Annotated in this window: 39 protein-coding genes (1 of these 39 cut by a window edge); 24 read left to right on the top strand and 15 right to left on the bottom strand. The window is 42.0% G+C overall.

From position 1 onward, the window contains the following. Positions 1-27: 27 nt before the first annotated feature. From V6252_RS01570 to rsmG, 4 genes are all read right to left on the bottom strand, one after another. Positions 28-753: a MotA/TolQ/ExbB proton channel family protein gene (locus V6252_RS01570; protein WP_341609004.1), complete on the bottom strand. Its 726-nt coding sequence runs from the start codon at positions 751-753 to the stop codon at positions 28-30. A gap of 86 nt (positions 754-839) precedes the next feature. Continuing rightward, entirely contained in the window at positions 840-2,009 is a 1,170-nt protein-coding gene (locus V6252_RS01565; RefSeq protein WP_341609003.1) for a ParB/RepB/Spo0J family partition protein, read from the bottom strand. A gap of 157 nt (positions 2,010-2,166) precedes the next feature. Then, positions 2,167-2,946: a ParA family protein gene (locus V6252_RS01560; protein WP_057759431.1), complete on the bottom strand. Its 780-nt coding sequence runs from the start codon at positions 2,944-2,946 to the stop codon at positions 2,167-2,169. A gap of 240 nt (positions 2,947-3,186) precedes the next feature. Further along, positions 3,187-3,903, bottom strand: a complete 717-nt coding sequence (gene rsmG, locus V6252_RS01555; protein ID WP_341609002.1) for a 16S rRNA (guanine(527)-N(7))-methyltransferase RsmG — start codon at positions 3,901-3,903, stop codon at positions 3,187-3,189. A 357-nt stretch (positions 3,904-4,260) separates the two neighbouring features. Here rsmG and V6252_RS01550 point away from each other — a divergent pair, with 357 nt between their 5' ends. The 3 genes from V6252_RS01550 to V6252_RS01540 all read left to right on the top strand — a co-directional run bounded on the left by V6252_RS01550 (position 4,261) and on the right by V6252_RS01540 (position 9,216). Next, entirely contained in the window at positions 4,261-7,101 is a 2,841-nt protein-coding gene (locus tag V6252_RS01550; protein WP_341609001.1) for an ATP-binding protein, read from the top strand. 227 nt (positions 7,102-7,328) lie between these two features. Further along, positions 7,329-8,471 carry a WYL domain-containing protein gene (locus V6252_RS01545; RefSeq protein ID WP_341609000.1) on the top strand — a complete coding sequence of 381 codons (1,143 nt, stop codon included), beginning with the start codon at positions 7,329-7,331 and terminating at the stop codon, positions 8,469-8,471. Positions 8,472-8,568: 97 nt separating this feature from the next. Next, the gene (locus V6252_RS01540; protein ID WP_341608999.1) at positions 8,569-9,216 is read left to right on the top strand and encodes a TerD family protein; all 648 of its coding nucleotides are present in this window, start codon (positions 8,569-8,571) and stop codon (positions 9,214-9,216) included. A 127-nt stretch (positions 9,217-9,343) separates the two neighbouring features. Here the strand turns inward: V6252_RS01540 and V6252_RS01535 are convergent, their stop codons facing one another. Continuing rightward, positions 9,344-10,327 (bottom strand): ion transporter, encoded by a 984-nt coding sequence (locus V6252_RS01535; protein WP_057759421.1) that lies wholly within the window; start codon positions 10,325-10,327, stop codon positions 9,344-9,346. A 713-nt stretch (positions 10,328-11,040) separates the two neighbouring features. Between V6252_RS01535 and V6252_RS01530 the strand changes: the two genes are divergently transcribed. After that, positions 11,041-11,682 (top strand): OmpW/AlkL family protein, encoded by a 642-nt coding sequence (locus tag V6252_RS01530; RefSeq protein ID WP_341608998.1) that lies wholly within the window; start codon positions 11,041-11,043, stop codon positions 11,680-11,682. Positions 11,683-11,877: 195 nt separating this feature from the next. Here the strand turns inward: V6252_RS01530 and V6252_RS01525 are convergent, their stop codons facing one another. Together V6252_RS01525 and aceE are read right to left on the bottom strand one after the other, a co-directional pair. After that, complete coding sequence (locus V6252_RS01525; protein WP_341608997.1) at positions 11,878-13,602, bottom strand: 2-oxo acid dehydrogenase subunit E2; 1,725 nt, start codon at positions 13,600-13,602, stop codon at positions 11,878-11,880. A 28-nt stretch (positions 13,603-13,630) separates the two neighbouring features. Further along, positions 13,631-16,441, bottom strand: coding sequence for a pyruvate dehydrogenase (acetyl-transferring), homodimeric type (gene aceE, locus V6252_RS01520; RefSeq protein ID WP_341608996.1), 2,811 nt, complete (start codon positions 16,439-16,441; stop codon positions 13,631-13,633). A 564-nt stretch (positions 16,442-17,005) separates the two neighbouring features. Between aceE and V6252_RS01515 the strand changes: the two genes are divergently transcribed. The 7 genes from V6252_RS01515 to V6252_RS01485 all read left to right on the top strand — a co-directional run bounded on the left by V6252_RS01515 (position 17,006) and on the right by V6252_RS01485 (position 33,197). Beyond that, complete coding sequence (locus tag V6252_RS01515) at positions 17,006-19,003, top strand: hypothetical protein (protein WP_341608995.1); 1,998 nt, start codon at positions 17,006-17,008, stop codon at positions 19,001-19,003. 271 nt (positions 19,004-19,274) lie between these two features. After that, positions 19,275-21,287, top strand: coding sequence for a hypothetical protein (locus V6252_RS01510; protein WP_341608994.1), 2,013 nt, complete (start codon positions 19,275-19,277; stop codon positions 21,285-21,287). A gap of 488 nt (positions 21,288-21,775) precedes the next feature. Continuing rightward, the gene (locus tag V6252_RS01505) at positions 21,776-23,791 is read left to right on the top strand and encodes a hypothetical protein (protein WP_341608993.1); all 2,016 of its coding nucleotides are present in this window, start codon (positions 21,776-21,778) and stop codon (positions 23,789-23,791) included. 517 nt (positions 23,792-24,308) lie between these two features. Continuing rightward, positions 24,309-24,773, top strand: coding sequence for a hypothetical protein (locus V6252_RS01500; RefSeq protein ID WP_341608992.1), 465 nt, complete (start codon positions 24,309-24,311; stop codon positions 24,771-24,773). 46 nt (positions 24,774-24,819) lie between these two features. Then, positions 24,820-26,841: a hypothetical protein gene (locus V6252_RS01495; RefSeq protein ID WP_341608991.1), complete on the top strand. Its 2,022-nt coding sequence runs from the start codon at positions 24,820-24,822 to the stop codon at positions 26,839-26,841. A 123-nt stretch (positions 26,842-26,964) separates the two neighbouring features. Beyond that, complete coding sequence (locus tag V6252_RS01490; protein WP_341608990.1) at positions 26,965-32,262, top strand: SdrD B-like domain-containing protein; 5,298 nt, start codon at positions 26,965-26,967, stop codon at positions 32,260-32,262. A gap of 158 nt (positions 32,263-32,420) precedes the next feature. After that, on the top strand, positions 32,421-33,197 hold the full coding sequence (locus V6252_RS01485; RefSeq protein ID WP_341608989.1) for a hypothetical protein: 777 nt from the start codon (positions 32,421-32,423) through the stop codon (positions 33,195-33,197). Between the two features lie 116 nt (positions 33,198-33,313). Here V6252_RS01485 and V6252_RS01480 read toward each other — a convergent pair whose 3' ends face one another. The 4 genes from V6252_RS01480 to glpK all read right to left on the bottom strand — a co-directional run bounded on the left by V6252_RS01480 (position 33,314) and on the right by glpK (position 37,910). Beyond that, on the bottom strand, positions 33,314-34,006 hold the full coding sequence (locus V6252_RS01480) for a TetR/AcrR family transcriptional regulator (protein ID WP_101205430.1): 693 nt from the start codon (positions 34,004-34,006) through the stop codon (positions 33,314-33,316). A gap of 237 nt (positions 34,007-34,243) precedes the next feature. Next, positions 34,244-35,266: an endonuclease/exonuclease/phosphatase family protein gene (locus tag V6252_RS01475; protein WP_341608988.1), complete on the bottom strand. Its 1,023-nt coding sequence runs from the start codon at positions 35,264-35,266 to the stop codon at positions 34,244-34,246. Between the two features lie 266 nt (positions 35,267-35,532). Beyond that, positions 35,533-36,045, bottom strand: a complete 513-nt coding sequence (locus V6252_RS01470; RefSeq protein ID WP_057759401.1) for a hypothetical protein — start codon at positions 36,043-36,045, stop codon at positions 35,533-35,535. Between the two features lie 254 nt (positions 36,046-36,299). Further along, positions 36,300-37,910: a glycerol kinase GlpK gene (gene glpK, locus V6252_RS01465; RefSeq protein WP_341608987.1), complete on the bottom strand. Its 1,611-nt coding sequence runs from the start codon at positions 37,908-37,910 to the stop codon at positions 36,300-36,302. Between the two features lie 542 nt (positions 37,911-38,452). Here glpK and V6252_RS01460 point away from each other — a divergent pair. From V6252_RS01460 to V6252_RS01440, 5 genes are all read left to right on the top strand, one after another. Then, the gene (locus V6252_RS01460; RefSeq protein ID WP_341608986.1) at positions 38,453-40,111 is read left to right on the top strand and encodes a TolC family protein; all 1,659 of its coding nucleotides are present in this window, start codon (positions 38,453-38,455) and stop codon (positions 40,109-40,111) included. A 102-nt stretch (positions 40,112-40,213) separates the two neighbouring features. Then, the gene (locus V6252_RS01455) at positions 40,214-41,080 is read left to right on the top strand and encodes a YihY/virulence factor BrkB family protein (RefSeq protein ID WP_341608985.1); all 867 of its coding nucleotides are present in this window, start codon (positions 40,214-40,216) and stop codon (positions 41,078-41,080) included. Between the two features lie 48 nt (positions 41,081-41,128). Further along, a complete protein-coding gene (locus tag V6252_RS01450) occupies positions 41,129-42,328 on the top strand; it encodes an HlyD family secretion protein (RefSeq protein WP_341608984.1) in 1,200 nt (399 codons plus the stop codon). A gap of 3 nt (positions 42,329-42,331) precedes the next feature. Then, a complete protein-coding gene (locus V6252_RS01445; protein WP_341608983.1) occupies positions 42,332-43,639 on the top strand; it encodes an ABC transporter permease in 1,308 nt (435 codons plus the stop codon). After that, a complete protein-coding gene (locus V6252_RS01440) occupies positions 43,639-44,829 on the top strand; it encodes an ABC transporter permease (RefSeq protein WP_341608982.1) in 1,191 nt (396 codons plus the stop codon). Before V6252_RS01445 ends, V6252_RS01440 begins: the two co-directional genes overlap by 1 nt. Positions 44,830-44,922: 93 nt before the next feature. Here the strand turns inward: V6252_RS01440 and sthA are convergent, their stop codons facing one another. From sthA to ppsR, 3 genes are all read right to left on the bottom strand, one after another. Next, positions 44,923-46,572 (bottom strand): Si-specific NAD(P)(+) transhydrogenase, encoded by a 1,650-nt coding sequence (sthA, locus tag V6252_RS01435; protein WP_057759390.1) that lies wholly within the window; start codon positions 46,570-46,572, stop codon positions 44,923-44,925. Positions 46,573-46,672: 100 nt separating this feature from the next. Then, positions 46,673-47,074 carry a DUF4377 domain-containing protein gene (locus V6252_RS01430; protein ID WP_341608981.1) on the bottom strand — a complete coding sequence of 134 codons (402 nt, stop codon included), beginning with the start codon at positions 47,072-47,074 and terminating at the stop codon, positions 46,673-46,675. Positions 47,075-47,203: 129 nt separating this feature from the next. Further along, positions 47,204-48,100, bottom strand: a complete 897-nt coding sequence (ppsR, locus tag V6252_RS01425; protein ID WP_101205440.1) for a posphoenolpyruvate synthetase regulatory kinase/phosphorylase PpsR — start codon at positions 48,098-48,100, stop codon at positions 47,204-47,206. A gap of 691 nt (positions 48,101-48,791) precedes the next feature. Here ppsR and ppsA point away from each other — a divergent pair. From ppsA to V6252_RS01385, 8 genes are all read left to right on the top strand, one after another. Next, positions 48,792-51,176 carry a phosphoenolpyruvate synthase gene (gene ppsA, locus V6252_RS01420; RefSeq protein ID WP_191115062.1) on the top strand — a complete coding sequence of 795 codons (2,385 nt, stop codon included), beginning with the start codon at positions 48,792-48,794 and terminating at the stop codon, positions 51,174-51,176. A gap of 114 nt (positions 51,177-51,290) precedes the next feature. After that, the gene (locus V6252_RS01415; RefSeq protein WP_296207897.1) at positions 51,291-52,271 is read left to right on the top strand and encodes an RDD family protein; all 981 of its coding nucleotides are present in this window, start codon (positions 51,291-51,293) and stop codon (positions 52,269-52,271) included. A 291-nt stretch (positions 52,272-52,562) separates the two neighbouring features. Next, positions 52,563-52,967, top strand: coding sequence for a 30S ribosomal protein S6 (rpsF, locus tag V6252_RS01410; protein WP_057759380.1), 405 nt, complete (start codon positions 52,563-52,565; stop codon positions 52,965-52,967). A 16-nt stretch (positions 52,968-52,983) separates the two neighbouring features. After that, a complete protein-coding gene (rpsR, locus tag V6252_RS01405; protein ID WP_010198808.1) occupies positions 52,984-53,214 on the top strand; it encodes a 30S ribosomal protein S18 in 231 nt (76 codons plus the stop codon). A 20-nt stretch (positions 53,215-53,234) separates the two neighbouring features. Continuing rightward, positions 53,235-53,741: a 50S ribosomal protein L9 gene (rplI, locus tag V6252_RS01400; protein WP_341608980.1), complete on the top strand. Its 507-nt coding sequence runs from the start codon at positions 53,235-53,237 to the stop codon at positions 53,739-53,741. Between the two features lie 354 nt (positions 53,742-54,095). Next, positions 54,096-54,335: a hypothetical protein gene (locus V6252_RS01395; protein ID WP_341608979.1), complete on the top strand. Its 240-nt coding sequence runs from the start codon at positions 54,096-54,098 to the stop codon at positions 54,333-54,335. A gap of 468 nt (positions 54,336-54,803) precedes the next feature. Then, a complete protein-coding gene (locus tag V6252_RS01390) occupies positions 54,804-56,159 on the top strand; it encodes a GntP family permease (protein ID WP_341608978.1) in 1,356 nt (451 codons plus the stop codon). Positions 56,160-56,271: 112 nt separating this feature from the next. Further along, complete coding sequence (locus V6252_RS01385) at positions 56,272-57,408, top strand: glycerate kinase (protein WP_341608977.1); 1,137 nt, start codon at positions 56,272-56,274, stop codon at positions 57,406-57,408. Positions 57,409-57,519: 111 nt separating this feature from the next. On the opposite strand, the gene V6252_RS01380 is transcribed toward V6252_RS01385, so the two are convergent. Next, positions 57,520-57,671, bottom strand: the end of a protein-coding gene (locus V6252_RS01380; protein ID WP_341608976.1) for a LysR family transcriptional regulator. The gene runs 718 nt beyond the window's last position; 152 of the gene's 870 nt are visible here — the last part of the coding sequence; its start codon lies off the right edge, out of view; its stop codon occupies positions 57,520-57,522.

The raw sequence follows: 57,671 nt of genomic DNA, 5'->3' as shown, positions 1-57,671 counted from the left end.
GACTTTTATTCTTTGCAACCGCATTGACTACATTGCCGCTATGCTGGTCTTATCAGAATCCAACCCACCAAATGAACGTTCTTGCACAATGCTATCATCTATTGACTTATGGCTAGAAGATGTAGATGCCTGCGTACTAGCAAGTAAGTGATAATCATACAGCTCTTGAATCATAAGCCCTGCTTGAGTCTCAAACTGAGCATTAATATCAATGATACGGCGCTGAAAATAACGATAAGCAACCAACGCAGGGATAGCAACAATCATACCAGCAGCGGTAGTGATTAGTGCCTGTGATACGCCAGCGGCTAGCATCGTCGGATCTTGCATGGCACCATCGGTAATCGCTAAGAATGAAGATATGATTCCTAATACCGTACCTAATAGGCCAAGTAACGGCGCTATCGCACCGATAGTTCCTAACATATTGATGTTTTTTTCTAACTGATGAACTTGGACGCTGGCACGATTTTGCATGTGCATCGTCATCGACTCTAGCCCATATTGCCGATAAAGCAAACCCGTTGCCAAGATATCGCCAAGCGCCGTCTTCTCTTTTACATTCATCAATTGTGTGCGGCCAATATCGCCATTTTCACGTAAACGAGTTATTAGCTGTTCGCGTAACCTGCTAGGAGCGACTTTGTTAAACTGTAGCGTATGGCTACGTTCAATAATGATGACTAATGCCAATATAGAACAGACCACGATAGGTGTCATTAGCCAGCCACCTGCTTTTACCAATTCCCACATACTCACTCTCTTCCATATTTTTGCAAAAATAATTATTACAGAGGCGATTTAGCGTTTGGATAGATACAGCTAACTCGCAAACGTTCTTAAGCCTGAGCTTCTATATGTTTAATCAACGCAGCTAATTGATCTTGATTGTGGAAAAATATCTCAACACTACCTTGACCATCTTTTTTATGCTTTAGTTTGACTTCAGCACCAAGCATGTCTGTCAATCTTTGGGTCAAACGCTCTACATCACGAGATTGTGCCTGTTCAGCACGGTTGATCTTGGGCGCTGGCTGCAAGATTGATTTGACCAATTTTTCAGCCTCTCGCACGGTCATACCGCCATCAATAATCTTTTGCGCGATGATAGGTTGTTGTTCAGAGGACAACGCCAAAAGTGTACGAGCATGACCCATATCTAGCGCACTATTGGCCAAATGGTCTTTTACTGTATCATGGAGCTGATTTAAACGAAGTAAATTCGATACTGTCGTACGCGCCTTGCCAACGACTTCAGCGATCATGGCATGACTCATACCAAACTCTGTATGAAAGCGCTGCAACGCCGCTGCCTGCTCAATCACTGACAAGTCTTCGCGCTGGATGTTTTCAATCAATGCTAGGGCAATCGCTAACTCGTCAGACAAAGCGCGCTCAATCGCGGGGATGACCGCTTTTCCTGCCATTTTTGCTGCGCGCCAGCGGCGTTCACCAGCGATAATTTCGTGAGTAACAAATGCTTCACTCTTATCCTCATTTGCCAATAGCGGGCGGATAACGATAGGCTGCATCACGCCATGCTGCTCGATAGAAGACGCCAACTCTGCAAGTGCTGTCTCACTCATATCACGACGAGGCTGGTACTTACCGGCTTGCAAACGTGTGACATCGATTTGTACAAGGCTAATCTGGTCTTCGGTTGCGCTCGTATCTGCACTATTGCCACGCGATTTGTTGAGCGACGCCTTACTAGTAGCACGAGGTGAACGTGGCGCGCGAGTACTACTCTCACTAGCAGCATCGTTATCAGTAGTCTTCGCAGTCGATTTCTTACTGGCTTTGGTCGGAGGGATATCAGGCGCTATTTCTGTGGACACAGTATTTACAGGCGCATTAGTATCTACAGGCACATTGGTATCTGGCGTAGCATTTTCACGCGCCACCATGTCGTCTTGCAAGGCAGAGGCGGTAATTTGCTTTTCTTTTTTGATTGACCCTAATAAGGCATCTAAGCCCCGATTAGCAGCCAACCCTCTTTTCTTCGCCATGATTACCTATCCTCTAACGCTAAAATAAAAGCCAATTGATTAATGATGCGGCTTACTAAATACAATGTTAAGTGTTCTATACTTATGCTATTCATTCACTGTGCTGATCAGTAACACTTTTTATCTAAAAACCCTTTGTAAGAACTTTAGATAAAAACTAGTTGCTTTGTTTCATCACTTCAGCAGCCAGCTTTTGATACGCGCGCGCGCCTTTTGACCATCTCTCATACGCAATAACTGGTAAGCCGTGCGCAGGAGCTTCTGCCAAGCGAATATTCCTTGGAATATGGGTCTTGTACATGATATCGCCAAAATGCGCTTCTAGCTCAGTAGAGACATCACGGGCAAGCGTGTTACGCGCATCAAATAGCGTTCTGACCACACCGCGAATATATAGCTTAGGGTTCAACTCTGTAAGACGTTCAATCGTTTGTGATAAGTCAGCCAACCCTTCTAGTGCATAGTACTCACACTGCATGGGAATAATCACACTATCCGTAGCAACCAACGCATTAATCGTCAGTAGATTCAAACTAGGCGCACAATCGATAATCACATAATCGTATGGCTGTTTTTGTGTGGATACCTGATCGTTAACCAATTCAGCCATGGCAGTTTTGAACAGTTCATGACTGTCCGTCTTGCTCATTAGCGTAATGTCCATGCCAGCCAAATCGCGATTGGCACCGATGACATCGAATCCAGCAGGACTAGTAACGATTGCTTCAGACAGTGCGACACCATCTAGCAAAACGTCCGCTATGGTAAGATCTAACTCGTTTTTGTCAACACCTGTACCACTGGTCGCATTACCTTGTGGGTCTAAGTCAATCAGCAGTACATGCTTGCGTTTAGCGGCCAAGCTGGCGGTCAAATTTACTGCCGTTGTGGTTTTACCCACACCGCCTTTTTGATTCGCAATTGCTATGATTTCCATACACTCACTCAATTTTATTAGGGTCTATTACTTTTGACTCGGTTGGTACAATTATTTTTTTATTCAATCTTGTACAGCGACACTTGCTCAATATTTAAAAATAAGCAATTTATGGTCTAAAATGCTCAGTTTGCGGTCGAGCATTTTAAATGCTTTTAAATACTATGTCATTTAGATACAGACGTAAACTGTGTTTCACAAAAAACAGGGCCTGTTTCATGACTGCGAAGTATTTATGCTTTAACTGTCTTTAGCAGACATTTCAATTAAATGACGACTGTCATGCAAACGTGGCACCGTCAGTTTAATGGTTTTGATATGCCAATCATTATCGAGTGCTTGTAGCTCTTCCTCACTCGGGACTTTGCCTTTCATAGCACATAAGAAGCCACCATCTGCTAATCTTGGCTGCGCTACCTCTACAAAATCTATCAAACTGGCAAACGCTCGTGATGTCACCACCGCATAACTTGCTTCATGCGCTTCAATACGCGATGCAATCGGCTGCATATTACTCAAGCCAAGCTCGCTGCTGATTTGCTTAATAAAGCGGATTTTCTTCTGATTGCTATCAAGCGCAGTACACTGGCGCTCAGGCTGACAAATGGCAATAATAACTGCTGGCAACCCTGCTCCCGTGCCGATATCTAGCAACGATCCGGCGGGTAAATGCGTTATAATAGACAGACAATCTATCACATGCTTGATCAGCGCTTCTTCTGGATCAGTGATCGCGGTCAGATTATACGCTTTATTCCATAGTAAAAGCTGGTCTAAGTACAATAATAACGTGCGCTGCTGCGTTTCACTTAACGGCAGACCCAGCTCATTTATCGCTTGCGCCAAGATATGAGCCAGCTTTGGCAATTGCGAACCAAGCTTTACGAAACCAGCCGGATCAATATTAGTATTACCCATACTAGCAGACGATGAAGAGTTTTTAGCGGAAGCTGACATACAACGAGTTATCCAGTTTTGACTTGTGAACCGTTTATTTTATCATGCAGTCTGCCCATTGAATAGTTGCAGATTGCGCCAATGTGGGACATCTTATACTATCTACGCTTATCATGAGGCGTTATTCTGCTTTGATTGCCTTCAATTCGTTGATTAATTCATTCGTTTTTTGCCAGTTTTACTCAAGCATTTGTCTAAATATGATACAAAACTGCGCTTAATGACTTCGCTAATAGGTGACTATATCTTGTAAGATGTCATGATTGACTATAAAAAACTCAGAATACGCCTGAACAGATAAAACCAATCACTTCTCATATTCCTTTAATACTTTTTAAGATGATTTTTCAAACGCCTATGACAGAACAACCCTACACCCCTATATCGCCAGTATCAAAAGACGCTAACAATATAGTAGTACCTACTACCAATACAAAAAATACTAAGCAAACAGCACCTGATACCCCAAACCCTATCTTCACAGAAGTTCAGCAAAATTGTCGCATTTCCGCTGAGCAATTAAAACGCTATAGCGACCCTGATGAATTGCCTACAGACACACGTACTGCGCCTGACCTAGATGTTGGCTTCGGTCAACAACGCGCGCTCAAAGCATTACATACAGCGCTGGATATTAAAGCCAGTGGCTACCATGTGTTTGCCGCTGGTGAAAACGGTTTGGGCAAACGTACTGTCATTAGTCGTCTGTTAACGCGTATCGCTGCTGACGCGCCGACGCCAGGTGATTGGGTATACGTGCATAATTTCACTGATCCACGCACACCATTAGCGCTGCGTCTACCAGCTGGTCAAGCCTCGCTATTACAGCAGCAAGTTAATAACTTATGGCAGCAAGCAAAAAAGCGTTTAAGCCAACGCTTTCGTAGTGATCAATACCAAAGCAAAATCGAAGCCATCAAAAACAGTACTCATCAAAAAGAAAGTCATGCCTATGACGCGCTTAATGCTGAAGGCAAGCAATATGACCTAGCATTAACGTTTCGCTCGTTCGATAATAAAGCAGTATTTGTTCATCCTAGTCAGCTGCCTACAGAAAGCAATAGCGGTGATGATAAGCAAATAAAAATACCTAGCAATCATAAAGATTCAGAAAAGCTCGATGATAGCGAAAAAGTTAACATTTTGAGCGATGAAAACACTGAAAGTAAAGAAAATAAAGATTCTACATATGGCAATAATGAGTATGAAGCTGAGCTGAATAACTTTGTACAAAAAAACCATATGCAAAAGCGTCTGAGTCAATTGACTATCGCTTTAGAGCAACTAGAAGACGAAGCCAACGATGAGATAGAGGCATTACATCGTAGTATTGCCCAACGTGCTTTACAGCCATTATTTACCCCTATCTACGAGCAGTTTGCGACTCATCCACTTGTCGTAGAATATCTCAAAGCTGTATTTGATGACATGGTCACTCACGTAGAGCTTATCGTCAATGGCGATGATGAGGAGTTTGTGACAGCAGTGTTGGCTACGACGCCTAGTCGTTATGCGGTCAATGTTATTGTCAGTCATACACCTGACAGTGGCGCGCCAGTGGTATTTGAGGATTTGCCAACCCATCTCAATTTATTAGGGCATGTCGAGCAAATCACCCAATTAGGCACAGTAACCACTGACGTGAGTATGATTCGTGCAGGTGCTCTACATCGCGCTAATGGCGGCTATTTACTGTTAGAAGCCAGCCACGTACTTGAACATCCTTATGCATGGCAAGGCTTAAAGCGCGCATTACAATCACGAAAAATAAAACTGTCTAGTCTAGAGCAAATGCTGACGCTAACCGGTAGCTTATCTCTCTCACCAGCGCCTATTGATTTAGATATCAAGGTTATCTTGTTAGGTGAAGCAGATTTATATTACGAGCTACTAGAGCTTGAGCCTGAATTTGATGCAGTATTCAAAGTCCGCGCTGACTTTCATGACGATGTGCCTCGTACCATTGAGCATGAATTGGCACTGGTCGCAAAAATGGCCGATATCATCGACCATGCCGACCTTTATCCGTTTGATAATAGCGCGCAGGCCACACTACTTGAACATCTAAGCTTGCAAGCTGAAGAACAAGATCGCTTAAGCCTACACAGTGACTTATTGATTAAACTACTGCATGAATCAAACCGTCATGCTCGCTTAAATAATGAGACTATGGTAACGGCAGATCATGTCACTCAAGCAATCGATGACATGGATGAGCGTTCAGGATATTTGCGCGATCTGTACTGGGATGAGCTTAAAAATGGCCAGCAGTTGATCCAAACGCAAGGCGATGCTATCGGACAAGTTAATGCGCTTACTGTGGTCAGTTATGCCGATAGTGAGTTTGGCATGCCAGCACGGCTTACTGCGGTCATTCAGCCCAATATTGGCACAGGTGAAATTCTTGATATTGAGCGTGATGTAGACTTGGGCGGTAGTTTACACGCCAAAGGCATGCTGATTATGACCAGTTATTTGCGAGCGCTATTTAGTCAACATCATGCGCTAAACTTTAGTGCCTCACTGGCGTTTGAGCAGAGCTACGCGCAAATCGATGGCGATAGTGCCACTGTGAGCGAAGGCTGTGCATTGCTATCCGCATTAGCAAACGTGCCTATCAATCAGTCTCTCGCGATTACTGGATCTATGAACCAGCTAGGCGAAGTACAAGCAGTTGGTGGCATCAATGCCAAAATCGCAGGTTTTTTCGACGCCTGCCGCGAGCAAGAGCTAACAGGCGCTCAAGGCGTCGTCATTCCAATGGCTAATGTCAAACAACTGATGTTACGTGATGATATTATCGATGCAGTAAATAGAGGCAAATTTCATATCTATGGCGTTTATACGCTAAGTGAAGCCCTGACGCTGATGACTGGTTTGCCCATCGATACCATGAATAAAAAAGGCCGTTATCGTAAAGATACTTTATTTGGCAAAGTATTAAGCCGTCTGATGCTGTGGGATGAAAACCAAGACAGCACGGACGACATCGATGATGAAAAGTCCAAAAAGAAAGCGAAGAAAAAGCGTAAAGAAAAACGTCAAAAGAAAGAAGATAAGAGAATAAAAGAAAAGCGAAAAGCCGAGAGAAGTAATGAGAAAGGTAGCGAGACAAGTAGCAAGCAAAGCGATACTGAGTCTCTTGTTGACGCCTTAAACGATACTGAGACAACAGCTATCGATGAGGATGATAATTAAAATTTGAACAGTACTGCCGATACGTACGCACATTGCTGTTCGACTAGATTCATTGTTATGTCTATGGCTAGATCGAGCAGCTATCATCGAATAGCAACCATCAAATAAACATACGCATGCATGAACGTCGCTAGACGCTACGCTGCTTTTCTGCGATGATTAACGGTTCCTGATCGAGCAATATCGTGCCAGAAACCGACTTGTAACTTCATAAAGGGTATCTCTTAATGACTGTACATCCTACTGATGCTGATAACATCCAAGCTCAGTCCAATCCTAGCGAGCAGGCAGGTGCGCTTGCAGCTGTAGACACTGGTAACTCGAAAGAGGCCAATGCCACCAATATTAGTGACAATCGACATGGTGCGGCAACGACTGCTCGGCAATGGCAAGTACTATCACAGCTGCAGCGCAATCGCTGGGTAGGCACCACGCATATTTATGAGCAGCTGATGATGGCAGGCTTTGATATCAGCCTACGTACTGTCCAACGCGATTTGAATGCCCTTGCCAAACGCTTCCCTATCGAAAAAAACAATGCCAATCCTCAAGGTTGGCGCTGGAAAGAAGACGCCCCATTACAAAGTTTGCCGCATATGAACTTATCACAAGCGGTTGCTTTTAATATGGTTGAGGCCAATCTGACCCAGTTACTGCCGCCTGTTATTTTAGATGAATTATTTCCTTGGTTTGACTTAGCACGGCGACAGCTCAAGAACAGCAAAGTGACCCACTCTTGGATAGACAGAGTCCGTATCGAGCCTGCCACACAGCCACTTATCGCACCGGATATAGATTTGGATAGTAAAGACAATATTTACCACGCGCTATTTTATCAGCTGCAAATTCATGCTTGTTATACTCGTAGCAACAAATTACAAGCTAGCGAATACATCCTAAATCCAATCGCAATTATCCAGCGCGGCGTGATTATCTATCTGCTGGCAACTCGTACTGACGATCCAGAAGTCACCATTCGCACCTTTGCCTTACATCGTTTTGATAGTGTTGAAATTCTCGAAACCGCTGCAAAAACACCAGAGAACTTTCAACTCGATACGTATTTGGATGAAGGCAGCATGGGCTTTAGTCACCCACTGTTTGGCGAATTGGACGAGCGTGGCAAGAATACTGCTGTTGAGCTTAGGTTTACTAGGCAAGCTGGTAAGAGTCTGACTGAAAGTAAGCTTAATGATGATCAAACCGTGACGCTAAATGAGGATAACACCCTTACTGTAAAAGCCACTGTTAACTTGACTTCACAGCTGGTCTGGTGGCTACGCGGATTTGGTAGTGGGTTATTAGATGCTAAGCCTGAGCTGCTCTATCAAGCAGTATTAGATAAGTCTTCGACAGCAATCAGTGAATGATATCACTGACCTGAGATAGGCTTACCTCAGCACGCCTTATGTAAGCAAGCACCAAATCTAGATAACGGTTAAAAACTAAGAATAAAAAAGGAAAGTTATGTCGACCACTACCCCATCACCACTGTTGTCAGATAGTTTACGAGGACTGGGACTAGACGCAGGGACTTTATTCTTTGCGCTCAATTATGAATTTACCAAAATTGAGCCAAAAGGCATGTTTAAGCGCTTCAAAAAAAATCAAAGCGCGATGGATATTGATTTAGCTTGCGTGTTGTACGATGATAATTGTGTCATCAGTGACATCGTTTGGTTTAAGCAATTACGTGATAAAGCTGAGTCGGTCAAACATCAAGGAGACAGCTTAAATGGTAAGGATCGCGGTGAACAAGCCATGTATCTTGCCCCACTTGATCAAGAGCAAATCAGATTGGAGCTTGAGAAAATACCCGCTCATATTAATCATATTGGCTTAATTGCTAACTCATACCATGGTCATTCGTTTTCTAGGGTGAAAAAAGGCGAGATTCATCTGAGTGATGATGAAGGAAACCGTTGTTTTGAAGTCAACCTTAAGCAGCTTCCACGCGACTGCACCACGCTATGGGTAGCGCATTTACGCCGATCTGTTGATGACTGGCATTTAACATTGCAAAACTTACCACTCACTGCAGAAGGTCTAGCAGATGCGGCACAAGAAGTGGCTCATGAGTTAGCACGTGCACTGCCCATTCCTCAGGGTATATAAGAGCAACTGGTCATCGAATATAAAAGAGGTCTTGTGCTATGTAAACACAAGACCTCTTTTTATGGTCAAAATATTAACTACGATTAACTGCTAAAAACCTATCTCTCATAAATCATCTTACACTTGCCTATAAAACTTCACCGCAATGCGGACAGAAGTTTTTTTGGCGCGTTTCAACTTCTTTTTCACGCCGTTCAAGCTCTTGCTCTCGAAGTACCTGTAAGACGATATTTTGTGCCTGTTCTTTATCTAAGCCTAGCTCTCGACGAATTTTATCAATCATCATCTGATTCTGTACCAGATCAAAGTCGCTATCAATGAGCTGCTCACGAAAATGCTGTTCAAGCTCTTCACGGCGCTGAGCCAATTCATTCGCCAATCCCGTCGCTAGAATACCAGCTGGCAGTGCTGCGAGACCTACGCCCAATATCGTAATGACCGCACCCAATATTTTGCCAGCATTAGTAATTGGCGTGACATCTCCATAGCCTACGGTTGTCAGTGTCACCACAGCCCACCACATCGCTTTAGGTATAGACTCAAACTCGTCTGGCTGTGCGTGATTCTCTACTAGATAAATACCGCTAGAGGCAGTCACAATCATAATAATAAGAATAAAGATAACAGCCTGAAACGAACCTCGCTCCTTGCTAATCACAACTAGCAAGATACGCATTGAGGCAAAATAACGAGTCAATTTTAGGATTCGAAATAAACGTAAAATACGCAAGAAACGCAAATCAATATTGACAAAGAAATTCAAAAAGGCGGGCACGATGGCTACTAAGTCAATCAATGCGGATGGACTTCTGAGCCAATCCCATCGCTGTTTCCACGTTGTATTATCGGGCTTTGCTTCAGCCACACTCCACAGACGCAGTAAGTACTCAATAGAAAAGACAACGATAGAGAAATTTTCAAATAAGGTGAAGTAATCTTGATAAGGGTAATACCACTGATCGACAGACTCTGCTATTACAGCAGCTACGTTAGTCATAATCAAAAATATAAGAAAATAATCAACGTAACGGCTAAATAACGTGTCATGTTCTTCATTTTGTAAAATATCATAAACAAAATGACGCAAGCGCCGTATAGATTGGAATAACATGCCAGCCCTATGCGGTGAAATACCGATTTGATATTAGTAGAATAAAACAACAGTCAAACAATAAAGACCAAACTTTCATCACAGAACATAGGAGATATTTGCAGCAATCATCCGTGATTTTTATCAACAACGCTTCATTTAGTACTGACCTGCCCCTTATCAGCCATGACTATCGGCTATACAAAATGCAGATAATAAATATAGACTGATACCAGCAGTATAAACACAATTAGTAGGATAGAGAACCTTAAGAACTGTTCGTCAGCACGAAGCTGCTGGCTAATATCCTGTGCAGGTATCAAAAATAAATGACATTCAGGACAACAAGAGTCTACCTGATTCAATATTTTCATAGTACGCGCATTCGTACAGCGTAGAGGGGAGTTACTGCAATAGCCAAGCATAATATATTGCACCTCTTGTTGAATCATAAATAAGAGATACCGACTCACGTCAATGACACTTACTTAAAAAGCAGCTTTTGTTGTGTTTAATTATAGACTGTAGACAATTGAATTACATGTAAATGTAATTTATTGCAGAAATATTGCTACTTTATGCTCAAAACCTTACCAATAATAATGATTTTCGTATTATAATAGACATTAAATGTTACAGATTAAACTTTAATCATGACATTATGTATCAGTAGCTAATGCCATCCCTCATTAGAAAACTGCTGATAATTTTTTATTACGTTAAGGAATGAAATGATGAAACTACAATCCCTAGTTTTAGCAACTGCTACTGCACTTACAATGACAACTGCTTTTGCAGTCCCTGCTGGTACTTGGTCTGTTGCTGCTGGCGCACATTATGTTGATCCTAAAAGTGACAACGGTACAGTATCTACTGGCTTAGGCAACTTTGAAGTTGATGTTGATGGTGATGTACGCCCAACTATCAGTGGTGAGTATTTCATCGCTAACAATGTTGGTGTTGAATTACTAGCTGCTATTCCGTTTCATCATGACATTACCCTAAAAGCTGGTGACACTACTATTGATGCGAAAACACAGCATCTACCACCTACTCTATCTGTACAGTATCACTTCGATGGCTATGATTTGCCTATGAATGTGAAGCCTTTTGTTGGTGTTGGTGTGAACTACACTACTTTCTTTGAAGAAAAGGTTTATATTCCTCTCGCTGGTGACTATGATTTAGAACTTGATGATAGCGTTGGTGTAGCTGGTCATGTTGGTATTGATATTCCTTTTGCTCCAACTGAATCTTTCCGTATTGATGCCCGTTATATGGACATTAAAACAGATGCAAGCCTAAACGGTGATGATATTGGCGAAGTTGATATCAGCCCTTGGGTATATGGCGTAGCATTCGTTAAACAGTTCTAAATTAGTAAAATATAATTCGTAAAAAAAGCCAGCTTGATAGCTGGCTTTTTTGTGCTTATTAATTATGGTTACTACCGTCTGTCTACACTAGCTACTAGGCAATTACTTATAAAAATAGCTAATAACCTGTAAGAACAAATCATCTCCATAAAAAAAGACCACCCGTGGGCAGTCTTTTCTAATTGCTAGTTAGCTTTAGATCAAGATACGACGTGGGTCTGCTAATAGCGTTGCGATATAACGAGTAAATACAGCAGCGTCTGCGCCATTGATCACACGGTGGTCATAAGACAAAGACAGTGGCAGCATCAAACGTGGCTCAAAGCTTTGTTTTTTAGCATCCCAACGTGGCTGCATACTTGCTTCAGAGACACCTAAGATACCAACTTGTGGCCAATTAACTAGTGGCGTAAAGGCGGTACCACCTAAGTTACCTTGGCTCGATATAGTAAAGCTTGCCCCTTGCAAATCTTTGGTGCTGAGCTTCTTATCACGAGCTTTTACTGCAAGCTCGCCGATCTCAATCGCGATTTGCTTCAGGCCTTTATCTTGTACGTTTTTGATAACCGGTACGATAAGACCATCATCTGTTGCCACTGCGATACCCATATTGACACTTTTGCGCAATATAACCTGAGTATTGTCATCGCTCAAATGACTGTTGAATCGTGGATGCTGGGTCAACGCATAAGCAGTTGCTTTAACCACGAATGCCAAGATAGTAAAGCCAACACCTTCTGCTTTCATGCCACCTTTTAACTCACCACGTAGCTTTTCGGTCTCAGTGATATCAGACAGATCGAACTGCGTTACTTGCGGTAGCAAAGTATTGTAGTTGAGCTGTGGTATAGAGACTTTCTGCAAGCGGCTGAGGTCTTGTGTTTCTGTCTCACCCCAGATCTCAGCGTTGCTCATGTCAGGCAGCTTCGGTAGACCTGAACTAACAGGATTACTGCTCACAGGTGCCGCTTTTTGCTTGGTTAGACTGTTTTTAACATGCGCAAACAAGTCTTCTTTTAGAATGCGATCATTTAGAGCTGAACCATTCACTTGTGTGATATCAACACCTAACTGACGGGCTAGTTTGCGAACGGCAGGACCTGCGTACACATCAACCAATTTTTCATTGACCTGAGCTTCAGTTAATTTGCCCTCTGTTTTGCTAGCAGCTGTATCAGTATTGGTCGGTTTGGCCGCTTGTTTTGGCTCACCAGTGGTTTTAGCAGCTTGTTTATCTTCTGTTTTGGCTGGTGCTGTATCTTGTTGCTTAGGGGCTTCAGATTCACTATCACTAGCATTAGCATCATCTGTACCACTTGCCATGATGACGATAAAGTCCTGACCATTAGCAACCATATCACCTGCTTCGACCAAGATTTTCTCAATCTTACCGGCAACTGGCGCTGGTACTTCAACCGACGCTTTGTCTGATTCGATTAGCAAAATCGACTGTTCAGCGCTAACAGTATCACCAACACTAATCATAATTTCAGAAACTTGTGCCTCATCAACACCTAAATCAGGTAATGCATGAGTAGTTGCTTTACCAGCATTAGCGGCTGGCTTGGCAGCAGACTCTGATTGCTTTGACTCAGTTGCAGCTGGCTCAGGTTTTGATTCTGGTTTAGTATCGTCTGAGCTGTTCTCTTTTTGCTCTTCAGCAGCATTATCATCATTGCTTTCTGCGCTATCGTCTGCACTTTCAAGCTCAATTAGCACCATACCTTCGCTAACTTGATCACCGATAGTAACGCTAATCTTAGTCACTTTACCAGCAGCAGAGCTTGGTACTTCAACCGATGCTTTGTCAGATTCTAATAATACGATGTTGTCGTCTTTTGCGATGACATCACCAACTTCTACCATAATCTCGCTGACTTCGGCGCTATCCACACCTAAATCGGGGGTTTTAATGTCCATGATTTATTTCCTCGTCTTATGGTTATTATTATTTGACATCTTTATCATCAAGTACATTTGCATCTGCTTGATCTTCAGCACGACCTTCGTTACTGACTTCATCATCGTCTTCAGCGATAAACTCAGGTACAGGATTTGGATTTACATTACCTGGTGCTGGTGCATCTGGAGATTGGTCATAGTAAGACTGCTGTTGCCATGCAGGTGGATGGTCCACATCGATACCTAAGCTTGAAATCGCGTCTTTTACCAAGCGCATCTCAACTTCGCCTTCGTCCGCTAGGCGCTTAAGCGTTGCCACAACAATATGCGCAGCATCAACGTTAAAGAAACTACGTAGGTTTTCGCGCGTATCGGAACGGCCATAACCATCGGTACCTAGAGTTGTGTAAGGACGGTTGTCTGGTAACCAAGCACGAATCTGCTCTGAGTAGTTACGCATATAATCTGTCGCTGCAACCACGATACCTTCGTGCGGTGCTAACTGCTCAGTAACCCAAGGCACTTTCTCTTCATCCATTGGATGTAGACGATTGTAGTCATCACAAACCATACCATCGCGAGTCAGCTCGTTAAAGCTGGTTACGCTCCAGACGTTAGACGTAATATTGAACTCGTCTTTTAGTATCTGTGATGCCTTCTGTACTTCGCGTAAGATAACACCAGAACCTAATAGCTGTACTTGTGTTGAACCATTGTCTTCAAGCAAGTACATACCACGTTTGATACCTTCTTCGGCACCTTCTGGCATAGCAGGTTGTTCGTAGTTCTCATTCATCAACGTCAAGTAATAATAGACACGCTCGCCTTCACCATACATACGGCGTAGGCCGTCATGCATGACCACAGCTAGCTCATAACCAAAGCAAGGATCATAGCTGACGCAGTTTGGCACGACATTGAACAGAATCTGTGAATGACCATCTTGATGCTGTAAGCCTTCGCCATTAAGTGTTGTACGACCAGCAGTTGCGCCTAACAAGAAGCCTTGTGCTTGACAATCACCTGCCGCCCAAGCCAAATCACCCACACGTTGGAAGCCGAACATTGAGTAGTAGATGTACATCGGAATCATCGGTAGCGCGTTGACAGAATAACTGGTTGCTAATGCAATCCAAGTACTCATTGCGCCCGCTTCGTTGATACCTTCTTCTAGCATGTGACCATCGATAGCTTCTTTATAGCCCATCAATGCTTCACTATCTTCTGGCGTGTATTTTTGACCAACAGCTGAGTAGATACCCAATTGACGGAACATACCTTCTAGACCAAACGTACGCGCTTCGTCAGGTACGATTGGTACGACGCGATCTTGGATGTCTTTGTTTTTGAGCATTGCAGATAGCAATCGCACAAATACCATTGTCGTAGATTGCTCTTTACCATTGCTGCCTTTTAATACCCGATCAAACATTGATAATTCAGGGATATTCAATGGGATGTGACCACTACGGCGGTTTGGTAGATGACCACCTAACGACTCACGACGACCTTTTAGATACTTCATTTCCGCCGAACCTTCTTCAGGGCGGTAGAACGGTAGAGTCTCTAACTGCTCATCAGTAAATGGCAAATCAAAACGATCACGGAAATACATCAATGCTTCTTGATCAAGCTTCTTCACCTGATGCGATTTGTTGACTGCTTGCGTTTGAGCAGACAAGCCATAACCTTTAACGGTCTTAACCAAAATAACCGTCGGTTGGCCTTTAGTTTTCATAGCTTCGCTAAATGCAGCGTAAACTTTAACTGGATCATGGCCGCCACGGTTCAGGCGTGAGATTTCTTCGTCGGTCAGCGCATCTGCCATTTCTTCTAGCTCTGGATATTTACCAAAGAATTCTTTGCGAGTAAATTCAGGCGTACGAGCTTCATATAGCTGATACTCGCCATCCACCACTTCTTCCATACGTTGTTTAAGGACACCCGTATGATCTTTACCAAGTAATGAATCCCAGTTGCCACCCCAAATAACTTTGATAACTCGCCAGCCTGCGCCGCGGAATACTGACTCTAGCTCTTGAATGATTTTACCGTTACCACGGACTGGACCATCAAGACGCTGCAAGTTACAGTTAACTACCCATATTAGATTGTCCAACTTCTCACGACCAGCAAGAGAAATAGCACCTAAGCTTTCTGGCTCATCCGTTTCACCATCACCCAAGAATGTCCAAATCTTACGACCTTCTTTTTCTAGCAAGCCACGGTTTTCCATATAACGATGTACATGAGCGTGATAGATAGACATGATTGGGCCAAGTCCCATCGATACCGTTGGGAACTGCCAGTAATCAGGCATTAGATATGGATGCGGATAGCTTGATAGGCCTTTGCCGCCTACTTCACGGCGGAAGTTATCAAGCTGATCTTCGGTCAAACGACCTTCTAAATAAGAACGTGCATAGATACCTGGTGCTGAATGACCTTGATAATAGATCATGTCGCCACCGAAGTGATCGCTAGCTGCGCGGAAAAAATGGTTAAAACCCGTTTCATAAAGCGTTGCACTAGAAGCGAATGTCGCTAAGTGGCCGCCCAAGTCGTCATCATTTTTATTGGCACGCATGACCATGGCAAGGGCATTGTAACGAATTAGCGCACGTATCTTACGCTCCATGCCTAGATCGCCTGGGTACATTGGCTCGTCTTCAACAGCGATACTATTGACATAAGCGGTGTCTAGTCTGTTAAACGGCAGTCCTTCTTGAACCGCCATATTGTATAAGGCTTTTAGGAGGAACTGAGCACGGTCCTTGTCTGCGTGTTTAACCACAGACTCAAAGGCTGCCAGCCATTCCTGAGTTTCGGTGCTATCAGCATCCTTATAATAATTCATTCTTGTTAATCCTTTTATATCAGTCATACCTACCTATTGGCAGGGCTTCATTGAAAAATGCATGATGAGAGATTGGTTTACTTATGACATCCTTGCTACGTCCAAGCATTCCATTGTTTTGTGCGATGACATACTGCTCGATTATAAAAATAGTATTACTTGTATCAACGAATGCGTCAAATCAACACATCCGCCAAGCCGTCATAATGCTATAACTATCTATTCAAACGTTAATTACTATGACATTCCATTATAATCTTTTGCGGTTAAGTTGTTTATGGCTGTAGAGAAATGAAGAAATCGCAAGTATTTTTTAAATAAATAATGATTAGTTTTTTTAAAAATGACTATCTATACATATCTCTTCTGTAGTTCACCCATATAGCTATTAGTTCTAATTAAAGGTAATTTTTAGATATAATTAAATGTTTATATACAATTAGTTACATAGTGTCTATTATTAGTAATAATATAACTTTCTTTTTTATCAATGTAAGCTGTGTTAAACAAAGTGATTCGTTGATTGAATTAATTTAAAAGTTGTTAACTATTAGGATTGGTATTATGAGAAAAAATAGTGACTTTCTATTCCTATTCTTTAATTTGTTTAACAACACTCTACGCTATATTAAGATATTGGTAGCAACGGGCTTAGTTTTAAGTTTTGGCAGTTCAGCGTTTGCGGCTGCAACATGTCCTGCTGAACAAAGGCTGTATTACGTAGGTGCTGCGCCACCCACCACAGCATACAAGTCACTACCTTTATCTAGCTGGGTAGAAGGCAGCTTAACCCGGACTTACACTTTTGCAGAAAGTACAGGGAATAAAACATTAACTATTAATTTCCCACTATTTCTAGATAAGTATACAACTTACAGCTCACAGCCTCCCTACTATGGCAGTCTCAATGGCGCTACATTAAATGCCATTACCATGATTCATAACTCTACAGCTACCAAAGAAAACCATATCATGGATGTAACGGTCAACAAACCTGTTACGAAACTTGGTTATGTCATACAAGATGTTGATTCAACCAGAGACGGTGTTGGTAATGTTCCTTATCAAGAAGCTGTCGATGTCTCCTCAACTTCTGGCACCTTGACCTACCAACCTGATTTTCACACTATTAACCTTTCCTTCGATATAGTTACATCCATTTTACGAGCAGCTTGTGTCGGTAATTCGACCACCTATGCTTGTCCTATTGAAGCAACATGGGGCGCCAAAGCCACTAACAGCATTTTTAGAATGACTCATAGTAACCAGCGCAGCGATTATAATGTAGGACATGTTCTTGGTTACTCCGACTTTTACTTTTGTATGGCACCGCCCAAACTTGTAGTGAAAAAAGTGCTAAATGGCTCACGTGTTAACAGCAATGATCAATTTGAAATCTTTGTCACTGGTGGTTCGGTTGCTACAAATAGCTTTACTACTGCTGGTACAGGCTCAACAATCAATAATGGCACTAGTGCTACACTGAGCTTGACAGAAGGCTCAAGCTATACTGTTACCGAAAGAGTGGTGAATGGAACTTTAGGCGATATTGCAAATTACAATGCGACTTATAAATGTTTAAATACCACTACAGGCATTACGACCATTATGCCAACTGCTGCAATGACTTATGATGCAACAGCTAAAGCTCGCTCTTTTACGCTTGCCAACACTGTATATGGTGATGAGATTACGTGTACGGTTACTAATGAGCCAAACTACATATTTTCAGGCATTGTGTTTAATGATAATGGCGGTATCGTAGCCAGTGATAACAAAAAATCAGACATTTCTAGCACCTTTACTGGTAATAGCAATTATTTTAATGGTATTTACGATAGTGCGAGCGAGTTAGGAATATACGATAGCAATTTGAATATACGTTTGACAGACTGTAATGGAAACAATATTACAAGCACTACTTTAAACCCTCAAAACGTTTTGAATACTTCGACTAACAGAGGTCAATACAGTTTCGTAGTACCTGCCAGTGCATTGGTTAACAAAACAAGAGTCTGTCTCATAGAAAGTGAACCAAATGTGTGGGACTACCCAGTAGACGCGACCACAGATAGCCGAGAGGTTACGCTCACAAGTAATGTTTACAACTACAACAATCTAAACTTCGGTGAAGTCGCAGCAAACAACGCTGCCTTAGTATTGATAAAATCACAATACATTCATGAATGCGACGACAATTTAAATTACCAGAATATTAGCAACAACAGTACTGACCCAACCACGGGTTTTAGTGTCAATTCAGTCAATGGCGCAAGTCCAGGAAGTTGTGTTGCCTATGCAATACGTGCCTATAACCGCGGTCATTTGGGTCTTGAACAAGTACAGATCCGTGACCAACTACAAAGTGCTCTTGTTACCTCAGTCTTTAGACGTCCTGCTCCTTTGTTTTTACCTACTTCAGTGAGCAGCCCTACCGTCACATACGGTAGCAACGGTGAAATTCGTTCTAATCAATTTAGCTTATCTGCGGTGCCTCTAGGTAGCACGCAGCCGAGTTCGGCCGTTTTATATTTTAATATAAGATATGGTTCAACACAGTAAATCTAGTTTCTGAAACTAACTAGCTAATAATTTTTCTTTTATTAAATGCTTATTCTACCACTACATTTGAGCAGACACTTTTGTAAAAGAGGGTGTCTGTTTTTGATTTTATTTATTGAATATTTGCACTTCGTCATATGATAACTACCTTTCGTAACATATTGTTAGTCTTTACTTATCTTTATATTTAAGATTATGTATCGAAGTAATCTAACTACAGTTTTTAGTTAGCTTGTTATCTAAAAAAGCATAAATTAGAAGGTGCGATAGTATGTTTTGTAAAACTCAAAATCGTTTGTATTCATACTTGAGTAGTGTATCTATATACCGATTAGTCATTCTAACTGCTTTTTTATCATTGTTTTTAAACAACAGTGCTAACGCTAATTTCGAATCAACGGACAGCTCTAGTACTGGATCATGTCCCATTAATCATAAAATGTACTACATTGGCGCAAGTGCGCCTACATCTACTACTGCTGCGCCTGTAGTAAGCACCCCTTTGAATTGGACAGCTGGAAATCTATCAAATACTTTTACATTTAATGAGGCATCAGGAAGTAAAATATTCAAAATTAACTTTTCTTCAGTAATAGATCTGAATAGTAATTACGGTGGTACGCCACCTTTCTATGGGACGTTAAACGGTGTCACCACATCAGCCCTAAACCTTGTTCACAACTCTCCAGTATCCGCTACTTCTAGAACCAACCATGTCATGGATGTGAGCATTAACCGCCCAACCAGTAAGGTAGGTTACAAGATTCAGGATATAGACTCAGTAACCAACAATACTTTGACACCATATATCGAACAGGTTGACGTGTCTGCTAACAGCGGACAACTGACGTATAACAGCACTTATCACACTATTAATGCGAATAGAAATATAGTTACTGGTAGAAAAGGCCTTAACTGTGGTACGGGTGGCTGTACTATCGATGCCAACTGGAACTATACACTCGCTGATATTGCACTTAACTTAAAACACAACAATACGGTAAGTGAGACAAATAGCCCCCATGCAGTAGGTTACTCCGACTTCTATTTTTGCCTTGCACCGCCCAAACTTATCGTAAAAAAAGCATTGAGTAGCACACGTGTCAACACTAACGACCAATTTGAAATCGTAGTTAGTGGTGGTTCAGTGGCAACAAATAGCTTTACCACTACTGGTACGGGTTCAACTATTACAAATGGTACTAGTGCAACACTTACCTTAGCAGAGAGCACAAGTTATACCATTACTGAACGCGTAATGAATGGTACGATATTAGGCGATATAGCGAGTTACAATGCCACTTATACATGTAACAACGCAACTACAGGTAGTGCGACCATTATGCCTAGCTCTGCGATGACCTATAATGCATCAGCTAAAACTCGTTCATTCACGCTTAGTAACGTCACTTATGGTGATGAAATTACATGTACGATTACTAATACCCCCTCAACCTATACGTTTTCAGGTATAGTTTTTGATGACAATGGTGGTATCACAGCAACTCAGGCAAGTGCAACTAATGCCGATATTACGAACGGTATTTACGCAAATAACTCGAACTATTTTAATGGTGTATACAACCCTACTGCTTCAGAAACTGGTATTAGCGGTAGTACTGTCAAACTTGTCAACTGTGCTAACACCTCTACTATATATGGCACACAGGCAGTAACAGGAAGTGGTGCAGCCATTGGTCAGTACCAAATCAGCGTATCAAGTAATATTTTAAATGGTAATACTAGTAACCTTTGTCTTATAGAGGAGCGTACAGGCAGCACCTACCCTTTGCGCACTAACGATAGCAGTAAAACGATAGCTTTTTCGTCAAGTACTTATGACTACCCAAATAATAACTTCGGTAGAGTGATTGCTGAAAATGTTGCTTTAGTACTAAGAAAATATCAATATCTAAATGATTGTCCTTCTACCCTAACCTATACCTCTATCAGTGAAACTAGTACGCCCAATACAGGTTTTAGTACAGCAACTATAAGCAATATTGAACCTGGTCGATGTATTGCTTATAAGATTTCTGCTACCAATCGCGCCAATGTGAATATTGACAATTTTATTATGCGAGATACCTTGCAACAAAAGGGCGTCAGCGGTGCTACTGTAACATCCGTACTTGCTAATCCAGCACTTTCTACAATTGATTATACTGCTAGTGATAATCCAGTAATTGGAGCCAATGGTGAAGTAAAAACTAAAACCTTCGTTTTAGGCCCAAGAACCAAACGTGATTTTTACTTCAATACCAGATACGGTACCACTCAATAAAACCGAATTAAGAAGCCTATCTGGAACACTTACTAGATAGGCTTCTTTTCGCTCTAATTATTGCTCTCCAAAGATTTTACTCTTCTTTCTATACTCAATTACCAATTGAGACATATTACCACTTAGATAGTCCAAATCACCTTTTGTCGTTTTAATAGTGACTTTTTGTAGATGATTTGTGATTATGATTCCATAGAAAAATACTTCAGTTTTAGCGCCTATACAAAGAAAAGAATGTGAAGTATTTCGAGCTTTATACATTGGCTGCGTCAATAGTTTTTGCGACATTAATTGCAAATACTTTTACAACATGAGCCACAAACTCAGTGACCATTGAAAGACTAAAAATAACGATCAGAGGTCATGAAACGTTTACTGAAATCCCGATTCATCATATTAGCTTAGTAAAAATCTACTTTATATTTGGAATCTCTATGAAATCAAAATGTTTTCACTATAGTCTATTACCTATCAGTATCGCAGCCTTTATGAGCTTGAATACAGCAAATGCTGCTACTGCCACTGCTGTCAGCGCTCCAGCGGCAGCGATTAATAACAAAGCGTCTGCAAGTTATAGTATCGGTACGGTAGCTCAGCCTGTCGTCGAATCTAACACGGTGACGGTAAGCGTAACTGAGACAGCAAATTTTTCATTGGTATCATTAGTTATAGATAACGATAATGATCCTGATACAGCCATCAACCAAACGGCTATTCCAGGTGGCACAACCACTTTCACGCATGCTTTAACCAATACGGGTAACGTAACAGATACCTATACGGTTAATACAACGAGTCTCAATGACCCTACTATCACGACTGCCACCCCAGATTATGCTCTTGGTACATCAAATGCGATCACCTATACTATTGTACAAAATGATGGTACCGCTTTAACAGCAGCCCAAGTCACAGCGCTGCCTGCTGGACAAAATCAAACTGGTACACTAAGTAACGGTGGAACTATCAAACTACCACCAACTTACAGGGCGAACCTTAGCTATGCAGCAGCAACTCCTAGTACTCGCAATGGTAATGATAAAGGTGTAGGTACCTTAACAGCCACAAGTAGCTTTTTTACTAATTCTAACGCAGCTAAACCTGCGTTAGTTAACGAAAACCAAACTTTGGTCAGATTACCTACTTTTAAGATAGAAAAAACAGCTACGTGTGGTTCTAGTGTCCCTTGTACTACGTTAGATCTAACTGCCTCAGCGCCTACAATCGATTATAGTATTAAAGTGACTAATGCTACGACTACCTATAGTGCAGATGCAACTAGTTTTGTTATTAGAGATGTACTTCCTGTGGGTATGACATTGTCTGGCACCGTTACAGCGAATGGTGCATCAGTTACTTCTAGTGGTAGAACGAGTGATGATCGACAGATCATTGATGTGTCAGTAACTAGCCTAACGGTTGGCGCAAATCAAGTTGTTAGCTTCAAGGTCAACGTTGATAAGACCAAATATACCACTGCTAACAGCTCAGCAACTAATAACGTAATTATTTATGACAAATTCGTTGGTGCTGTTGGTCCACTGCCAACCAATCCAACTGTAACTACCGACTACGATATCTTAGATAGTACAGTTACAACGAATGATGTTACCAGAATCCCTAGTACTGCTGATGCGGCAAATGGCGCTGGCGAAGACACCACTTCGACTATCAATTTCACCAATCGTATTATTGTTTTAAACAACCCTACTATTAGAGAGATCGCACCTACCTCAGGGGCGAATCAGGTCACCCATCAAACCAACATCGTCAACAATGGTCAAGATATTGAAGGTACTAATACTAACCCTTTGACTTTCACCATTACTGATGGCGGTAATAATGCAGCGGTTGCGCCTAATAGCACTGTTACTATTACTTATACACCGCCAGGCGGCACAGTAGGAACGCCAATCACACTGGCAGCTACCAATGGTATATATACCATCAATAGCACTACACTGCCAAGCGGGATAGCAAAGGGTGGTACAGTCGCAATCAATTACGGCATGACTTCGACTAATGCTATTATCGGAAGCTCTGAAACCTCTATCGTTACATTGACGGCCGGTGGTAATGGTGCTCCTACCGTACCATCAGTTACTGATACGACTAATGTAAGAGGTCTAACGTTATTAAAACAGCTAGCACTACAAGTCGACTGTACTGGTACAATTAGCGCATATGAAGGAACATTAGGTTCTAACTCGACAGCAACTTTCAATAGCAAACCAGGTGACTGTATCTACTACAAAATTACAGCAACCAACACCTTTACTTCGACAAGTTTGAGCAATGTGGTTGTGTCTGACTCGACCAGTCAATGGAAGGATTCCACCGGTAGAGTGCAAGCTGTTTATCAAGACAATGCTATTGGATCTACAGGTGCTAGTAATACTGGTTTGACAGGGACTGGCGATGCTCAAAAAGTCTCTACCACTTTTGCAACCCTTGCTAGTGGAGCTTCAGGTACTTTGATTTTTTCTACTAAGGTAAGTTCATAGTTAGTAAATGTTTAGCCTATCCTTAAAAGGTTAACAAATGATGCTCTGGTTTGAATATCTTTAAACCAGAGCTTACTTTTTCAGATAACGCTACTTTCCGATAATCCTAAGCTTCGTAAGCTTTCTAAAAACTTCTTATCTATTCTATATTTACCCTATTTAAAATACTTTCGTATAGTCTCCTATCAAAATAATTCTCTCTGTTAAACGTAGCTGTATTCATCATGTTATTGACATAAACATATACAACATATGAGCAAAATGAGCTTATAAATCTTTTAAAAATGTCTCATAGGTATTAATTTCTCTAAATCTAAGCCATTAAACTCTTCTAATCTACCACTTATCATATATCTAATGACTAACTGTAATTCGTTTGTAATAATGTAAATATAAAAGGTTTATTTTATTGTTATGTAATTTTGTAGCCTGCTATATATTTTTTTGGCACATTTATTGCTTATTAAATAATAAATGAAAATCTTACTGACAAATATGGTTAGGCAAGGAATAGAATATGAAAATCTTTAACGCTTTACGTATCAGCTTATTTGCTATCGTAGCATCTGTGTCGTTATTGAGCGTTGCTCATGCTGAAAATGCGCTAAAAATGGAATTGACCGCTAATAAAGTTGTCAAAAATGCAGAAGGGAAAGTAAGCTATTTACCTGTCAGTACAGCGCCTACAGGTACTGTAGTTCAGTATAAAGCGACCTATACTAATACGGTAAACCAAGATATCAATGACTTGGCCGTAACCCTTCCTATTCCTACTAACATGGCGTTCAACGGTGAAGTAACCCCAGCCAGTGCTCAAGCTAGCATCGATGGTAAGAATTATGCTGATATTCCATTAATGCGCAAAGTCGATGGCAAAATGGTAAAAGTACCATACTCTGAATATCGCACTTTGCGTTGGAACATCAGATTGTTACCAGCAAAAAAATCTGCTGCTGTGTCACTCAATACCATTGTTGAATAGTTCCCTTTTAGAACTTTTCATTTAATACCTCTAGGAGATTTACCGTATGAAACCTAACTTATTTAAATACTCAATATTAACTGTTGGTATCGTCACTGCAATGGGTGCCGCCCATGCAGCTACCAGTGTCTCTTATAATCAAGAACAAGCATTTACTGTAAAAAACATTGCAACAGCTACTTATAATGTTACTGGCAACCCTGCTGAACAAAAAGCTGAATCAAATGAAGTAACTATTAATGTTACTGAAACAGGTGCATTTAGTTTGCTTGCAACTGGTGGTGCTTCTCCTACTGATGATATCAACGAAAATATTAAGATTAATCCACAAACAGGTGCAACGGTCGACTTTACACATACGCTAGCGAACAAAGGTAACGTCACTGATACTTATACAATTAATCTTGCGAATGAAGCAGGCGATAACTTCAACTACAATATTGCAAATAGTACAATTACTTATCAAAAACTGGATGCTAACGGCGCGCCTGTAGGTAGCCCAGTTACTATAGCTAATGGGGGCAATATACAACTTGCACCAGGTCAATCTGCTACTATTATCGTTAATGCTGCTGCCGATACAAATACACCGCGAGTAATTGGTAATACAGGCATCTTAGATGTTACAGCTACTAGTGCCTATTTAACGGGTAAAGGTCAGACTGCCACGGCTACTAACACAGATACAGCTGTCACTGTAACACCTATTTATGCCATTACTAAATCAGCACAAACCAACCTAGGTACCAAAGTCATTGATTTAAACAATGATAATGCATATGTTGATTATACGATTACCGTCCAAAACCAAGGTACTGCTAATGGTACTGCCGTTACTATCGAAGATGCCCTCCCGAATGGTTTGGTTGCTATAAAATCTGGTGAACCAAATTATCTAGCACCTACCACAACTGGTGGTAGTAGCAATGTGACTCCTGTCATTTCTGCTGATGGCAAAAAAATTACTGTAACTGGCCAAGATATAGCTCAAGGCAATACTATAACAATCAAATTCCGTGCCAAGAAAGCTGCAGGTGCTACCACTAGTAGTAACTTTGTCAACTACGCTGTTGTAAAAGATGATACCGATGGTGATGGCATATTTGACCTTGTGGATAGCTCGGGTGATGCAAACGACACCGCTACAAGCGAAAATAACTACGAAGATCCAACTAAACCTACGATCGGTAAAGACAACAACACTGCTGCTACAGTGACTGCTCAAGAGCAGACCCGTGCGATTACTATTAGTCCTGGCCTTGATAAAGAAGTCGCTTTACAAAGTACCGCTAATGGCTATACCTATGTTATTAAAAACGAAGGTAGTAATATTACTGAAGCAGATGCGAAAGGCGAGGTTTTATTCACAGTCAAGCCTGTAACAGATATTACTCAGATTACGACAACCCAAGTGTTTGTAGATACTAACAACAATGGTGTTCTTGATACTGGTGAAACCGTATTGACAGCGAATGCACAAGGTGAATACGACCTAAATGATGCTATTACTGCAGGTTTAGCTCCTGGTCAGTCAGTCAATATCGGTGTTTTAGTCGATACTAATGGCTCAGGTAGTAACAATGGCAAAGACAGTGATATTGGCAAGTCTGAAATTATTACTGTCAAAGTATTACCAAAGACGGTGGTAGACGGTACCCCTGCCCCTACAGATGATATCTCTACAACATCGACCACCACCATGCAAGGCATTGATTTATTCAAATTCCAGGCCGCTGCTGACTGTGGTACGGCACCAAGTACTATTACCAATTGGGTCAACTCTGAAGTTATTGCCAAAGCTGGACAATGTGCTTATTACAGACTAGAAGCCACCAATACCTTTAGTAATAAGAGTGTTACGAATATCGCCTTGACTGATACTTTAGTCGACAAGCTGACTTATCAAAGTGATTTTTCGTCTAAGACATCAAACAACTCACCAGTTGCAACGTCAAACATTTCTGGCCAAATAATTCGTGGTACGTTTGGAACTCTAGTTGGGAAAGAGGTCGGTACTATCTATTTCTCTGCCAAAATATCGCAGGCAGGTGCTACTGTAACGCCATAAATAGATTAGTGGCTCTTTTTATAGGAGTTTTCTTAGTAAAGCGCTAGGAAAACTCCGCTGCCCAAACCTTATCAGCCAAGCTTAAGATCACTTTGTTTTTTTTCACAAGTAGGATTACCGATTATGCGTCAAGTTGTATCTTCGTCTCGTAACCCTAGCTATCGCGCAAGTGCACTGACTGCGCTAGCTGCTTCGATCCTACTTATGCAAGCAAACACTACCCATGCCGAAACTGGCAAGGGTGTTACGACTATTAATAATATTGCACAAATTGACTATAGTATTGAGTCAACTCAACAAAGTGGTACATCAAATCAAGTTAGTTTTAAATCTCTTTCTCTACCACTATACGATGTTAGTCTTACACAGCCCTCACTACAGACCATCTCGCGTGGTAAAACTGTTGAATGGGTAAATATTTTATCTAACAATGGTACGTATGACGAGACCATCGCTTTGAGTTATGACTACTCAAGTACTCTATCTAACTTCAAAGTTTATCAAGACATTAATAAAAATGGCCTTATTGATGACAACGAATTGGCGCTTACCGACCCAAGCCAAATAAAAATTGGTCAAGGCGAGAGTATTCAGCTTATTATCCAAGCCCTTCTTGATTCTGATGTCAATGATGGCGACATTGCTGATATAAAAATCGGTGCAATAGTTGTCAATGATGAGTCAGTGACGGCATCTGCAACTGATCGTCTGATCGTCGTAGAACCTAGTATTAAATTTACCAATGCAGATTTCAATGATACTGCTGGAACTTCTCAAGTCGGCGAAAAAGTCTACGTGAAAGCCAGTTATGCACAATGTAATGTACAACCTGAAAAACCTGATCAAGTATGGGTGACCATAAAATCTCCAAAAACTGGAGACAGTTATTCATTAAAAGCTGTAGAAACAGGCAATAATACGGGAAAATATCACTTATCAGCATCGACTCAAAACAATGCTAACGCTATCGATGATGAGATTATTCAAACACGAGAAGGTGATGATTTAGTTGTAAGTTTAGATGCCTGTATTGCACCGTCAGTAGACTTAAACGAACAACCAAATCAGTCTGATTTAGACTATATTACTGGCAATATTAGTAGCAATGTCGCTATTGTAGATAACTCATCTACTTTAAAAGTTGAAAAAGAAGGTGATGTAAAAGCCGCAGAGTTTGGTGATTATGTCAATTATACAATCAAAGTCACTAACGATGGCAAAGTACCAGTTTACAATGTTGAATTAAAAGATGCGCTTCCACGCGGTTTCGATTATGTCGATAACAGTGTCCGTGTTAGCCCGAGTTCTGATCTCAATATCAATCAAGCACAAACGACTGAGTTTAAGGCAGAAGGCAAATATCAAGTACTAAACTTAGGTACTTTCACTGCAGGCGAAACTAAAAACATTACTTATCGGGTACTTATCGGATCATCAGCGTTAGGTGGGGATGGCATCAACCGCGCAACTGCCCATGGCCGTGACGAAAACAACAACACCTTAGCTTCATTGGAAGCGCAGTGGCCTATAGAAGTAAGCCGCGGCGTTATGAATACTGATGGTATTATCGTCGGTAAGGTCTATCATGATATCAATCGCGATGGTATTCAGCAAAAAGAAGACGGCGAGCTTGGTGTCGCTGGTGTACGTATCTATATGGAGAACGGCAATTTCATCGTAACTGATCCTGAAGGTAAATATAACTTCTACGGTATCAGCGCCAAAACACACGTACTAAAGGTCGATCGTACTACTATCCCTAGAGAAACTGAGCTGGTTACCCAAAGCAATCGCAATGCTGGTGATGCCGGTAGTCGTTTTGTTGATTTGAAATACGGCGAATTGCATCGTGCAGACTTTGCAATTGTTAGTAGTATGGCTGATAGTACTGAACGCTTAAATCAAGAGTTGGTTACCCGTAGCAAAAGCATTAGCGCAAAGAATAATGCTCTTGAGCAAGCGGTGAAAACTGAGCTGACTTTAGAGCCTGATTATAATACCGACACTACCGATAATGTAGATGCTAGTGGCTGTAATATTAATGGCGACTTAGATATCGGCAACAACTGTGATTCAGCTATCGTTAATGACATGGTCAATCTAGCAGATGACCGTATTGATATGACGGTAACCACTGTTGCCCCGCCAGTAGAAAAAGAGCTCGAAGAATACTTAAAAGAAGTGGCTAATAACGATGTTACCTTCATTAACTTAAATGAAGGTCAGCAGCTTAGCACGTATAAACAAATGGTCCAGGTTCAAGCACCATTAGGCTCAACTTTCACCTTGTATGCCAATGGCAAACCTGTACCAGAACAAAAGATCGGTAAAACTGCTGAGCAGAAAAAGCAGAGTGTTGTAGCTTTCGATTACTATGCTGTTGATTTACAACGTGGTAAAAACTCCTTGCGTGGTGTCGCAACGGACATAAATGGTCAGGTCATCTCTGAGCAAACTATCAAGGTATTAACTCCCGACAATCTACAAGCTATCGACTATAGAACTCAGGAAAATCTAGTACCAGCTGACGGTATTAGTGAATATCAGGTAGTCATTAGTCTAAAAGATCGTGATGGTCGTCCATATATTGCATCAACTCCGATTACTATCGATACGAATATCGGCCGAGTTAATCTAAAGGATAGCAGTAAAGACCAATCTGGTACTCAAGTAATCGTATCTGGTGGTGAGCTATTAATACCCGTAACTGCACCTAGCGTACCAGGTAAGGGCGAGCTAGTAATTGACACTGGTAGCAGCAAACAAACCATTCCGTTACAGTTTACTGCTCAACTACGTCCACTACTTGCTGTTGGTATTGTAGAAGGTGCTATTTCACTAAAAGACTTTGATGGTAGCAGCATTACCGATGCTCAAGGTGCATTTGAGCAAGAGCTAAATGACTTTTCTGGTAATGACGATTACACAGCTTCTGGTCGTGCCGCAATGTTCCTAAAAGGAAAAGTGCGCGGTGACTACCTGCTAACGCTTGCTTATGATAGTGATAAAAAAGGCGAGCGTTTGTTCCGTGATATCGAGCCGGGCGAATACTATCCTGTCTATGGCGACTCATCAGCTAAAGGCTTCGACGCACAGTCTACTAGCAAGCTTTACGTGCGCCTTGATAAAGGTCGTTCGTTCGCTATGTATGGTGATTTGAAAACTCAGATTGATGACGACGAAGGTATCAAACTTGGTCAATACAACCGTATATTAACTGGTCTCAAAGCTCAATTTGAAGATAGCAATACTCGCGTTACTGCCTTTTTAGCAGAAACCAGTACTAGCCAACGGGTAAATGAGACCCGCGGTTTGGGCATTTCAGGCCCATATCCATTGGCTGAAGACTTCGATGCGGTATTAGAAAACTCTGAAACGGTTGAAGTTATTACTCGTGATGCCAACAACCCTGGGTTGATTATCAATCGTGAGACGCTTACTCGCTTTGCTGATTATGAGATTGACCCTATCAGCCGCAGCTTATTCTTGACGGCACCGATTGCTAGTCAGGATATCGAAGGCAATCCTATCTATATCCGTGTCACTGTCGAAGTTGATGAAGGTGGTGAAGATTATTTGGTCGGTGGTATTGCAGCGAAGCAGCAACTAACGAATAAAGTCGCCATCGGTGGTAGCTATTTAAATAGCGATGACCCAATGAACAAAGAAGAATTGGCTAGTGTTAATAGTGTTGTTAAATTCAATGATAAGCTAAAGCTGGTCGCAGAATTTGCGATGAACAAAGCTGAAAACCCAAATTTTCAGTCAAGTAATCAAATCAACGCGACAGAACTGACTGATAGTGATGTTGAAGGTAACGCACTACGTATTGAGCTTGATTTTGATAATAAGAAAAATATACGAGCTAAAGCTTATTATAATGATGCTGATGAAGGTTTTGTCACTGGTGCATCACCGCTTACTGCTGGACGTACTGAATCTGGTGTAGAGGTTACTCATACTCTAAATGATAAGAAAACTGCTCTTAAGTTAGAAGGCATACGCACAGAAGAGCATACTACTGACGCTAGCCGCGAAGGCGTGCAAGCAAGCGTTGAGCATCGTTTAAGTGAAAACATCGTTGGTGAAATTGGGGTTCGTTATTACAAACAAGACGCGACTGCTGCCTCACGTAATACTCAAGCCGCGACAGACGTTGTAGATATTACAGACGACACTCTGTTTAATGATGACATTATCAATCAGTCAGCGTTGAGCAGCGTTAGTAACGCTGAAGAAGATATTGAAGGTACGACTGTTCGTGCTCGTATTACCTCTCGTCTACCTAAGTTGAATGATAGCTTGGTATTTGCAGAGTATGAGCAAGATATCGAAAACAGCTCACGTAATGCAACTTCTATCGGTGGTGAGACACCGCTCGGAAATCTAGGTCGACTATACGCACGTCATGATTTGATTAATAGCCTATCTGGTACTTATGGTCTTGATGATACAGATGAGCGTCAACGTACCACTGTTGGTTTTGATGCCACTTACATGAAAGATGGTAAGGTTTATAGCGAATACCGCATGCGCGATGCCATCAGTGCACGCGAAGCAGAAGCAGCCATTGGTCTAAAAAACAAGTGGTATGTTCAAGAAGGTCTAACCTTAAACACTTTATTTGAGCGTGTCGAGTCTCTGGAAGGTGAAGAAAGCAACACTGCAACAGCGGCAGGTATCGGTGTTGAATATCTTGCCAAAGAGAACTATAAGGCATCGGGACGTTTTGAAAAACGTTGGGGTGAAACAAGTGATACGCTACTTGGTAGTGCTGGTATCGCCTATCGCTATACTGATGAGGTTACCTTCTTAGCCAAAGACATCTACTCACGCACTGACTATAGTGATGGTGATCGCACTATCAATCGTTTTCAGCTAGGTGCTGCGTATCGTGACTACGATAGCAATCAGTTAGATATGCTTGCAAAATTTGAATATCGTTTAGATGATAATAATACTGGCGATGACGCTTATCAAAAAGACACTATGGTTTGGTCATGGAATGGTAATTACCATCCTACGCGTCCTTTAACATTGTCTGGACGTTATGCTGGTAAGTATACAGAATACGAAGCAAATAGCTTAACCAGCGATAACACGGCTCACGCTGTTTATGGCCGCGGTCTTTATGACATCAGTGAGCGCTGGGATATTGGGTTACAAGCAGGTACTTACTGGAATGATCAGGCAAATGACTTGGCTTATATGCTTGGTGCAGAAGTGGGTTATAGCCCAATGACCAACCTTTGGTTATCACTTGGTTATAACTTCATGGGCTTTGAAGATGAAGATATTGCTTATGACGACAGTACTCAGCAAGGTGCTTACTTTAGATTGCGCTTCAAGTTCGATGAAGACTTATTCAAACGTGAAGACCCACGTAAGAACCAACGTCTAAGCAGCAATTCTGCATTTTAATTGTTTGATACTAATGATACTGTCGTAAGTATAACCTTATGACAGTATTATAATGATTGTCTTATGATGAATTATTTTGTCATTCAATAAACAATTAAGTCAGCCCTAGTAATGGTAAATAATACCAACGTTTATTACCTTAACATAAGGTTTACACCATGTTTGATTCAGCCATCAATGCAGCACCTTTCAAGCGCTCAGTATGCGTTACACTATCAGCTTTATTCTCGTTAACCTTTATGCAGCCAGCTTTAGCTAAGAGTGAGACTGTCCAAGTGGCTAACTCAACTAGCATGGCTAAATACTGCCGTGATGATAGTCAGACTCAAGTACGCTCTTATAGATATCAAAGCGAACAACAGCGCCTGTTAAATTGTATGGTCACGCAATTAAAACCCTATCAACAAAAAGACAAGACAGCCGCTCAACAGTATTTCGCTTACAAAGCGCAAGCGTGGTTGAACTATGCTATTCATCAAGACAGTATGAATAGCCGCTCATCCGCAGGTCAAGTTGCGTTAGAAATGGCAGAGCCTATATTGCAAGCGCTAGATAATGACACGGTACAAGACTTGGGCTTGCATCAAGATATTCCGTCTACCTCTGCCTTAATGCGCCCTGATCTATGGGCAACTTTAAGCGCACTTAAAGACGGTGATGGCATAGCGTCAGCACCACGTGAGATGGCATTTAGTGAAGTGGCTTTGATTTGGGCAGCAACCAATCAATGTGCGCGAGGCTGGCGCGAATCTGGTATGCATTTTCGCATGGCTGATCGCTGGCTTGAACAAGCTCGCGAAGCTTACGTCAATGCCAATAACTCACAGACCAATGTAGCGCTAGAGAAGTCAATAGTCAGTTATCATAAGCAGTACTCGCCTTTAGACGCGAGCGATGATACTTGCCGTGGACAAGATTTGACATCTAACCGTTAGAATAATCGATGTTTTATTAAAAATATTAACCTCTATTACTTCCAATCTTATACTAAAAATTAGACGCGAAAAAGCCGACATATTTGTCGGCTTTTTTATGTTTAAAGTGAGCTAAATTAGCGGTTTTTACGTGGCAACTTTTCTGGTAGGTAACAACGTAAATAAGCAATAAATGCTGTATTTGCTTCTTGGATATACTCTTCAGTAATACTCTGATGACGGCGATAAGACAACGTAAAGATAGCATTTACGATGCTATAAGCAATCAACAAGGTATCTTGGATATCATGGAAGTTTGGCATCTCATAACGCTCTGACAAACGCTTATAGACCAGATCAACGATTTGATGATCCATATCTTCACCAAAGCTATCACCTTCAAAATCAGGTGTATTGGTGTCATAGATAAGCTTGGCTTTGGTCTCATCGTTATGGAATATCGTAATACAATGATCGATAAGCGCCGTTAGATACCCTTGCCATCTGTCATAGTTGCCAATATCGACCGTCTCTACCATCTCTAATATTTCAATCGCATTCAAAAAACGCAATGCTAAAAATATTGCTTCAATATTAGGGAAAAAATGATAAGCAGAAGCTCTTGGTATGCCCGCTTCTTCACACACAGCTGCTAACGTAATATCGTTAATAGCATGTGTTTCGCTCAATTTTTTGGCACCAGCCAATAGTTTTTGACGACGTGCACGGCCTTGCTGGCTAGTAAACTTAAACTTATTAGGTACAAGCTTTTTTGCCAATTCCGAATCTACCAACACATCTTCAATTTTTTCGTCTTTGTTATCACTCATTGTGAATCTCTTAATGTTGCGCCCTATTTTATAAATATAATCTTCATTGAATAGTATTTATCCTCAGATAAAGGATGGTTGACTGTTGGCTAAAATATAAAGCCTGTATGGTCACTACTATGTTCAATGCAGAGGCATCATAAACGCTTGCACATTATCAAGCAAGGGACATGAATAGGTTAAAAAATAATCCTACGATCAGCAATTTAATAGAGCTAACCGTCTAATTTTATAAAGTTAATCATTGAGTTTTATTTTCGCCCTTATAATACCATGATCAGTGACTCTATCGGCATAGTCCCACTTCAAATGATCATTAAAATAATCGACCCGTTCGACATAACCGAGCGAAAACTTACTATCAGGCAAAAACTCTTCTGAAACAAATAACTGGTCGATAACTTCTGGCATGCCTTGATATATATGGGTATAGGCAACATCCTTCATCCAGCCATATCGTGCCTGAATCCGAGCAGCATCAAAAAGTGCGACATCACGCATACTTTTATCGTAGTTGACTTCCCCAGTTTCTGTCATCAACTGAGTAGTCACGCTACCTGTGACATCATTCATATCGCCCAATAGGATCAATGGTTCACGGGTATGTTGCAATCGCTCTATGATAGACATACGGATAGAGGCCGCTTCTGCCGCGCGCATACATAAACTACGAAGCTTGGCGCGAACTCGAATATTTGGATCGTCCATGTCTTCTAATAGGTCACCATTTTCGTCGCGTAAGAAAAAAGCACGTTTGCTTTTTAGGTGCGCTGTAATAATTGTAATGGGCTGCCCGTAGGCGTCAACACGTAACACTAATGGAGGACGGTTGAAGCGTTGATAAGGGCCGATATCAGGCACATCAATAATGGCTTTTGGTGCTATATCCTCTAGCAAACTGGTTTCTAACTGCTCAAATCGGCTGATAATACCGACAGCAGGTGTATTCTGTGCACCCATGCCTTTGGTATATATGCTCGCGCTATCGTTACTTGCAAGTGGAATGACCGCATGCTCAGGCTTGAAACCTAGTGAAACAGCCAGCGCTTCTAATGCATCACTATCCCAAACCTCTTGTACTGCGATAATGTCAGCATGCGCTTTAGCCAATAAATCTGTAAGACCTCGCAGCTTATGTTCATAGGCTTTATCGTTATAAGCTGGCGCATTTTCATAATAAGTCCGATTAGGGTTCGCAAAGTTCAGCAGGTTTGCCGTTGCGATATAAAACTGTTTACTACCTTCAGTGTTATTACTCATATGTTCCCCATCGCTCTCATTATTATAGTACATAATATTCACGTATGTGTATACGCTGCAAATTTCATGCCTAAAAAAACTTCCAAAGTTAAACCTTGGAAGTTTTAAGATAGCATAAATGTTGATAAGTAGATTTACTAATAGAACTGGACATACAATTAATCTATTTTAGGTAATGATATAGCAATCTCTAATATTAGCTAATTACTAAGTGCATTTTTTACCAAAATGTTTGACTAACCGTTCTAATAGTTACCTAAACTCTCTTATGATACGCGGTTCCATGCATCACGTGATGCTTGACGCGCTTCGTTCCATTCCATGCGAGACTCACCTTTTACTTCGTGCCATGAGCGCTCTAAATCTGCTTCATGATCTTCAAAACGAGCATCTACTGGATAACGAGCACGGTTCGCATAACCGACTGCATATGCTGGATGTAAGTCACGGTCGAAATCGTATTCTTCTCTATGATAATCTGCATTTGCATACTCTGCACGCCAGTACGCTTCTTCGTGAGTTGGATCAATAGCTTCTGCTGCTGCATGACCTGCGCCGCCACCAACGATAGCACCAATAGCACCACCAATTAGCGTACCCAATGGACCTGCCATCGTACCAATAGCTGCACCTGCTGCTGCACCGCCTACACCGCCGATACCTGTACCTACTGGATGTGAACCTGGCTCACCGGTAATGATGTCTGCGTTTAAATCTTCTTTTGTCTCTTTTGACATATGTTTTACTTCACTGCGATCGATAGCATCATGGTTACTCATAGTATTGTCCTTAAATTATTTATTATTTATTATTTATTGAATTATTTATTTGCTAATTATTAGCGGTCTTACTAAATCCAATTGAAGTATAGAAATTTATAGGTAAGGACAGATAGGCCGATTTTGTAAACTGTGTCCGTATTGCGATTATCTTGCGTTACAGCCTGTATCTTTATCACATTTGTGTACATCAGCCTCATACTTTGAGTAATTATAAATGTACGATCACAATAAATTTACTAAGTAAATCAATTTTATAATGGCATTAGAGACCTTTTGATAGCCTGTTGCCATTTAGCAAGATGTTGCTCACGAGTATCAGTCGACATACTTGGTTCAAATACCCGATCTACCTGCCATGAAGCTTTCATTGTCGATTCATCATATAACCCAGTTTTCAGACCTGCGAGGAGTGCTGCGCCCTTCGCCGTAATCTCTGTATCTCTAGGACGTAACACCGGAACACCCAACAAATCTGCTTGGAACTGCATGAGTAAATCATTATTTGCAGCGCCACCATCTACTCTCAGCTCAGTCAAAGGATGAGGGCTGTCCTTTTGCATAGCGATAAGCACATCATAGGTTTGATAAGCAACGGCCTCCAATGCAGCGCGTGCAATATGTGCCTTAGTAGTACCGCGGCTCATACCAGTGATGCTAGCACTAATATCCGAACGCCAATAAGGCGCGCCCAGTCCAGTAAAAGCAGGTAATAGAACAACATCTTCGCTACTGTCCACTTGGCGAGCTAGGTCTTCGACATCACTACTTTGCTGAATCATACCCAAATTATCACGCAGCCATTGAACGATAGCCCCTGCCATAAAGACACTGCCCTCTAGAGCATAAGTGACTTCCTTTTTGGGCGGTTGTAGCATGCGTTTTCCTGACTGTACGATTTGGTCAAATGATAAATTGTCTGGACGAATTGGTGACGTTTTACGTTGCCACGCGATGGTGGTTAGTAGCTTATGCTCACTCAATTTTGGCTGCTGGCCAATATTCATCAGCATAAAACAGCCTGTGCCATAAGTGTTTTTGGCCATGCCTGCATCAAGGCAACCTTGCCCAAAGAGCGCTGCTTGCTGATCACCCAATACTGCTTGAATGGGTATTTGCTTTGCAAACAGGCCTTTTTTAGTTTTGCCAAAATCACCGTCGGACGATAGTACTTTAGGCAATATATGCATAGGTATGGCAAATCGGTCACAAAGTGTCTCTGACCATGCCAGCTTATGGATATCAAATAACAATGTGCGAGAAGCATTGGTCACATCGATGACATGCTCCCCGCCTGTAAGCTTATAAATCAGCCAACTATCAATCGTGCCAACCGCTATCTCCCCTCTGCTGGCTCGTACACTTAGCTTCGGATTGTTTTCGAGTAACCACGCAATCTTACTGGCACTAAAATATGGGTCTAAACGCAGACCTGTAATACGCTGAACCCCATGTGCCATGTTGATACTATCAACACCCTGATGCACAGGGTCATTCATACTATTGCTAGCGCTTTCAGCAGCAAGCGTCTTACAGTAATTTGCGGTACGCCTGTCTTGCCAAATGATGGCAGGAGCCAGTGGCTTGCCAGTTTGCTTATCCCACATCACAATAGACTCGCGCTGATTGGTAATCGCGATACTGGTAACGTCAGTGGCAAGCAGTCCTGCCCGATTAATAACATCGTGTGCACAGCTAATCTGAGTTTGCCAAATCTGCTGTGCATCTTGTTCAACGAATCCAGCTCTGGGTGTTTGCAGCGTCGTTGGCTGTTGTACCATTTTGATAGGACGCGCCTGATCATCGTACAATATCGCTCGACTCGATGTGGTCCCTTGATCCAACGCTAAAATATACCCTGCCATGACACACCCTCTACTAATGTTATTTATTCTATCTGCTAGCCATTTAGTGACTATTCATTGACTGCTACTTATTAATTGCTACTTATTGACTAATGCTTATTGAGCATTTTTTATTTGTTAATTACTGTCTAAATGCTTTCATAATAAGATTAAAAACAAAATCTAACTAAAAATAAATTGCGCGAATTTAAAACGTCTTGTTGGCTATGTTGTTACTTATAAACAGATATTTAAAAATTAAATCAATCCTCTATCATACCGCTACTGGTCACACAATAGAAAACGGCAAAATACTGAGCATTGACCCGTCACCATTGTGGCTCTACAGTGTACCTCTTATGACGAATGACCGCTTGTTAGCGCTTTTAATATAACCGTATTTTTATATTAGAATATGAATGATTTATTTAAGCATCATTTTTTCGCTAGCTAGCAAATAGTCTATAATAGTTCAGCAAATTTATATCCTGAGCAATAAAATCTATCGGTGCTGTTCCTTATTTTATAATACCTTACATTCTAATTAATGGCTTATGTGACTTATGAAATTCATTTTATCAGCGCTACCGACTGCTATGATGACAGTTGCAGTCATGAGCGTGCCTGTCATGACTTACGCGAGCACTGACGCTGACAGTATAGAATTGTCAGATGATGTTACACCAGTGGCTGTGACACAAATCATAGATGCTGATAGTCCAACTGATAATGATAAACCAGCTGTAGCGCCTTTTCATACAGTACCAAACCCTCAAAACGCTGAGTCGCAGGCACTGTCTACGCTTGTTGACCCTATTACACATAAAACAGTCGATAACAGCTACGCATTAGACGTCTCAAGCTTTTTGAGCTTAGAGCAAGCGCAGAAGCTGCTGGTACAAGTATCACCTAAAATTGCTGCCAATCAAGCAGCGATTGCCGCTAGCGAATACCAGACTGACGCGCTCAGAACTATCGATAATCCGCTCGTATTTGCTCGAGTATCTGCCAGTGCCTATCATTTAGATGAGGATATAGATTTATCCTCTCTCAAAAGCGGTATCGTCAACGAAGTAAACAATGGCGTAGATAACATAGTCCCTCCGACAGCAGACCTACCAGACTTTGGTGAGCTGGTCGGTGAGCGTATTCCCGACTCTTATAACTTCAAGCGCTCAGGCTCTACGTCGGGTGCAGGTCTTGGTGTCGTTTGGCCTATTTATACTGCTGGGCGCACAGACGCATTGACTGGTGCCTCGGATGCACGTACGCAAGAAGCGATGGCTGATAGCGTACTGGATAAAAATGAGCTTTATAATACGTTAATTGAGCGTTATTTTAAGGCACAGTTAGCGATTATCGCTGCTTACTTACGAGAAGACGCTTACGATACATTGCAACAGACCGACCATATGGCCGAGCGTCTGTTTGAAGAAGGTTTTATCTCACGTGTCGATAGACTAGAAGCACAGTCGGCGCTTGCGGATGCCAAGAGTGAATCCGTCAATGCGAATAATGACGCGCGCCTAGCCATGATTGCGCTACAGCGTCTACTACGTACCGACTACCGTATCAAGCCGACCACACCTTTGTTTGTCTCTAGTCGCCCTCTACCAGATGTGAGCTACTTTCAGGACTTGGCACTAAATAACCATCCTGGACTGCAAAAAGTTGCAGCCAAGCGGGCACAGGCTCAGCAGTTACATGCGCTATCAGATACAGGCTACAAACCAACGATATTACTATACGGTTATGGTCAGGTAGAGAAAGATCCAAGCTGGGTCGCTGGTATATCTGCCAGTTGGAAACTATGGGGCGGACTCGATAAATCCGCATCACTAGCATCCAGTAGTGCCAAAATACGTCAGGCCGATCTCTCTGAGATTGAAGTCAGTGACAATTTATTGCTACTGGTAGAAAAAAACTGGCACGATGTTAATAATGCCCAATCACGCTATCAGGCACTGCAAAGTAATGTTGATTTGGCAGCAGAAGTATTGCGATTACGACGCTTAGGATTACAAGAAGGTGTAAATACTACCGTTGACGTAGTGCAAGCACAGACGCAATCGCTGAAGGCACGTACCGAGCAAGCACAGGCTGCTAATGACTATGTACAGTCACTGGCTGCCCTTATGCAAAGCTGTGGTACGCCACTTGCTTTTAATGCTTATCTCAATGCCGCTGATATTCAATTGCCTACTTTATATACTGAGCAATGATGTGATATGAGAAACCATAAGTCGTGCTGATAAACGCTTTGTATTACCATAAAGCCGATATCGAAAATACTATTACCAACCCTATTACGAACAGCTGCTTTTATGAAAAAATTGACCTCTACATCGATAAAAAACTGGCTACAGACGTTACTAGAAACGTGGCGTATTGCCAATAATTCTAACGTTTGGGCGCATTGCGCAAGCGTAGGTTTCTTTGGATTCTTATCAATTTTTCCAGTGATGGCTGTTTTTGTCTTGCTTTACGGTCTTGCGTTTTCTCCTGCCGAGATGCAAGAGCAAATCTCGCTTTTGAGTCAGTTTATACCTGATACAGTATATGAAGTGCTTAACTCTCGTCTGAGCGAATTGGTTTCTACAACTACGTCTGCCCTGACTTTCAGTCTGCTTATATCGTCCTTGCTCGCACTTTATGCTGGCTCTAAAGGTATCAAATCTTTAATTATTCTTATTAACCTTGCGTTTCATATTACTCAGGAGCGTAGTTTTGTACAAAGCACGATTCGCGCAGTTGGTTTGACCTTTGCAGCAGTAGTCGTATTGTTTATCGCAGTCTCCTCTATCGCGATTATTCCCTTGGGAGCCGCCTACTTCCCTTTCCCTCAGATAGCCAAGACAATTGCGCTTTGGAGCAGGTGGCCCATATTGACAGGTATCATATTCTTAAGCTTTTTAGGCCTTTATCGTCTAGCCCCAAATCGTGATGCCGTCGCCCTCAAAAAATTGATGCCGGGCGCTGCGCTGGCAACGGTTTTATGGATTATATTGTCCATCTTATTTTCAATTTATGTACAAAACTTTAATAACTATAGTGCTGAGTTTGGCGCGCTTTCAGCTGCTGTGGTCATTATGCTATGGCTCTATTATTCAGCATTTATCGTCGCTCTTGGTGCTATTTTTAATTCTGAAACCATAGACAACGCCAAGCCTTATGCGTTTCGAGTGTACTAGTAATAAACCCTTTATTTTCAATTTTGTTGCTTTAGGAATCTCATTGTCATGACAGAATTACCACGCGAATCAGACGACTCAAATAAATCAGCTGATGCAACCGAGTCAGTGACCTCTCAAGATACACAAAATTCAGTCGATCCTGTAGAAGACGTGTCTGATATTGAACCAGAGCAACCGACACCTGCTTATAATCGTGACGCCTCTAAAACTGACAAATCTGCGCGTATAAAAAAAACATTACTTGCCCTATTCATACTGATTGTCCTTGGTACGATTGCGTACGGCTTATACAAAAGTAATGCGCATAGCGAGCCAGAAGTTATTACGCTACAAGGGCAAATGCAGATGCAGCAAACGTCTATCGCTGCAAAAGTGCCAGGGCGTATTGCCCAAATTATGGTAACAGAGGGCGATACGGTAACGGCAGGTCAGCAACTGGTTGAGATGGATTCGCCTGAGATTAATGCCAAGATTAATCAAGCACGTGCTGGTAAGCAAATCGCACAAAGTCAATTAGATAAAGCAGAAAATGGTGCGCGCCCGCAAGAAATCGCACAAGCAAAAGCTGCTTGGCAAGCCAATAAAGCCGCGTCTGACTTGGCAGAAAACACCTATCAACGTGTCAATCGCCTTTACGAAGAAGGACTGATGGCGCGACAAAAGCGCGATGAGGCGTATGCGCAATATCTCGCTACTCAAGACCAAACCGAAGCAGCCCGCTTGCAGTATGATCTGGCACTAGAAGGCGCACGTACTGAAGATAAGTCAGCGGCCACTGCACAAGTCGCACAGGTCGATGCAAAACTCGATGAAGCGCTAGTAGCAAAAGAGGAAGCGAACCTAAGAAGTCCTATCGCTGGTATCGTCGATAATGTCATCGTGAGTGCTGGAGAAGTCATCGGTCAGGGAGTTCCGCTCCTGACGTTGGTGGATACCAATGACCAATGGGTAGTACTTAACGTCACTGAGTCTTATTTAAATCAATTTGCTATTGGTCAGACATTTACGGGTACTATCCCAGCGCTGTCATCAGCGGATAAGCCTTATACAAAACAGTTTACCGTCTATGCGACATCGACCTTATCAGACTTTGCCACTTGGCGTCCGACCAATAATGATGATGGTTTTGATGTGCGCACTTTTGAGGTAAAGGCACGACCCTCTAAGCCCGATGCCCGTATCCGCTCAGGTATGAGTGTGGTCGTACGTATCAATCCTACTCCTGTCAATCAGAACCAAGAGTAAGCCATGCACTTGACTAAGTTAAGTGAGGCTTTTTTACGCAGTGCAGCCTACGAGCGCCGTTTTTTGGCAAAAAACCACTGGGACTTTAGCATGGTGGTATGGATACCACTGGCAACGGTGCTGCTAATATGGTGGATATTTTCACAGACTCAAATTACCGATTTGCCTATCGGAGTCATCGATCAAGACAATAGCGCTGTTGCCAATACTGCCGTCCGTTACTTAGAGGCCAGTCCTACTTTGACGGTCAGACAGCTGTATTACTCCCAAGCGGATGCAGAGGCTGCCATTTTACAGCGCGATATTTATGCTGTTGTCATTATCCCAGAGGACTTTTCTCGTAATATCTTATCGAGCCAGCCTGCTCCGTTGACTCTACAAGTTAATGCACAGTACGGTACGCACTCTGGTATTATTCAGGCAGGTGTCCAAGCGGTCGCTAGTACATTATCCGCAGGCGTAGAGATAAAACGATTGGTCAAACAAGGCGTAGCGCCATCACAAGCGATGACGGCTTACGCGCCTATCAGTGTGCAGCGTATTAGCTTATTCAATGCTGCGACCAATTATCAGCAGTTTTTGGCATCGACCGTCATACCTGCCTTATTACATATATTGGCAATGGTCATTGGCGCAACCACGATTGGCCGCGAGTTACGTGATAAAAATATCGGTCGCTGGTACCGTTTTATTGATACAGGAAAGCCTAATCTAACGCTATCCAGAGCCTCAGAAACATCATCTTCGCTATCAACCAAACAAAATAGCAGCTATAACAAAGCATCATCGAATGCAAAAATGCCCAATTCGGTCAGCCTATCAGTTTTAGTATTTGGTCTATTGGGTAAATACTTTTGGCCAATACTGGCTTATAGCTTGTGGTCAGCGTTGATATTGTGGCTGGCAACGTCCAATCAGAATATCAACATTACGTCTCTCATGGCAGTCTACGCTGGGTTTTTGTGCCTGATGGTATTGTCGTTTTGGCTGGGTGCTATTTTTACTTTGAATTCTTTTTCATTACGTATGGGTCTATCGACTACCGGATTTATTTCAGCGCCTTCTTACGCCTTTGCCGGTGTTACTTTTCCATATATTGCGATTAGTGATAGCGCGCAATATTGGTCAAATGCGCTGCCGCTAACGCATTATCTAAAGCTTCATATTGCACAGTTACAAATGCAAGCACCGATCGCCATCTCTCTACCTATCGTTTATGGCCTCACTCTTGCGGTCATAATAGCGCTAGTACTTGCGGCACTATTAACCAAACGCGCATTGGCGCATCCTGAACGTTGGGGAGCACGCTAATGTCTGCACAATCAAATAATACACACTCAAAAGCTAATTTAACCGACCCTCCTGCTTCGCAAAGTTTTTGGACCAGCTTTATTCAAACTTTCAGAGACGTCTTTGGCGACAAAGGCGTACTTTTGATGTTGATTATCGCCCCTATTATCTATGGGTTTTTCTACCCTTGGCCCTACTCGTCTGAGGTAGTCAATCATGTGCCAGTAGGTATCATTGATCATGACAACAGCAACTTATCGCGTACTCTCATTCGCTATGCGAGTGCTAGTCCATATCTAGACACTGAACGATTTATCAATGAGCAGGCTGCCAAAGAAGCCATATGGTCAGATCAAATTGCTGGCTATATGGTGATTCCAGCTGGTCTTGAAGAACAAGTTCAGTCTGGAGAGCAAGCGCACGTCAGCGTACTGGGTAACGGCGGTTATTTTATTTTAAATAAAAACGTCCAATTGGGTTTCTCTCAAGCAGTAGGTACGGTATCCGCAGGCATCAAGGTAAAGAAAAGCATTGCGAAAGGCGCTTATGCATCTACCGCAGCACAGAACACGCAAGCCGTACCGCTACGGATTATGCCACTGTATAACCAAACTGAGGGCTATGGTGCTTATGTCGTACCTGCTGTCTCTGTTATTATTTTACAGCAGACACTTTTAATGGCGGCTGCGATGCTGATTGGCACATGGTATGAGCAGCGCCGTCACAGTACGAGTGTACGTGGCTGGCTAGGACGTATTGGAGCGCTAAGCTCGCTTAGCTTTATCGTTGGCTGCTTTTATTATGGGTGGGCATTTGAGCTACATCATTATCCACGCGGACAAAACATGCTTGGTACGCTGCTGTTTTTAGCACTATTTTGTCCGACAGTCGCAACGCTCGGCTGCGTGCTCGGATTATGGTTCCGGCAGCGTGAGCGCAGTATGCAGATCTTAATTTTTATCTCCTTACCGATATTCTTCTTAAGCGGCTACCCTTGGCCAGCTGACCAATTGCCTCAAGTATTACAAGTAATACGTTGGCTGGTACCAACCACGCCTGCAATCAATACCTCTGTGCAGCTTAACCAAATGGGTGCCAGTGTTTCTCAAGTCGCTATAGGATTTTACGCGTTGGCCGGCTTATGGTTGCTCTATTTTGTTTTATTGCTATTTTTACGCAAGCGTATTCCCCAGCGAAAAGCCTACCTATAAACCCTCAAATTAATTAAATCTATGAGCATAAAAAAAGCGCTTACTAATAATAGTAGGCGCTTTTTTATTTATACGATATAAGTAGACAATGGTTTAAAACACTCGGTTCAAACCATTCAATGCTGCCACACGGTATGCTTCTGCCATCGTTGGATAATTGAAAGTCGTATTTACAAAGTACTCAAGCGTATTGTTGCTCTTACACTTCATCACTGCTTGACCGATGTGAATAATTTCTGAAGCGTGGTTACCGTAGCAATGGATGCCTAGAATCTCTAACGTATCACGATGGAATAATATCTTTAATACGCCTGAACGTTCACCAATGATTTGGGCACGTGCCAGATGTTTAAAGAATGCCTGACCCACTTCATATGGGACTTTTTCATCCGTAAGCTCTTGCTCTGTCTTACCGATACAAGAGATTTCAGGAATCGTATAAATACCAGTCGGTACACTAGATACTGGCTCAGCATCACTATCACCAACCATAAAGGCAGCGGCACAGCGACCTTGGTCATAGGCAGCAGAAGCTAGTGATGGCCAACCGATTACGTCACCAGCAGCATAGATATTGTCGACGTCCGTACAGTAAGTGTCATCTACTTTTAACTGACCACGGCCATTTGCTTTTAGCCCAATGGCTTCTAAATTCAGGCCTTCGGTGTTACCTGAGCGACCATTTGACCAAAGAATGGCATCAGATTTGATGCGCTTGCCGCTCTTTAGGTGCAAGACTACATAATCATCATGAGTCTCAAGATGATCAATCTCTTCGTTACTACGGATAAGCACACCGAACTGTCTAAAGTCATGCGCGATGGCATCACTGATTTCGCTGTCTAAGTAATTAAGCAACTGATCTTGGTTATTGATTAGATCAACTTTGTAGCCAAGACCAGTAAAGATAGACGCATACTCACAACCAATCACCCCTGCACCATAAATAATGATTTTTTTGACCACATAATCCATTTGCAAGATTTTGTCAGAGTCAAAAACGCGTGGATGGTTAAAGTCTAAAATCTCAGGACGGTAAGGACGACTACCGACAGTGATGATGGCTTTATTGAAAGTGATGGTTTCATAAACATTTTCATCGACTTCAATACGTAGCGTATGTGCGTCAATGAAACTTGCCCAACCTTGAATGACTTCGATACGGTTGCGCTCATAAAAACGTGTATGGGTACTAACTTGACGACGAATAACTTGACGCGCTTTGGCGAGTACTTCATTTAGCGGTACTTGCTTATATTCCATCGCCTTGGTAAACATTGGATCGCGGCGGAAGTTAATCAAGTTAAATACAGATTGGCGTAGTGCTTTACTTGGAATCGTACCAACGTGAGTGGAGTTACCCCCTACTTGATCACGTGGATCGACGACCACGACTCTTTTACCAGACTTGGTCAATTTCATAGCAGCGGCTTCACCAGCAGGTCCCGCCCCTAAAACAACTGCGTCATACTCATACTCATGATCGTCACTTTTTAGACGGCGAGAATCTTTGGTAAAACCAGATTTAATATCGATTCGTGTGTCATCGAGCGGATTCACTAGGTCTGGATGATGCATGACATCATCAGTCACTTGCTCGTGAGTCTGCTCTATCTTTTCTTTTTTGTTCTTACCTTCGGTATGTTCAGGGCTTGGCACGTGTCCGCTAGATTTATTTGATACTTCGGTATGAATATCTTTACCAGTATCGTTGGTCTCGTCGCTTGCACTTTTACTTACCATGATGTCCTCTTTATATTTATTTATCGAGTAAATGTTTGAGATATAAATGAATCAATATGTCGATGAGTTAGTATCATGTAGATAAATGAATACCGTCCTACTAAGGCATGCCCACCATACGTTGTGACAATATGTTTTGCAATGTCCAGTGACCAGTAGCGCTCTGCTGCCCTTCATCAATCTGCGGGCGGGCGCTAATAATGTACTCTGTACCAAGGGTTGGTTTGAAATCGTCGATCCAATCATAAGGAATTTGGAATACGCTACCGTCTTTAGACTTAGCAAGTAGGCACTGCATTGGCAATTCTGAAGCACAAGCAACACGGTTTGGCATGACGGTCAGTGTCTGCGCTTCTCCCAATACGATACTTGGAATATAGCGCGGCTCAGGTACTGGATCCTTTGCAAATGGTGATGTTTGACAAGCACTCAGTAAAGTCGCTGCACTGATTAAACCTGCCAGCAACAACGATGGATTTATAGATTGATAGGCTGAAATCATAATATTCTCTATATGATAATTATCTAGGATGAAATGATGTATGTTTATTAGTGTTTTTTGCGCATTTATTAGAGCTGACTGAACACTTATTGATACCGATTGAACAGATACTGTTTAAGCTGACATTCATTATCCAATACGGCGTTTGAGACCTGTCATCTGCAAAATACGTGTGGCAATCTCTTCAACAGACATCTCCGATACATCTAAGCTTGGAATACCATGCGTGATATATATACCCTGAATCGCGCGCTGCTCTTGCTGACATTGCTGATAGCTAGAATAACGACTGCCTGCACGGCGCTCTTGACGGATTTTTACCAAGCGATCAGTATCAATAAGCAAACCAAATAGTTTATCTTTGTGCTCACGTAATGCTTTCGGTAATTGATTGTCGTACAAATCATCTTCAGTCAAAGGATAGTTAGCCGCTCGAATACCGAATTGTAATGCTAAATATAAAGAAGTCGGCGTCTTACCTGAGCGTGATACACCCACCAAAATAATATCGGCTGCATTATAGTGACGAGTACGCGCGCCATCGTCATTGTCTAAGGCAAAATGCACTGCATCAATACGCTCTTTATAGGTTTCAGAATCGACATCATCATGTGCATGGCCTGAATGACCATCTGGCTCCACACCAGTCTCTTCTGCAACACGGCCAATCAGACCTTCATACATATCCAAGTTACAGCTGTGTGCTGAGTTGATCTTTTCACGAATCTCAGGATTGACGATCGTATCAAACACCAATGGCAACGATCCATCGCGCTGATACGCCATGTTAATTTGTTCAACCGCATCTTCCGCACGCTCTAAGCTATCGACGTATGGCAATACTCTTGTTTCAAAAGGAACCGAGGCAAACTGACTCAAAATAGCGCGTCCAAGTGTCTCAGCCGTAATCGCTGTGCCATCTGAGATAAAAAACGCCGTTCTAATGGCTTGTGAGCTGTCCAAGTTTAGCGCATGGCGATTTTGGATAGTGGACTTAACTTGTTCAGATGGATTGCTTGAGTACATATCGTTGACACCTCGGTTGAAAACTCAATAGTGACCTTCATTTAGTTTTTGGTATAGATCTTAGTAATAATTCAGACTTGGTAAACAGTTATCAGTTATTGACTATTAATAGCATGACTTTTGCTCGACTTTTTATAGTTGCCTTTATAACTCGTATCTTAGGTTCTATAACTGCCTTCTTCAAACGAACCTTTTTCAACACCTATACCGCACATTTATTATGCAATGTGCATCAACTATCTATGCGCTACATTATACGCATATTAGCCTCTTAATAGAAATCAATGTTACAGGCGTATACTTAGCACTAACATTGTTTTTCATCTTGTCGTCATAGTTAATTCACCTCTCATTAAGGCAGTTTTTTATGCTTCTTCTATTATGCTTCTTTTATACAGATACATAAAATTGAAACATAAATTATGGAAATACTCTAAACGTGGCTTATTTGAATACACTTATGTTATGCAGTAATTTGCTTTTGATAGCGCACAACATCGTCACTAGCAATGAGATTTTTCATCTAAGTAAATACGAAACCTGATGGGACTGACCCTAATTTATGTAGCAAACCCCACAATTTGTATATTTTTAACAAGTTTTTTGGTTAAAACCCTCGAAATTGTCCTAATATGGCGGTATAATTCACCGTTATAATCTTTACTAAATAACCTTATTTTCTGGAGTTATCATGGCAGCGCAATCTACAGCACTTGTAATCAATCTTGATCAGCTAGGAAAAGACGACATCGAAATGGTTGGTGGTAAGAACGCTTCGCTTGGCGAAATGATCAGCCATCTTTCTGATTTAGGCGTTAGTGTTCCAGGCGGCTTTGCCACCACTTCAAATGCATTTAACCGCTTTTTGACTGAAACAGGCTTGCTTGACAAAATCAACAGCGAGCTAAAAACACTAGACGTAAATGATGTTAATAAGCTTGCGGCTACTGGTAAAAAGATTCGTACTTGGATTATTGAACAAGAACTGCCAAAAGATCTTGAGCAAGAAGTACGTCAATCATTTGAAACCATGAGTGGCGGCGAAGACATCGCTGTTGCTGTCCGTTCATCTGCCACTGCTGAAGATTTGCCAGATGCGTCATTTGCTGGTCAACAAGAAACCTTCTTGAACATTCGCGGTATTGATAACGTCCTAATTGCTATTAAAGAAGTATTTGCTTCTCTATACAACGACCGTGCAATCTCTTACCGTGTACACAAAGGTTTTGAGCACGAAGGTGTTGCACTATCTGCTGCCGTACAGCGTATGGTACGTTCAGAGACTGGTGCTGCTGGTGTTATGTTCACGCTAGATACCGAAAGTGGCTTTGATCAAGTGGTATTCATCACATCAAGCTATGGCCTAGGTGAAATGGTTGTACAGGGTGCGGTTAACCCAGATGAGTTCTATATTTCTAAGAAATTGCTAGCCAATGGTAAGCCATCAGTTATCCGCCGTAACCTAGGTAGCAAGCATAAGAAAATGGTTTATGGTGATGAAGGCAGCACTGCTAAATCAGTTAAAACCGTTGATGTTGAAAAACAAGATCGCATGCAGTTCTCTTTATCTACTGAAGAGCTAACCTCACTTGCCAAGCAAGCGGTAACAATCGAACAGCATTATGGCCAAGCGATGGATATCGAATGGGCAAAAGACGGCGATACTAACGAGATCTTTATCGTTCAAGCACGTCCTGAGACTGTTAAGAGCCGTCAAGACAGCAACGTGATGGAACGTTATGTCATCGACACGACTGGCGCAAAAGTATTGTGTGAAGGTCGTTCAATCGGTCAGCGTATCGGTTCAGGTAAAGTGCGTATCGTTAGTAACCTAAACGAGATGGACAAAGTAGAAGAAGGCGATGTATTAGTATCAGACATGACTGATCCGGATTGGGAACCAGTTATGAAGCGCGCTTCTGCTATCATCACTAACCGTGGTGGTCGTACCTGTCACGCTGCGATTATCGCGCGTGAGCTAGGTGTGCCAGCTATCGTTGGTTGTGGTAACGCAACTGAGCTATTGGTTGATGGTCAAGACGTAACTGCTTCTTGTGCTGAAGGCGACACTGGTTTCATCTACGAAAGCCAGATTGATTTTGAAGTACAGACTAACTCTGTTGAATCTATGCCAGAGCTAGCATTCAAAGTGATGATGAACGTTGGTAACCCAGATCGCGCATTCTCATTTACCCAAATGCCAAACGAAGGTATCGGTCTTGCACGTCTAGAGTTCATCATCAACCGTATGATTGGTGTGCATCCAAAAGCATTGCTAAACATGAACAGCTTGCCACGTGAAATTGCGCAAGCAATCCAAGAGCGTATCGCAGGCTATGCATCACCTGTTGACTTCTATGTTGATAAATTGGTTGAAGGTATCTCAACGCTAGCTGTTGCCTTCATGGATCAGCCCGTTATCGTTCGTATGTCAGATTTCAAATCAAACGAATACGCTAACCTGCTTGGTGGTAAGTTATACGAGCCATCAGAAGAGAACCCAATGCTTGGTTTCCGCGGTGCTAGCCGTTATGTGTCTGATAACTTCCGTGACTGTTTTGAGCTTGAGTGTAAAGCACTAAAACGTGTACGTGATGACATGGGCTTGACCAACGTTGAGATCATGATTCCATTCGTACGTACTGTCGGCGAAGCCAAAGAAGTCATCGAGTTACTTGAGAAAAACGGTCTAAAACGTGGCGAAAATGGTCTACGCGTCATCATGATGTGTGAGCTACCAACCAACGCCCTATTGGCAGAAGAGTTCCTAGAGCATTTCGATGGTTTCTCAATCGGTTCTAACGATTTGACTCAGTTAACGCTTGGTCTTGACCGTGACTCAGGTATCGTCTCTCATCTATTTGATGAGCGTGATCCTGCTGTTAAGAAACTATTATCTATGGCTATCGAAGCTTGCCGCAAAGCTGGTAAGTATGTCGGTATCTGTGGTCAAGGTCCATCAGACCATCCAGATCTAGCATTCTGGCTAATGGAGCAAGGTATCAGCTCAGTGTCATTAAACCCTGACTCAGTACTAGATACTTGGTTCTTCTTAGCTGGTGAAGAAGCGAAGTAAACCGCTACGTTTAGTCACAGCGGTCATTCACACAGTCATTAAAGATACCACTATTAGGGTCTATTTGATTTTTTCAAATAGACCCTAATATAATGTCCTAAGACATGACTAACTATGCAGGCAATTATGCAGATTTTCCTTGCTCGAAATAACGTACAAGCTGGCCCATATCAGTTGGAGCAGCTGAATATCATGCTGGCATCTGGTGAAGTATTGCTTGATGATCTGATGTGGCATGAAGGCTTAGCTCAGTGGCAGCGCGTAGGTGATCTTACCAATAACCAAATGGTTTATCGCCCGACCGGTGCTAATACGCCTGAAGTAAACGACTCTATCATCAATAACGTGACCGTCTTCCCTGAAGATACCAATAAAGCGAAAGATGATAAGTCAGTATCGTTAGATAGATTATATGGCAAGCCTGAACGTCCTAAAAACGTGAAAGCCGACATGACGACCAATCGTCATCAAACGCCGCACAACAATGTCTCATTAAACAAGTCTACTCTCAGAAAGGCTGTTGCAGACAATGATAAAGTCGTCGGCAACGTGGTACTTGCGCCAATCATGTCACGCGTATTGGCGACTGCATTAAATGGCCTACTTTATATATTGGCCATACTGCCGCTAGTAATGGCATTGACTAAGATGGATGTGGACTATACCAAGTTCCAAAACATTCAAGATATGGACGCCGCCTATCAATACTCAATGACGCTGATGGAAAGCCTTCCTAGTAGCACATTGATGATGTCACAGGTGATGGTCTTTGGTCTATTTGCCTTACAATTGGTATTTATCACCATGCGTGGTCAATCACTAGGCAAGCTAATCACTGGTATTCGTGTCGTGGATCAAACCACGCATCGCCTACCTTCATTTATTAAGCTTATTGGTACACGTACGTTACTGTTATTTATTATCTATAACCTACTGTTTTCGTTTACCAGCTTTTTAGGCTTTGTGATTATCGCTATTCATTATTACATGGCATCTAAAAGCCCTGAAAATATTGGTTGGCATGACAAACTTGCCAAAACCTTAGTGGTAAAAGCAGACAGTAGCCAATTGGTAAAAAAATCAAAATCTGAATAACAGTATTTTGGTTTAGTTATTGGTTTTATAGCTCGTTACACTCAAAAAAGCTGCGTACTATCGCGGCTTTTTTATTTAGCAAAGCTTATTTAGCCTTTATTTATATTTTATTGACAGTAGCTTGGTGATTAACCTTTGTGTTAGTTGCCGAGTACTGTTATAATACGGCGCTTTATAAACTAAGCTTATTCTTGATTGTTTTTTATAAAATATGACCAGAATTGGGCTTACCTTATAAATCTCCTTGCTATTAACATAGGGTTAATAGCTACTAATCCGTAAGGAGTCATAATGCGACATTACGAACTGGTGTTACTTGTACACCCAGACCAAAGCGACCAAGTGGTCGGCATGGTTGAGCGCTACATCAAGTTAGTTCAAGACAACAACGGTGTTATCCATCGTCTAGAAGATTGGGGCCGTCGTCAACTGGCTTATCCAATCAACAAGATTCACAAAGCTCATTACGTTCTTTTCAACATTGAAACTGACGGTGAAACTTTAGCTGAACTTGAAGAATTATTCCGTTATAACGACGCGATCATTCGTAGTCTAGTTATGCGCCGTGACGAAGCTGTCACTGAAGAGTCGCAGTTAGCCAAGAATGCCGATGAAAAACGCGCACGCAAAGCAACTACTCGTCGTCCAGACAATCGTGAAAACGATAGTGACGACAACGACAACAGTGAAGACTAATTAAAGGAGAATACTCATGGCACGTTTCTATCGCCGTCGCAAATTCTGCCGTTTCACTGCTGAAGGCATCACTCACATCGACTATAAAGATGTTGAATTGCTAAAACAGTACATTAGTGATAATGGTAAAATCGTACCAAGCCGTATTACTGGTACATCTACTAAATATCAGCGTCAATTAGCGACTGCTATCAAGCAAGCTCGTTACTTATCGCTACTTCCATACACTGATAACCATCAAGGTTAACCGCTAACTAGGAATGACTCATGCAAATTATTTTGTTACAGCGTATCGTCAACCTTGGTAAACTCGGTGAAACTGTCGATGTAAAACCAGGTTACGGACGTAACTTTCTTATCCCTCAGGGCAAAGCGCTACCTGCTACTAAAGCTAACATTGAAAAGTTCGAAGCACGTCGTGCTGAACTTGAAGCTGAAGAAGCAAAAGAGATCGCTGTTGCTCAAGAGCGTGCTGATGCATTGACTGACGTTAATGTTATCATGCGTGCTAAATCAGGTGACGAAGGCAAGCTATTCGGCTCTATCGGTACTCGCGATATCGCTGAAGCATTGACTAACTCAGGTCTAGAAGTAGACCGTGCTGAAATCAAGCTACCTGAAGGCACTCTACGTCAAGTTGGCGAATACAATGTTGATATTCAGCTACACCATGACGTTACTGCTAGCATCTTAGTTACTATTCTTTCTGAAGATGCTAACAACGAAGATTCAGCTGACGAAGAAGCTGCTGAAGAAGACTATTCTGAAGAGTAATCTTCTATATAGTTAGACTCAGTCTGTAAAAAGCCAGCAACTTAGGTTGCTGGCTTTTTTACGTGCGTCATTTTTGACATTAGAGTTTATGTATTTAGACCATTTATATCGCTAACTTACACCCCCTTATCTTGATAAATTAGGATTTTATATATTCCTAAACAGCTTAGGATTCTCAAAAAATCTATTGCTATGATAGCGGTGTTATCTATGCAATGTTGCAGTAACTAAATGCAACAACTACCTTAAAAACGCTATACCAAACAACAAGATACTGCCTATATAATCATCTTTATTACTATTAGCAGAATTGATAATCTACTGCTATCTAATGTACTAATAGGGCGCAAGAACATGAAAGACAATAATAACATCCATACCGATGACAAGCTTATCTGTATCCAAGGTAATGCATACTACTCCGAAGGAGAGGTGTATACAGTTGGCAGAATAGTCAATGATAAATATTTTCAGCTGTTGACCAGTGGTAACGACGATCATTGGTATGCTACGTTGGACGATCAAGGTATTTATGTCAGCTTTGATACTGCAACTGCTACCAATAACAAAGCTTTCTTTGATAAGATTGCCTAACTGTAAATAATGTCACTTCTTAGAATACTTATCTTAAAAATAACTGTTACTCAAGTAGGTAAATATTGTTTAGACAAAAACTGGTCATTATAAATGGCCAGTTTTTTTGGTTTGAGGTATTAGCAATTGCCAGTTATAAAAGTATTTCCACACACGTCTTCGACTTTTTCTTGCTAATTACCCTCATTTCAAAATTAAGTCTCTCTCAATTTTTTGTCAACAGCGCCAACTATTTAACGAATCTATTTCCTAGCGGCGTCTATTTGCTATAAAATATGCCCCTTTAAAATTTCGTATCGTTAGTGATGCAGATAGTTGGTTCGATATCGTTTAAATGTAGACATGGTAAAAGCCTGTGAAAGTACTACGCAAAGTAGACTTAGCAAGCTATATACCATGTTTAATCTCGATATAATTGGCTGTATTGCATTGGTAATCAATTGAAATATAAACCATATTGAGACAGTGATGATTGTATTTTGGCTTGTGCTGACCATTCTTTTTATTATTTTCGCTACCGCAAAATTAAAGTGGCATCCCTTTTTAGTGTTGATTTTATCTGCTTTTTTGGTCGCGCTATTTTATCAAGTACCACTTAACACGGTCGCCAAAACGATTTCTGATGGTTTCGGTGGTATCTTAGGCTATATCGGTCTTGTGATTGTATTTGGTACGATTATTGGCTTAATCCTTGAAAAAACGGGTGCTGCTATCGTAATGGCAGAGTCAGTCATCAAAGTATTGGGGCCACGCTTCCCTACTTTGACCATGTCTATCGTCGGTGCAGTCGTTTCTATACCTGTATTTTGTGACTCTGGCTATATTATCTTGAACTCTCTAAAAGAGTCTTTGGCTGAGCGCTTACATGTATCAAGTGTCGCGATGAGCATTGCCTTGGCCACTGGTCTATACGCTACCCACACCTTTGTACCACCGACGCCAGGCCCAATCGCAGCGGCAGGTAACTTAGGCCTAGAGTCAAACTTAGGTTTGGTTATTATGGTCGGTGTGGTCGTGACAGCAGTTGCGGTACTGGCTGGCTGGTGGTGGTCTAATCGCTTCCTTAACGCTACTCCTGACAATATCAATGCGGCAGATGCTCCAGCAGCAATGCCTGAAGGAATGAAGACTCGTGATGATTATAATCACTTGCCTTCAGCGACAATGGCTTTCCTACCGATTATCGTTCCTATCATATTAATCTGCCTGTCTTCGGTTGCTAATTTCCCAAGCGCACCATTTGGCAGTAGCATGGTAGCGGAGATTTTGATATTCATTGGTAACCCATTGACTGCGTTACTTATCGGTTTATTCTTATCATTCTTCTTAATTAAATCAAGCAAAAAAACGCAAGAAATCAGCGATAGTATCTCGCAAGGTTTGGTAGTAGCAGCCCCTATCCTATTGATCACTGGTGCTGGTGGCGCGTTTGGTGCCATGCTAAAAGTGACACCAATCGGTGACTACTTAGGTTCGACGCTATCTGCTTTGGGTTTAGGTATCTTTATGCCATTTATCGTCTCTGCTGCGCTAAAAACGGCACAAGGCTCAACCACAGTCGCATTGGTTACTACTTCTGCTATGGTTGCCCCACTATTGAGCCAGATTGGCCTAGACAGCGAACTTGGACGCGTGTTCTGCGTGATGGCAATTGGTGCCGGTGCCATGACCATTTCACATGCCAATGACAGCTTCTTTTGGATCGTTAGCCAGTTTAGTCGCATGAGCGTGGCACAAGCGTACAAAGCTCATTCAATGGCTACTGGTATCCAAGGTGTGACTAGCATCGTATTTATCTGGTTATTGACCCTAGTGTTTATCTAGTTCATGAAATTGGGTATTTCTACATACGTTTATTTGATGATCGTTAAATAAATGTTTTAAAACATGACACTATCGCAATGATCGTGTCATTAAGATATTCAAAGAGAGCCGTATGAAAATTTTGATCGCCCCTGACTCGTTTAAAGAAAGTTTAGAAGCACTGGACGTGTGCCATGCCATTCAGTCTGGCTTTAGTCAAGTGTTTCCAGATGCTGACTATAAGCTGTTGCCAATGGCCGATGGCGGTGAAGGCACCTCAGCGGTATTGTCTTATGTATTGGGCGGGCGCTGGAAAGAAGTCAGAGTACATGACCCGTTGATGAGACCGATTACGGCAAAGTATCTGTTATTGCCCGACGCGACTACTGTTATCGAAGTGGCTCAAGCGTGCGGATTGCACCTACTGACAGCTGATGAGCGTAATCCCGTTATTGCGAGTAGTTATGGTGTTGGGGAGCTGATCGAAGATGCGTTAGAAGAAGGTGCTAAGCGTATCGTTATCGGTCTAGGTGGTAGCGCAACCAATGATGCAGGCCTTGGCATGTTAATGGCGTTAGGCATAACATTTCATGATATTAATGATAGCCTGCTCACTCATGGTGGTGGCGCACTTGCTAGCTTACATAAGCTCGATAACACTAGCCTGCATGCAAAGATATCAGACACGGTATTTGAAGTTGCTTGTGATGTGACCAATCCATTATGCGGTCTGCTGGGTGCAAGCGCAGTATTTGGGCCACAAAAAGGCGCTTGTCCAGAACAAGTCAATACCTTGGACAAGGCACTCAGTCACTTTGCGACCATATGTGGACAGCATGGCTATGAAGACTGTCAATACGTTGAAGGCGCTGGCGCTGCGGGCGGTCTTGGTTATGCGATGATGACGTTCTTTCAAGCTCAGCTAAAGTCAGGCTTTGATACGGTTGCCGAAGTGGCTCACCTGTCACAGCATATCGCAGAGGCTGATCTTGTCATCACTGGTGAAGGTAAGCTTGATGCGCAAACGGCCATGGGTAAAGTGGCAGGCGGTATCAGCCAAATCGCTAAGGCTAGCCGTACACCTGTTATCGCTATCTGCGGTAGTGTAGATGGACTAAAACCTGCTCAGACCAGTCAGTTCGATGTGGTTATGCCGAGTATCCAAAAAGTAGACACGATTGATAACGTGTTAGGCTCTGCTTACAACAATATTGAGACTACTGCTGCTAATATCGCTGCAAGTATCAAACTTGGGCAGACTTTAAAATAGACGCAATCTTTCATAGTCGCAATCTATCAATAAGCCTCCTCCACTAAATGCACAGCTATCGAGCGTTTTATTAACTCTTTGTCAGCTGTGCATTTATCACTCTCAAAGTACCTATAGCCATTTTTTTACTTCATCAATGACTGTATGCATTCTATTAGAGAGTACCTGCTGTCGTCTGACTGCCAAATATAGCGTTTCGCTAACGGCAATTGGTAGATAATGACTGCTAATCAGTTCAGGCTTTGGATAAGCAGCCACTGCAT

The sequence above is a fragment of the Psychrobacter proteolyticus genome, from assembly GCF_038155145.1.
In the GTDB taxonomy this organism is placed as follows: Bacteria; Pseudomonadota; Gammaproteobacteria; order Pseudomonadales; family Moraxellaceae; genus Psychrobacter; species Psychrobacter proteolyticus_B.
The sequence above is the reverse complement of the archived record's forward strand: the minus strand, read 5'-3'. Positions and strand labels throughout refer to the sequence as shown.

Excerpts from the sequence above, each read along its gene's own strand:
- V6252_RS01570 (WP_341609004.1), bottom strand. The coding sequence starts at position 753 with ATGTGGGAATTGGTAAAAGCAGGTGGCTGGCTAATGACACCTATCGTG.
- V6252_RS01565 (WP_341609003.1), bottom strand. The coding sequence starts at position 2,009 with ATGGCGAAGAAAAGAGGGTTGGCTGCTAATCGGGGCTTAGATGCCTTA.
- V6252_RS01560 (WP_057759431.1), bottom strand. The coding sequence starts at position 2,946 with ATGGAAATCATAGCAATTGCGAATCAAAAAGGCGGTGTGGGTAAAACC.
- rsmG (WP_341609002.1), bottom strand. The coding sequence starts at position 3,903 with ATGTCAGCTTCCGCTAAAAACTCTTCATCGTCTGCTAGTATGGGTAAT.
- V6252_RS01550 (WP_341609001.1), top strand. The coding sequence starts at position 4,261 with ATGACAGAACAACCCTACACCCCTATATCGCCAGTATCAAAAGACGCT.
- V6252_RS01545 (WP_341609000.1), top strand. The coding sequence starts at position 7,329 with ATGACTGTACATCCTACTGATGCTGATAACATCCAAGCTCAGTCCAAT.
- V6252_RS01540 (WP_341608999.1), top strand. The coding sequence starts at position 8,569 with ATGTCGACCACTACCCCATCACCACTGTTGTCAGATAGTTTACGAGGA.
- V6252_RS01535 (WP_057759421.1), bottom strand. The coding sequence starts at position 10,327 with ATGTTATTCCAATCTATACGGCGCTTGCGTCATTTTGTTTATGATATT.
- V6252_RS01530 (WP_341608998.1), top strand. The coding sequence starts at position 11,041 with ATGAAACTACAATCCCTAGTTTTAGCAACTGCTACTGCACTTACAATG.
- V6252_RS01525 (WP_341608997.1), bottom strand. The coding sequence starts at position 13,602 with ATGGACATTAAAACCCCCGATTTAGGTGTGGATAGCGCCGAAGTCAGC.
- aceE (WP_341608996.1), bottom strand. The coding sequence starts at position 16,441 with ATGAATTATTATAAGGATGCTGATAGCACCGAAACTCAGGAATGGCTG.
- V6252_RS01515 (WP_341608995.1), top strand. The coding sequence starts at position 17,006 with ATGAGAAAAAATAGTGACTTTCTATTCCTATTCTTTAATTTGTTTAAC.
- V6252_RS01510 (WP_341608994.1), top strand. The coding sequence starts at position 19,275 with ATGTTTTGTAAAACTCAAAATCGTTTGTATTCATACTTGAGTAGTGTA.
- V6252_RS01505 (WP_341608993.1), top strand. The coding sequence starts at position 21,776 with ATGAGCTTGAATACAGCAAATGCTGCTACTGCCACTGCTGTCAGCGCT.
- V6252_RS01500 (WP_341608992.1), top strand. The coding sequence starts at position 24,309 with ATGAAAATCTTTAACGCTTTACGTATCAGCTTATTTGCTATCGTAGCA.
- V6252_RS01495 (WP_341608991.1), top strand. The coding sequence starts at position 24,820 with ATGAAACCTAACTTATTTAAATACTCAATATTAACTGTTGGTATCGTC.
- V6252_RS01490 (WP_341608990.1), top strand. The coding sequence starts at position 26,965 with ATGCGTCAAGTTGTATCTTCGTCTCGTAACCCTAGCTATCGCGCAAGT.
- V6252_RS01485 (WP_341608989.1), top strand. The coding sequence starts at position 32,421 with ATGTTTGATTCAGCCATCAATGCAGCACCTTTCAAGCGCTCAGTATGC.
- V6252_RS01480 (WP_101205430.1), bottom strand. The coding sequence starts at position 34,006 with ATGAGTGATAACAAAGACGAAAAAATTGAAGATGTGTTGGTAGATTCG.
- V6252_RS01475 (WP_341608988.1), bottom strand. The coding sequence starts at position 35,266 with ATGAGTAATAACACTGAAGGTAGTAAACAGTTTTATATCGCAACGGCA.
- V6252_RS01470 (WP_057759401.1), bottom strand. The coding sequence starts at position 36,045 with ATGAGTAACCATGATGCTATCGATCGCAGTGAAGTAAAACATATGTCA.
- glpK (WP_341608987.1), bottom strand. The coding sequence starts at position 37,910 with ATGGCAGGGTATATTTTAGCGTTGGATCAAGGGACCACATCGAGTCGA.
- V6252_RS01460 (WP_341608986.1), top strand. The coding sequence starts at position 38,453 with ATGAAATTCATTTTATCAGCGCTACCGACTGCTATGATGACAGTTGCA.
- V6252_RS01455 (WP_341608985.1), top strand. The coding sequence starts at position 40,214 with ATGAAAAAATTGACCTCTACATCGATAAAAAACTGGCTACAGACGTTA.
- V6252_RS01450 (WP_341608984.1), top strand. The coding sequence starts at position 41,129 with ATGACAGAATTACCACGCGAATCAGACGACTCAAATAAATCAGCTGAT.
- V6252_RS01445 (WP_341608983.1), top strand. The coding sequence starts at position 42,332 with ATGCACTTGACTAAGTTAAGTGAGGCTTTTTTACGCAGTGCAGCCTAC.
- V6252_RS01440 (WP_341608982.1), top strand. The coding sequence starts at position 43,639 with ATGTCTGCACAATCAAATAATACACACTCAAAAGCTAATTTAACCGAC.
- sthA (WP_057759390.1), bottom strand. The coding sequence starts at position 46,572 with ATGGTAAGTAAAAGTGCAAGCGACGAGACCAACGATACTGGTAAAGAT.
- V6252_RS01430 (WP_341608981.1), bottom strand. The coding sequence starts at position 47,074 with ATGATTTCAGCCTATCAATCTATAAATCCATCGTTGTTGCTGGCAGGT.
- ppsR (WP_101205440.1), bottom strand. The coding sequence starts at position 48,100 with ATGTACTCAAGCAATCCATCTGAACAAGTTAAGTCCACTATCCAAAAT.
- ppsA (WP_191115062.1), top strand. The coding sequence starts at position 48,792 with ATGGCAGCGCAATCTACAGCACTTGTAATCAATCTTGATCAGCTAGGA.
- V6252_RS01415 (WP_296207897.1), top strand. The coding sequence starts at position 51,291 with ATGCAGGCAATTATGCAGATTTTCCTTGCTCGAAATAACGTACAAGCT.
- rpsF (WP_057759380.1), top strand. The coding sequence starts at position 52,563 with ATGCGACATTACGAACTGGTGTTACTTGTACACCCAGACCAAAGCGAC.
- rpsR (WP_010198808.1), top strand. The coding sequence starts at position 52,984 with ATGGCACGTTTCTATCGCCGTCGCAAATTCTGCCGTTTCACTGCTGAA.
- rplI (WP_341608980.1), top strand. The coding sequence starts at position 53,235 with ATGCAAATTATTTTGTTACAGCGTATCGTCAACCTTGGTAAACTCGGT.
- V6252_RS01395 (WP_341608979.1), top strand. The coding sequence starts at position 54,096 with ATGAAAGACAATAATAACATCCATACCGATGACAAGCTTATCTGTATC.
- V6252_RS01390 (WP_341608978.1), top strand. The coding sequence starts at position 54,804 with ATGATTGTATTTTGGCTTGTGCTGACCATTCTTTTTATTATTTTCGCT.
- V6252_RS01385 (WP_341608977.1), top strand. The coding sequence starts at position 56,272 with ATGAAAATTTTGATCGCCCCTGACTCGTTTAAAGAAAGTTTAGAAGCA.